At 67.1% G+C, this 44371-nt stretch carries 36 protein-coding genes and 1 pseudogene (1 of these 37 running past the window's edge); 20 read left to right on the top strand and 17 right to left on the bottom strand.

Features of this window, described 5'->3' with window-relative positions:
- Positions 1-193, top strand: a pseudogene (locus BMY06_RS33075) (ShlB/FhaC/HecB family hemolysin secretion/activation protein); the annotation flags it as partial.
- Positions 194-234: 41 nt separating this feature from the next.
- On the opposite strand, the gene acuI reads toward BMY06_RS33075, so the two are convergent.
- The 3 genes from acuI to BMY06_RS33060 form a co-directional block, all read right to left on the bottom strand.
- A complete protein-coding gene (gene acuI, locus BMY06_RS33070; protein ID WP_065062829.1) occupies positions 235-1218 on the bottom strand; it encodes an acrylyl-CoA reductase (NADPH) in 984 nt (327 codons plus the stop codon).
- 56 nt (positions 1219-1274) lie between these two features.
- Positions 1275-1913 carry an acrylate utilization transcriptional regulator AcuR gene (acuR, locus tag BMY06_RS33065; RefSeq protein ID WP_074987218.1) on the bottom strand — a complete coding sequence of 213 codons (639 nt, stop codon included), beginning with the start codon at positions 1911-1913 and terminating at the stop codon, positions 1275-1277.
- A gap of 69 nt (positions 1914-1982) precedes the next feature.
- Positions 1983-3902 carry an SMP-30/gluconolactonase/LRE family protein gene (locus BMY06_RS33060; protein ID WP_065062832.1) on the bottom strand — a complete coding sequence of 640 codons (1920 nt, stop codon included), beginning with the start codon at positions 3900-3902 and terminating at the stop codon, positions 1983-1985.
- A gap of 720 nt (positions 3903-4622) precedes the next feature.
- Between BMY06_RS33060 and BMY06_RS33055 the strand changes: the two genes are divergently transcribed.
- Positions 4623-4964 (top strand): hypothetical protein, encoded by a 342-nt coding sequence (locus BMY06_RS33055; RefSeq protein WP_065063018.1) that lies wholly within the window; start codon positions 4623-4625, stop codon positions 4962-4964.
- Positions 4965-5027: 63 nt separating this feature from the next.
- On the opposite strand, the gene BMY06_RS33050 is transcribed toward BMY06_RS33055, so the two are convergent.
- The gene (locus BMY06_RS33050) at positions 5028-5915 is read right to left on the bottom strand and encodes a LysR family transcriptional regulator (protein WP_074987217.1); all 888 of its coding nucleotides are present in this window, start codon (positions 5913-5915) and stop codon (positions 5028-5030) included.
- 168 nt (positions 5916-6083) lie between these two features.
- Between BMY06_RS33050 and BMY06_RS33045 the strand changes: the two genes are divergently transcribed.
- From BMY06_RS33045 to BMY06_RS33020, 7 genes are all read left to right on the top strand, one after another.
- Positions 6084-6743, top strand: coding sequence for an NADPH-dependent F420 reductase (locus tag BMY06_RS33045; protein ID WP_074987216.1), 660 nt, complete (start codon positions 6084-6086; stop codon positions 6741-6743).
- 138 nt (positions 6744-6881) lie between these two features.
- A complete protein-coding gene (locus tag BMY06_RS39175; RefSeq protein WP_124261899.1) occupies positions 6882-7127 on the top strand; it encodes a hypothetical protein in 246 nt (81 codons plus the stop codon).
- Positions 7124-7426, top strand: a complete 303-nt coding sequence (locus tag BMY06_RS33040; RefSeq protein ID WP_074987215.1) for a DUF3649 domain-containing protein — start codon at positions 7124-7126, stop codon at positions 7424-7426. The genes BMY06_RS39175 and BMY06_RS33040 overlap by 4 nt, the downstream gene beginning before the upstream one ends.
- Before the next feature lie 119 nt (positions 7427-7545).
- Positions 7546-9111: a PepSY-associated TM helix domain-containing protein gene (locus tag BMY06_RS33035; RefSeq protein ID WP_074987226.1), complete on the top strand. Its 1566-nt coding sequence runs from the start codon at positions 7546-7548 to the stop codon at positions 9109-9111.
- The gene (locus tag BMY06_RS33030) at positions 9111-9386 is read left to right on the top strand and encodes a DUF3325 domain-containing protein (RefSeq protein WP_065062840.1); all 276 of its coding nucleotides are present in this window, start codon (positions 9111-9113) and stop codon (positions 9384-9386) included. Before BMY06_RS33035 ends, BMY06_RS33030 begins: the two co-directional genes overlap by 1 nt.
- Positions 9387-9491: 105 nt before the next feature.
- Positions 9492-10280: a 2OG-Fe(II) oxygenase gene (locus BMY06_RS33025; RefSeq protein WP_080180089.1), complete on the top strand. Its 789-nt coding sequence runs from the start codon at positions 9492-9494 to the stop codon at positions 10278-10280.
- Positions 10281-10302: 22 nt separating this feature from the next.
- A complete protein-coding gene (locus BMY06_RS33020) occupies positions 10303-11007 on the top strand; it encodes a 2OG-Fe(II) oxygenase (protein WP_074987214.1) in 705 nt (234 codons plus the stop codon).
- A 39-nt stretch (positions 11008-11046) separates the two neighbouring features.
- Here BMY06_RS33020 and pstS read toward each other — a convergent pair whose 3' ends face one another.
- Positions 11047-12108, bottom strand: coding sequence for a phosphate ABC transporter substrate-binding protein PstS (pstS, locus tag BMY06_RS33015; RefSeq protein ID WP_375790428.1), 1062 nt, complete (start codon positions 12106-12108; stop codon positions 11047-11049).
- Positions 12109-12498: 390 nt separating this feature from the next.
- Here pstS and BMY06_RS33010 point away from each other — a divergent pair, with 390 nt between their 5' ends.
- Both BMY06_RS33010 and BMY06_RS33005 read left to right on the top strand, forming a co-directional pair.
- Positions 12499-13149 carry a response regulator transcription factor gene (locus tag BMY06_RS33010; RefSeq protein WP_065062843.1) on the top strand — a complete coding sequence of 217 codons (651 nt, stop codon included), beginning with the start codon at positions 12499-12501 and terminating at the stop codon, positions 13147-13149.
- Positions 13150-13315: 166 nt separating this feature from the next.
- The gene (locus BMY06_RS33005; RefSeq protein WP_065062845.1) at positions 13316-13567 is read left to right on the top strand and encodes a hypothetical protein; all 252 of its coding nucleotides are present in this window, start codon (positions 13316-13318) and stop codon (positions 13565-13567) included.
- 66 nt (positions 13568-13633) lie between these two features.
- Here BMY06_RS33005 and BMY06_RS33000 read toward each other — a convergent pair whose 3' ends face one another.
- The 10 genes from BMY06_RS33000 to BMY06_RS32955 form a co-directional block, all read right to left on the bottom strand.
- Complete coding sequence (locus tag BMY06_RS33000; RefSeq protein WP_074987212.1) at positions 13634-14167, bottom strand: SLOG cluster 4 domain-containing protein; 534 nt, start codon at positions 14165-14167, stop codon at positions 13634-13636.
- Between the two features lie 79 nt (positions 14168-14246).
- Positions 14247-14576: a DHCW motif cupin fold protein gene (locus BMY06_RS32995; RefSeq protein ID WP_065062849.1), complete on the bottom strand. Its 330-nt coding sequence runs from the start codon at positions 14574-14576 to the stop codon at positions 14247-14249.
- Between the two features lie 148 nt (positions 14577-14724).
- On the bottom strand, positions 14725-15726 hold the full coding sequence (locus tag BMY06_RS32990; RefSeq protein ID WP_074987211.1) for an aliphatic sulfonate ABC transporter substrate-binding protein: 1002 nt from the start codon (positions 15724-15726) through the stop codon (positions 14725-14727).
- Positions 15727-15851: 125 nt separating this feature from the next.
- Positions 15852-16700: an ABC transporter permease gene (locus BMY06_RS32985; protein ID WP_080180088.1), complete on the bottom strand. Its 849-nt coding sequence runs from the start codon at positions 16698-16700 to the stop codon at positions 15852-15854.
- Positions 16693-17883: an ABC transporter substrate-binding protein gene (locus BMY06_RS32980; protein WP_065062853.1), complete on the bottom strand. Its 1191-nt coding sequence runs from the start codon at positions 17881-17883 to the stop codon at positions 16693-16695. The genes BMY06_RS32985 and BMY06_RS32980 overlap by 8 nt, the downstream gene beginning before the upstream one ends.
- 51 nt (positions 17884-17934) lie before the next feature.
- The gene (locus BMY06_RS32975) at positions 17935-18765 is read right to left on the bottom strand and encodes an ABC transporter ATP-binding protein (RefSeq protein ID WP_074987210.1); all 831 of its coding nucleotides are present in this window, start codon (positions 18763-18765) and stop codon (positions 17935-17937) included.
- On the bottom strand, positions 18762-19877 hold the full coding sequence (locus BMY06_RS32970; protein WP_074987209.1) for an acyl-CoA dehydrogenase family protein: 1116 nt from the start codon (positions 19875-19877) through the stop codon (positions 18762-18764). Before BMY06_RS32970 ends, BMY06_RS32975 begins: the two co-directional genes overlap by 4 nt.
- Complete coding sequence (locus BMY06_RS32965) at positions 19874-20473, bottom strand: carboxymuconolactone decarboxylase family protein (RefSeq protein ID WP_074987208.1); 600 nt, start codon at positions 20471-20473, stop codon at positions 19874-19876. The genes BMY06_RS32970 and BMY06_RS32965 overlap by 4 nt, the downstream gene beginning before the upstream one ends.
- A gap of 165 nt (positions 20474-20638) precedes the next feature.
- Positions 20639-21601 (bottom strand): AraC family transcriptional regulator, encoded by a 963-nt coding sequence (locus tag BMY06_RS32960; protein WP_074987223.1) that lies wholly within the window; start codon positions 21599-21601, stop codon positions 20639-20641.
- A gap of 259 nt (positions 21602-21860) precedes the next feature.
- Entirely contained in the window at positions 21861-23099 is a 1239-nt protein-coding gene (locus tag BMY06_RS32955; RefSeq protein WP_074987207.1) for a LysR family transcriptional regulator, read from the bottom strand.
- A 143-nt stretch (positions 23100-23242) separates the two neighbouring features.
- Between BMY06_RS32955 and BMY06_RS32950 the strand changes: the two genes are divergently transcribed.
- The 4 genes from BMY06_RS32950 to BMY06_RS32935 all read left to right on the top strand — a co-directional run bounded on the left by BMY06_RS32950 (position 23243) and on the right by BMY06_RS32935 (position 27660).
- The gene (locus BMY06_RS32950) at positions 23243-24094 is read left to right on the top strand and encodes an amidohydrolase family protein (protein WP_065062862.1); all 852 of its coding nucleotides are present in this window, start codon (positions 23243-23245) and stop codon (positions 24092-24094) included.
- Positions 24095-24124: 30 nt separating this feature from the next.
- On the top strand, positions 24125-25036 hold the full coding sequence (locus BMY06_RS32945; RefSeq protein ID WP_074987206.1) for a substrate-binding domain-containing protein: 912 nt from the start codon (positions 24125-24127) through the stop codon (positions 25034-25036).
- A 68-nt stretch (positions 25037-25104) separates the two neighbouring features.
- Positions 25105-26463, top strand: a complete 1359-nt coding sequence (gene dctA / locus BMY06_RS32940) for a C4-dicarboxylate transporter DctA (protein WP_065062866.1) — start codon at positions 25105-25107, stop codon at positions 26461-26463.
- A 165-nt stretch (positions 26464-26628) separates the two neighbouring features.
- The gene (locus tag BMY06_RS32935) at positions 26629-27660 is read left to right on the top strand and encodes a porin (protein WP_065062868.1); all 1032 of its coding nucleotides are present in this window, start codon (positions 26629-26631) and stop codon (positions 27658-27660) included.
- Between the two features lie 27 nt (positions 27661-27687).
- On the opposite strand, the gene BMY06_RS32930 is transcribed toward BMY06_RS32935, so the two are convergent.
- Together BMY06_RS32930 and BMY06_RS32925 are read right to left on the bottom strand one after the other, a co-directional pair.
- Positions 27688-28422: a 4'-phosphopantetheinyl transferase family protein gene (locus tag BMY06_RS32930; RefSeq protein ID WP_074987205.1), complete on the bottom strand. Its 735-nt coding sequence runs from the start codon at positions 28420-28422 to the stop codon at positions 27688-27690.
- A 71-nt stretch (positions 28423-28493) separates the two neighbouring features.
- A complete protein-coding gene (locus tag BMY06_RS32925; protein WP_080180087.1) occupies positions 28494-29150 on the bottom strand; it encodes a nitroreductase family protein in 657 nt (218 codons plus the stop codon).
- A 725-nt stretch (positions 29151-29875) separates the two neighbouring features.
- Here BMY06_RS32925 and BMY06_RS32920 point away from each other — a divergent pair.
- The 5 genes from BMY06_RS32920 to BMY06_RS32900 form a co-directional block, all read left to right on the top strand.
- Complete coding sequence (locus BMY06_RS32920) at positions 29876-30094, top strand: MbtH family protein (protein WP_065062873.1); 219 nt, start codon at positions 29876-29878, stop codon at positions 30092-30094.
- Position 30095: 1 nt separating this feature from the next.
- Positions 30096-30884: a thioesterase II family protein gene (locus BMY06_RS32915; RefSeq protein ID WP_074987204.1), complete on the top strand. Its 789-nt coding sequence runs from the start codon at positions 30096-30098 to the stop codon at positions 30882-30884.
- A gap of 49 nt (positions 30885-30933) precedes the next feature.
- Positions 30934-32376 (top strand): cupin domain-containing protein, encoded by a 1443-nt coding sequence (locus BMY06_RS32910; RefSeq protein WP_074987203.1) that lies wholly within the window; start codon positions 30934-30936, stop codon positions 32374-32376.
- A gap of 260 nt (positions 32377-32636) precedes the next feature.
- Complete coding sequence (locus tag BMY06_RS32905) at positions 32637-44150, top strand: non-ribosomal peptide synthetase (protein ID WP_074987202.1); 11514 nt, start codon at positions 32637-32639, stop codon at positions 44148-44150.
- Positions 44147-44371: the beginning of a non-ribosomal peptide synthetase gene (locus BMY06_RS32900; protein ID WP_074987201.1), read on the top strand. Its footprint extends 6750 nt past the window's final position; the window shows 225 of its 6975 coding nt (coding positions 1-225); the start codon lies at positions 44147-44149; its stop codon lies beyond the right edge, outside the window. The genes BMY06_RS32905 and BMY06_RS32900 overlap by 4 nt, the downstream gene beginning before the upstream one ends.

Below are 44371 nucleotides of genomic sequence, written 5' to 3'. Positions count from 1 at the left end.
CGTGTTCGGGCCGAACACGGCAGCACTGGCTGGAACGCAACTGGCGGGCGCAGTGATCGGCATTCGTGGCGGCGTGCCGACGAAAGTTGTTGGCGTCTCGTACGACCTGTTTGCGGGCACGCCGATCTACAAGCCCAAAAACTTCCCGACCGCGCGATGGACGGTCGGGTTCCAGCTAACAGCAGCGTTCTAACCGCCCGCACGCGCCAACCGCACAACTACCGCCTAAAACACTCACCGATTCACATCAACCACAATCCGCCCACGCACGCGTCCCTCGAGCAAATCCGCCGCAGCAGGAATCGCCTCCGCCAGCGCGATCTCGCGCGTGATCGTGTCGAGCGTCGTCAAATCCAGCGTATGCGCGAGCGCCTGCCACGCCTCCTGACGTTCTTCGAACGGACGCGTCACGCTGTTGATCCCGAGCAGACTCACGCCGCGCAAGATGAACGGCGCGACCGTTGCAGGCAATTCCATGCCTTGCGCGAGGCCGCAGGCGGCCACCGCGCCGTTCGCGCGCAGGCTCGCGCAGACGTTCGCGAGCGTGTGGCCACCCACGGAATCGATGGCCGCGGCCCAACGTTCCTTTTGCAGCGGCTTGCCGGGTTCGGTGAACGCGGCGCGATCAATCACATCGGCGGCGCCCAGTTGCCGCAGATAATCGGCCTCCTGCACCTTGCCGGTCGAGGCGACCACGCGATAGCCGCGCTGCGCGAGCAGGGCGATGGCGAAGCTGCCCACGCCGCCGCTCGCGCCCGTCACCAGCACGTCGCCGTGGCTCGGGCCGATGCCGTGACGCTCCAGCGCGAGAATGCAGAGCATCGCCGTATAACCGGCCGTGCCGACGGCCATCGTCTGGCGCGGCGTGAGTCCGGCGGGCAGCGGAATCAGCCAGTCGGCCTTGACGCGTGCGCGCTGCGCGAGGCCGCCCCAATGCTGTTCGCCCACGCCCCAGCCATTGAGCACGACCGCATCGCCGACCGCGTAACGCGGGTCGGCGCTCTGTGCGACCGTGCCGGCGAAGTCGATGCCGGGCACCATCGGAAAGCTGCGCACGACCGGACCTTTGCCGGTGATCGCCAGGCCATCCTTGTAGTTCAGCGTGCTGTACTTGACGTCGACGAGCACATTGCCCGGCGGCAATTGCGCGTCGTCGAGTTCGGCAACACGTGCCGAGTATGTTTCGGATTCCTTTTCAATCAGGATGGCTTTGAACATGGTTCGTTTCCCGTGTGACGTGAGCGGTGCGATCGAATGAATGGATCGCCGCGGCGCTACTGCGCGCGCGGCAGCCCGGCGATAAATCCCTTGAAAAACGTATCGAGCGGCGCGTCGCTGCGCACCAGCCGCGCACGCATCACCGCGCCTTCCCAGCCGATCCAGAAGCAGGCCGCCAGCGCGTCGAGGTCGGCGTGCGGCGCGAGTTCGCCCGCTTGCTGCGCATCGTGCAAACACGCGGCGACACGCGCCTGCCAGCCCTGGAACACGCGTTCGAGCGTGCCGCGAAAATCGTCGGGCAGGATATCGACTTCGATGCCGAGATTGCCTGCGAGGCAGCCGCGCGTGTAGTCGTGACGCGCCATGCCCGCCTTGGCGTCGTCGACGAAGGCGGCGAGGCGATCGAGCGCGGGCCGCGATGTGTCGAGCAGCCAGCGGTCGAGCTTGGCGAGAAAGTAGGCGTCGTAGGCGTCGAGCAGGACGCGGCCGAACGCCTCCTTGCTCTCGAAGTAGTGATAGAACGAGCCCTTCGGAATGCCGACGCGCTTGAGCACGGCGTCGAGCCCCGTGGCGGCGAAGCTTTGCCCGGTCAGCAATTCCATGCCCGCGCGGATCAGCGCGGCGCGCGTGTCGGCGTGCGCGAGCGGGTCTTTGCGGGGGCGGCCGCGACGCGGCCGGTCAATCGAGGCGTCCATGCGGGGATATTAGACCGATCGTCTCAAAAATTCAATCCCCGGCTTGAACACGCTTGAACACGCGCGATCTCAAGGCGTCCAGCGATGCACGATGACGCTCGTGCCGTTGTAATTGTCCTTGGTGATCACGTATTGCCCCGCCGAATTCAGATACACGCGCAGGCCGTACATCGAATCGACGTCGTTGCCCACATCCACGTTGGTCGGGTTCGCATTCGTCAGCGTGGTGACGAGCTTGCCGGTGGTGAGATCGTAAATGTCGATGTTCGGCACCGTATGCACGTAGCCGACGAACAGATAATTGCCCGCGGCGGCAATCGATTTCGGATTCGCGCTGGTGAGCGTGATAACGGGGCTCGGCCGGTTGATATTGCCCGACGTCCAGCCGTGATAGACCTCGATATAGCCGTTCATCGCGGTCCAGTCCCAGTTGCCCGCGAGGCCCTGGGCGAGAATCATCGTGTCGCTTTCGGGCAGATAGAGAATGCGCGCCGTGGGCCGCACGCTTTCCGGCGTCGAGATCGTCGTGGCCGCGCCCCATTGCGGTTTGCCGGTGCTGTCGAAACCGGTCAGCGGATAGTGGTAGATGTGATTCGTGCGGTTGAGTCCGGCCCAGACGTCGCCGCGGCTGTCGAGGCAGAAGCCGCCCGTCACTTCGAGCGAGGTGTTGAACGGCGTGCCCGGAATCGAGCCGTCCGGAATCGCGATATAGCCGCTGCCCACGTTGAAGTGATAGAAGTAGAAGATGCCCGGATTTTGCCCCGACGCCACCAGAATGCGGTTGCCGTTGACCGTCACGAGCTGGCCGAAGTGTTCGTCGCGCTGCGTGTCGTTCATGTTCAGGCGCGGGTCGTTCGGGTAGGTGAACGGATCGACTGTATTGGCCACGAAGGTGCCGCCCGCGGTCCCCGTATAGATCGCGGTGCCGCTGTAGAACAGCGCGCCGTCGGTGACCGGATCGGGCGCGGCGACGCCTTCGAAATTCAGGCCCTGAAGCTTCCAGAGCAGCGTGCCCGCCGCGTTGTACGCGTGGATATCGGTGCCGCCGTTGCGGCCGAGATCCCAGCCGCCGCCCCACGGATTGTTGAGCACGTAGAGATTGCCGCTGCTGTCCTTGCCGATGCCGGTCACGCGCGTGAAGCGCTTGTCGCCCACCTGGCCCTTGATGCCGGTCGTGGTGTCGAGGTAGCCGCCTTTTACGCCGAAGGTGCCGGTTTGCGTGGGCGTGCCCGCGAGGCTGTAGAGCTTGATGTTCTGGTCGGGGCCGCTGTCGCCGATCATCAACTGGGCGGTCGTCGCATCGAAATAGAGCGCGGAGGGTTGCGAGCCCGCGGCCATCTGGATCTGCTGGAGCTGTGCGCCCGCCGGACTGAATGCGGTGACGGTGCCCGCGCTCTTTTGCGCGATCCACACGTTGCCCGCGTTGTCGAGCGCGAGCGCGCCCGGATTGGCGATCGAAATATCGCGCTGCCACGCGCCGTCGGTGGTGTAGACGCGCACGCGGTTGCCGTAAAAGTCGCTCACGTAGAGCAGCGTGCCGGCGGTGGCGAGTCCGGTGATGGCGTCGACGCGGCTCAGGGCGTTCCACACGCTCACGTTGAAAGTGAGGTCGCGCTGGCCGCTCGCGCGGTTGTAGCGGCCCACGGTGCCGCTGCCGTTCGAGGTGTTCACCGAGAGCGCGACGAAGATATCGGTGGCGTTGCCGGTGATCGCGCCGCCCTGGAATTCGTCGTGGATGCCGATCGAGCCGAGGCTCTTGTCGTTCTGATAAATGGCGACGCCGCCTTCGTTTTCGTCCCAGAACGATGACGTATAGATGACACCTTCGGGCGCGACCCACATCGAGCGCGCGCCGTTGCCCACGTGCGCCGCGAGCGTACCGTAAGTGTTGGCGAGCCAGTCGGTGGTGTACTGCTGCGCATGGGACGCAGGCGAGATCGCGGCCGTCGCGGCGCAGACGAGAGTGGCGCACATGCGCTTCGTGAACATGGATGAGGCTCCTGGTGCGGATAAACCGGTGACGCGATGACGATGAGCGCATCCGGCGGCGCTCGATGACATGGCGGAATTGGACGAAACGACGTGCGTGATCCGCGTGTCGCAACGGGCGTTTTTGCGAGCGCCTGTGCGGGTACGGTTGCGGGTTTACGCGCGCGCATCGGAGCAAGCGGCATGCCGCGCGGCGCACTTTTTTGTAGGCTATGCGCGAGGGATTGAAACGTCGTTATGCGCCAGTGGGTTGGGAGTCGTCGAAGGCGCTATGCGGATTGCAAGACATGGGTGAACGGTGTTTTGCGCTGCAAATTCGGTGGCTGACGCAGGAAGAATGTGCATGCAACGTTTCTTTTTAGCGCACGTTTTGCGGGGGCGATTGCAATGAACATGACGAAGGCGGAGCGAGCCAAAGCGGTGCAGGTTCGCGTGGAGGGATGTCGAACTCGCTGCGCGCGCGGCGATCTCATGCGGAACGCGTCGCCGTTTATGCTGGATGTCACCGGGAGCGCGTATAGTCTTTAAACCCGGACTTTAGACCCGGTCGACAAAAGCAGTCAGCGAATTCCATCGCCGAAATTTCATGCGGGCGAAATGAAAACGCGGACACATTCGGGCGCACAATGCTTGCTTTTGCCGCGCCCGCCCTTAGGTAGAGGACTTCGTTTCAGTAGCGGCGTGGCGCCTTCCACGCCGGGAAATCAGGGACAGCAAGCCGTGAAAGTCGAATTTGTCGAAGCGAGCAGTGCACGCCCCGACTTGCTCTGCTATCTGGTCGCGATTGCCGCGTCGTCGTATGCGCTCACGCAGGAGTGGCGCGTCGATCACGTCGTGCAGTGCTGCCGCGAATGGCTGGACAAGAGCGCGCTGACGATGCACTGGCTCGACCGCGTGCGCCTCGGTCAGCTCGCGCTGAAGATCGCGAGCCGCGACCTGCTGGGCGCGGGCATCGCCGTGCGTCTGTCGAGCGTCTCGGTGCTCTTTACCGCCGAGATGGAACTCAACGAAGCCTCCACGATGGTGCAGCGGATGATGTCGCTGTGCCACGAAGCGCTCTGACGCGTCACGTCGTGTTGCTCGCCGCGCGGCGCTGAAATCACGCGCCGAATCTACGCACCGAACCTACGCGCCGAAAGCCGCCACCACTTCCTCCACGAAATACCGCAGCTTGAGCGTCGTCGGGCTGCTCGCCATCACGATGTGCATGGGCCGCGCCACCGGTTCGTACTGCGTGAGCAGCGGCACCAGCGAGCCGTCGCGCAACGCGTCGCGCACGGCGGTCTCGGGCGCGAGCGCAATGCCGAGCCCGTTGACGGCCGCCGTGATCAGCGCCTTCATGTCGTTGGCGCGCAGGCGCGGCGCGATCGGCGCGGTCCACGCCTGGCCGTTCTCGATGAACCCCCAGCCGCTCGCCGGCGGCGCCGACGTATAGGCAAAGCCGAGGCACTCGTGCTCGATCAGTGCGTGCGGCGTCTCGGGCGCGCCCGCCGCCGCGAGGTAGGCGGGCGAGGCGCACACCACGAAGCGATACGGCCTGAGCGCACGCGCGACGAGCGTCGAGTCGTTGAGCGCGCCGAGCCGGATGGCGGCGTCGTAGCCTTCGTCGACGATATCAACGAAACGGTCGGTCAACGTGAGATCGATCTGCACGTCGGGATAGCGGTTTAAAAAGCGCGCGATCGCCTCGGGCAGCGCAAAGGCGCCGAAGGTCACCGGCGCGGTGATGCGCAGGCGTCCGCGCGGCGTGTCGGCCAGCGAGCGCGCCTGGGCCTCGGCGGCTTCGGCGTCGGCGAGCAGCGCGCGGCAGCGCTCGTAGAACGCCTGTCCCGCCTCCGTGAGGCTTTGCCGCCGCGTCGTGCGGTTCAAGAGGCGCGTGCCGATGCGCGTCTCCAGTTCCGCCACGTGACGCCCGGTCATCTGCGGCGTCATGCCGAGCGCCTTGCCCGCGGCGGCGAACGAACCGCATTCGACCGTCTTTACGAAGGCCGCCATGCCGGTCAATCGATCCATCCTGGCTCCCAGATTCGAAACTGTCCTTTTCGACAGCCAACCATTTTCGCCGCTTTATCGCGTCCAGTGTTCGAATCATAGTGGTATCCGGGGCGTGCGCGAAAGCGCCGCAACCAGTCAACGACCACGCATCTGGCGACGGCGCGAAGCCGTCAGGAGGACATCGGCATGAAAATCGGCATTATTGGCGCGGGCTTTATCGGACGGGCGATGGCGGAACTCGCCATGCGCCACGGCGACTCCGCGATGCTCAGCAACTCGCGCGGCCCGCAGACCTTGACGAGCACGCGCGCCGCCATCGGCTGCGAACTCGGCACGACCGGCGAGGCGGCCGCGTTCGGCGACGTCATCGTGCTCGCCGTGCCGTTCGGCAATCTCGCGCAACTGCCGCCGGGCCTGCTCGACGGGCGCATCGTCATCGACACCTGCAATTACTATCCGGACCGCGACGGCCACGTTGCCGCGCTCGACGCGCACGAGACCACCACGAGCCAGCTCGTGGCCGCCCGCTTCCCGGGCGCGCGCGTCGTGAAGGCGTTCAACGCGATCCTGGCCGCCGATATCGGCACCACGGGCGCGCCCGACGGGCAGCCGGGGCGGCGCGCTCTGCCGCTCGCGAGCGACGACGCGGCCGCGAAGGACGTCGTGAGCACCTTGCAGGACCGCTATGGCTTCGATGTCGTCGATACGGGCGGCCTCGCGCAAAGCTGGCGCTTCGAGCGCGCGAAGCCCGCGTACTGCATCCCGCTCGATCGCGCGGGCATGGAGCGCGCCATCGCGCAGGCGCAGCGCGACGTGGAACTGCCGCACGGTTCGTGGCGTAAATAGCGCTCGGGGCGGCCGGGCAGGGAAGTTGGCACCGATGCGCGCACCGAAGCGGACACGGGCGGCGGCCCGTGTCATGCGCCGTTACAGAAAGGCGGACGCGCGGCTGTCCCTTTTCGGGGCGCTCGCGTGTCATGAAAGATGAGCGCGCACGTTCGCCGGGCTGACGGATGGAACCGTCGGCACCGGCCGAACGCGGCGAAATCCGCAGCAATGCGCATTTGCTGGCGAACGCGCGCAACTTACGAGATCATTGCGGCGCTCGCCGCTTTCCGTTTTTCCGCTTTCACGATCACCGCCATGCCTGTGTTGTTTCACCTGCCGTTGTTCGAGTCGTTCGCCGATTTGCTGACTTTTGTGCCCGCCGCCGCGGCCCGTCGCCCATGAGCGCGGCGTTGGCCCAGGTGCGCCGGGTGGCGCCGCTCGTCTCGCGTATCCTCGCGGCGATTGTCGGCGGCTACGCACTGGCCGCGCTCACGAGCGTCGCGGCGCTCGCGTTGCCGATTGCCGCGCCGCAAGGCGTCATCACAGGCATGCTGGCGAGCTTCGTCGTCTACACCTGCGTTGTGATCGGCGTGTTTCTCGCGCGTAGCGCGCGGCGCGCCTGGGGCGGGCTGCTGATCGCGGCGGTGCCGCTGTTGCTGGCGTCGTGGTCCGTCTGGACGTCGGCCGGAGGCGCAAAGTGATGGCGAATCCCAACGACGCAACGCCGCAAGTGCGCGATAACGGTCGCGCCCCAAAATCGGCGAAATCGGCTAAATCGACGAAATCGACCGGAACACAGAGCAAGGGCGTGCGTCAGAGCATGTCCGATCTGCACACGTGGGCGGGGCTGCTGGTCGGCTGGCTGCTGTACGCGATGTTCCTGACCGGCACGGTCAGCTACTTCAAGGAAGAGATTTCGCAATGGATGCGCCCCGAGCTGGCGCATCAGCAACAGGTGCCCGATCCGGCCGCCGTCTCGCAGCGCGTGGCCACGACGCTCGCCACGCTCGCCGACGGCACCACGCAATGGAGCGTGCAACTGCCGACCGCGCGCAGCAATCTCGCCAGCGCGTTCTGGCGCACGCCGCCCGGCTCGGCGCAAAAGGGCATGTTCCAGGAAGGCGTGTTCGATCCGGCGACGGGCCACGCGGTCACGGCGCGCGACACGCTCGGCGGCGAGTTTTTCTATCGCTTCCACTTCCAGTTCTATTACATGCCGGTGATGTGGGGCCGCTGGCTCGCGGGCCTTTGCGCGATGTTCATGCTCGTGGCCATCGTGAGCGGCGTGATCACGCACAAGAAAATCTTCGTCGACTTTTTCACGTTCCGCTGGGGCAAGGGCCAGCGCTCGTGGCTCGACGCGCATAACGCGCTGTCGGTCTTCGGCCTGCCGTTCCATCTGATGATCACCTACACGGGCCTCGTCACGCTGATGACGATGTACATGCCGTGGGCGGGCGAGGTCGCGCTCAAGTCGGCGGCGCAGCGTCAGGAAGTCGCCGCGCAACTGAATGCGTTCATCCGCCCCGGCAAGCGGCAAGGCGTGGCCGCGCCGCTCGCGAACGTCGACCGGATGGTTCGCGAGGCGCAGGCGCGCTGGGGCGAAAACAACGTGCTGCGCGTGACGGTGACGAATCCCGGCGATGCGAGCGCACGCGTGGCGGTTTCGCGCGGCGAGGCGCTGCGCGTGTCGGTGAGTCCGCAATATCTGCTGTTCGACGGCGTGAGCGGCAAGCTGCTCGAAACGCACGACCACGTCGGCGGCGCGGCCGAAACGCGCGGCGTGCTTTACGCGCTGCACATGGGCCGCTTCGGCGATCTGCCGGCGCGCTGGCTGTATTTCATCGTCAGTCTGGCGGGCACGGCGATGGTCGGCACGGGCCTCGTCATGTGGACCGTCAAGCGCCGCCAGAAGCTGCCCGATCCGATGCGTCCGTACTTCGGTTTTCGCCTCGTCGAGCGGCTCAATATCGCCAGCATCGCGGGTCTGTCGATCGCCATGACGGGGTATCTGTGGAGCAACCGGCTGCTGCCGGTGGCGCTGCCGCATCGCGCCGATACCGAAATCAACGCCTTCTTCGCGATCTGGGCCGCGACGCTGCTCTACGCGCTCGTGCGCCCCGCGAAGCGTGCGTGGATCGAATTGCTCTGGCTGGCGGCCGCGCTGCTCGCGCTCCTGCCGGTGCTCAACGCGCTCACGACGCAGCGTCCGTTCTGGCGCAGCGTCGCGCAAGGCGACTTCGTGTTCGCCGGTTTCGATCTGATGATGTGGGCGCTGGCGGCGCTGCATGCCGCGCTCGCGTGGCGCACGGCGACGCATCGTCCGCGTGAGAAAGCGGCGGGCAAGCGCGCGACGGCGACGCTGCCGCAAGAGGAGGAAGCGTGATGGTCGGGCTGACGTTGGGGCTGTGCGTGATGGCGTTCGCGTTTCTCGCGCTGGGCATGGAGCGGCATCAGCAAGCCGTGCTCGGACGCGCGCTCGACGCCGGGCGCACGCGCGGCTTCAGGATCGCGGGATGGTGCGCGCTCGTCATCACGCTGCGCATGATCGTGGGCGAGGCGGGCTGGGCGATGGGGCTCGTCTATTACGCGGGCTGCACGAGTCTCGCGGCGGGCATCGTGTATGGCGCGATCCTGTGGCGTCAGCGCGCGCGGGCTTGAAGCGGAGATTCTGGGCGAGGAAGAACGCAAGAAGCGGAGTTCGATCCGCGAGCATTGCGCGTAGACTTTCGCTGAAACGGCTTGGGGCTTTTTCAGGGACGCGCCATGAATTATGCAGTGCAGGATGGCTTCGATTTCACGCCGCACGAATCGGATGAAGCGGACGAAGCGGATGAATCAGGCGAGGCGGACGAGCGCGCCATCGCCTGGCAAGCGGCCGCCACATCGCTCGACCGATACGGCAACGCGATCCTGCCTGCGTTGCTCACGCCCGCGCAGTGCGAAGCGCTGATCGCGCTCTACGCGGACGAACAGCGTTTTCGCTCGACCATCGTGATGGCGCGCCACAATTTCGGGCGCGGCGAGTATCGCTATTTCGCGTATCCGTTGCCGCCTTTGCTCGACGAGTTGCGTCACGCGCTCTATGCGCGGCTCGCGCCCATCGCGAATCGATGGAATGCGCAACCTGGTATCGACCCAAATACCAATGAAGCGTATCCCCGCGATCTCGACACCTTTCTCGCGCGCTGCCATCGCGCCGGACAAACGCGTCCGACGCCGCTGATCCTGCGTTACGGCAGCGGCGATTACAACTGCCTGCATCAGGACCTGTACGGCGATCAGGTGTTCCCGTTGCAGGTCGCCATTTTGCTTTCCGAGCCGGGCCGCGATTTCACGGGCGGCGAGTTCGTGATGACGGAATCCGCGTCGAACGGACAGCGCGCCGAAGTCGTGCCGCTCGCGCAAGGCGACGCCGTGGTGTTCGCCGTGCATCATCGCGCGGCGGCGGGAAAGCGAGGTGGCATCCGCAAGGTGGCGATGCGGCATGGCGTGAGCGTCGTGCGTAGCGGACATCGCTACACGGTCGGTTTGATCTTTCACGACGCGCGCTGAATCGAACGGATGCCGGATCAACATGAATATCGATAATCGGAATTGGCACGCCGTCGAAGCGCAATTGAACGACGAAGGCTATGCCGTGCTGGCGGACGGGTTCGACGCGACGCAAGCGCTCGCGCTCGGGCGCGAACTCATGCAGGCCGATGCGCGGTGCTATCGCAGCCGCGTCGCGCTCGACACACTGGATCTCGGGCGCGGCGAACTCCGCTATTTCGCCGACGATTTACCCGCGCCGCTCGACGCCTGGCGCGACGCGCTGTACCGGCATCTCGCGCCCATCGCGAATCGCTGGAGCGCGAAGCTCGGCGCGCCGCATGCGTTCGCGCCTGACTTTCACGGCTTTCTCGACGCCAATCTCGCGGCGGGGCAAACGCAGCCGCAATCGAGCGTCTCGCGTTTGCGCAGCGAGGACTGGCAGGCGCTGCATCAGCGCGACGCGGGCCGCGAGGTGTTTCCGTTTCAGGTCGTTGCCGTGCTCTCGGAACCGCAACGCGACTTCACAGGCGGCGAATTCGTGATGACGGAGCGACGCCCGCGCATGCAGTCGCGTCCGATCGTGGTGCCGCTGCGGCCCGGCGATCTCGCGGTGGTGGCGACCTCGCTGCGTCCGTGCGAAGGCGCGCAGGGCGTGTATCGCGTGTCGCTCAAGCACGCCATCAGCCGCGTGCGTGGCGGCGAGCGCATCGGTCTCGAACTGGCGTTTCATCACGAGGCGGACTAAGGCGCGCGCTAAAGCGCCGACACGTCACCTCGCTGTGCCTCACTGTCCTGCGATCGACTTGCGTGCGCTGTTGTCGTCGGCGTTGCGGGTCTCGCCGTCGTGCCATTGCGCACGGATCTTCGCCACGACCGCGCCCGGCAAGGGCACGTAATCGAGCGCCTGAATCGTGGTCTCGCCATGCGTGAGCGCCCAGTCGAAGAACTTGAGCGTTTCCTTGTCGCGGCCAGGTTTCGCGGGCGTCGTGCCCAGCAGCACGTAAGTCGCGCCCATCACCGGCCACGCCTCCTTGCCGGGCTGATTCGTGAGCACCTGATCGAGCGAGCCCGACCAGTCGGCGTTGGCCGCCGCCGCATTGAACGACGCCGCGCCCGGTTCGACGACCGCGCCCGCCGCATTGGTCATCGCCGTATAGGTGAGGCGATTGTGCTTCGTGAAGTCCCAGGCGATATAGCCGATCGCGCCGGGCAGATATCCGACGAACGTCGCCACGCCCTCGTTGCCCTTGCCGCCGATGCCGAGCGGCCAGTGCACGCTCGTGCCTTCGCCCACGCGCCGCTTCCATTCGGGGTTGACCTGCGCCAGGTAGTGCGTCCAGATCAGCGTCGTGCCCGAGCCGTCCAGGCGCCGCACCACGGCGATCGGCGTGTCGGGCATCTTGAGCTTCGGGTTCAGGCGCGCGATGGCGGGATCGTCCCAATACTGGATCTTGCCGAGGAAGATGTCGGCGAGCACGTCGCCCGTCAGCATCAACTCGCCCGCCTTGAGGCCCGGCAGATTCACGACCGGCACCACGCCGCCGATGGCGGTCGGGAATTGCCGCAAGCCCGCCTTGCGTAGCTGATCGTCGGTGAGCGGGGCGTCGGAGCCCGCGAAATCGACAGCGCGCGCGAGCACCTGCTTGATGCCGTCGGTCGAGCCGGTCGGCAGATAGCTGACCTTGCCGCCGCCCGACTTCAGATAATCGGCGGCCCAGCGCGCGTAGAGCGGCGCGGCGAAGGTGCTGCCGGCGCCGGTCACGCCGTCGGCATGCGCGACGCCAAAAGGCAGGCCGCTCATCGACGCGCCCAGCAGCGCGGCGATCAGGATTCGCGTTGTTTTCACGAGCGTCTCCATGCGAATGGCGCTGCGCGGCGCGCCTCGATGTGCTTCGCCAAAACGCGCAATACAGCCTGCATTAGAAGCCCGTGACCGGCGGGATTCAAATTGAATCGCGCTATCGTGCGAACGCTGGGTGCGCTGGCGCACAGAGCGGCGGCGAGGATAGCTAACGAACTCGCGGCAATGCGGCAATACGGCGCGCGCCGCGATCGAAGCTTGCTGTGAAAGGCGCTGTGAAAGCCGCTTTGTAAATGCGCTTGAAAAGCCGTTTGAATAAACCGGTTAATTCCCGCGCCGGTTGATTCGGGATTATTCGTATCGCGGCGAAAGCGCGCATTAAGGTTCCCCTAAGCCACGAGCGGAGAAAATCGCACTCGATGATGGGAGGCGCTTGTGCGATTGCTTTTACTTGAAGATGACGAAACGGTCGCTGGCCCGATTTATGAATTGATGTGCAGTGCAGGTCATGAAACGGACTGGGCGAGCAACGACTACGAAGCCGAATTGTCGCTGCAAAACGGCAGCTACGATCTGGTGCTGATCGCGCTCGGCTTCGCGCGTCTCGACGCGCTCGACATGCTGCGGCGTTACCGGCATCGCGGCGGCAGCGCGCCGGTCATCGCCATGATCGGCCGCAATACGCAAGAAAGCCCGATGGCCGCGCTCGACGCGGGCGCCGACGACTACCTGATCAAGCCGTTCGATCCCGCCGATTTCAGCGCGCGTATCCGCGTGCTGCTGCGGCGGCCGCAGCAAAACGCCGATCCCCGCCCGGACGGCGACCTGAAACTCGATCACACCCGTTGTTCGGTGCAGGTCAAGACCGAATCTGTCGCGCTCAAGCCCAGCGAATTCCGTCTGCTGTTTGCGCTCGTCAACGAGCCGCTGCGAATCTTCACGCGCGCCGAACTGGCCATGCGCATCTATGGACGCCGCAAGAGTGTCGTCAATAATGCGGTCGACGTCCACGTGCATGCGCTGCGGCGCAAGCTCGGCGCGGAGCAGATCGTGACGGTGCGCGGCGTGGGGTATCGGCTGCGCTAGGCCGGGCGGCGAAAGCGGGGGGGGATCAGGCGCAAGTCGAGTATCAGTCGGGCGCAAACTGCGCTGCTGGTTTACCATGCCAGCACGACGCCGCCGCACCAGGGGCGCGCCTCTAAATTCGAGGCGGACGTCTAAAGTTCGTGGGCCGGATGCCGAAAATCCGGGCATGACGCACGAACCTTCCCAACTTCCCGAGGACGATCCTATCTGGGCCGAAGCACGGGCACTCGAGGCCAGCATCCGCGCGATCCGGCGGGCTCAGGGCAAGAAGAATCCTGAGGATTTCCCGGCGGGCAGCGAGGAATGTCTCAACGCGATGGAAGCGTTCGTCCGCGACGTCCAGCGCGTTCTGGTTCTCTACGCCGAAGACCCCGATCAGGACGACGACGATCTGTTCGGCGCGGGCGCGTCCGGCTGATCGCGGCGTACGCCGCTCAGTCGCGGAGCGGCGTGGCTGCGGCCGTGCCTGCGCTCGTGGCCGCGATCAGCCGGCGCCGGTGCTCGTATGGGCCAGCACGAACGCGAAAACGTTTTCGAGCTCGCCGACGATCCGCGTGCCGGGCGGCACGCCCTCGAAAGCCGGTTCGGGGCCGACGCAGATCAGCGGCTTGCCAAAACGCGTCGCGAGGCGGATTTCGTCGAGCGTGCCCGGACCGCCCGGGAGCGCCACCACGACGTCGCTCGTCAGCACGTTCACGTAATTGCGGTTCAGCGCGTCGGCGGGCGCGTCGGGCTGCTTGCGCGGCAGCGGCGTGAGCACCGGCAGGTCGATATACGGATTCGGATAGCCCGCGAGCGGCACGAAACCGTGCTCCGGATGCGCTTCGCCCGGCATGATGCCGATCGAGCGTCCCTTGCGTCCGGGCGTGGTCGCGAACGCGCGCGCCGTCGACAGCATCACGCCCAGCCCCGCGCCGGTCAGCAGATCGAATCCCTGCCCGGCGATCCAGTGTCCCAGCGGGACCGACAGTTCCAGCCATTCGGTCTTGCCGGATCCCATAACGCCAACGATTGCCACCGCGCGCTCCTTGTATCCATGACGGTTTGGTGGACGGGATTTTACGTCGGCGCGCCGCTTATCGACCACCAGGCAGCGTTCAATCGACCACGAAAAGCGTCGCGCCCTTCGGCGACGACGAGCGGTGCGGCTCGGCGTGATCGGCGACCTGATAGCTCATGCCCGGCGTCAGCACGAAGCGGCGTCCGTCCGCGAGTTCCGTCTCCAGTTCCCCTGAAACGCACAGCAGCACGTGGCCCTTGGTGCACCAGTGATCGGCGACATAGCCGGGGCTGTATTCGACGAAACGCACGCGGATCGTGTCGAAATGGCGCGTGCGCCACGACGCGCTGCCGCGCTCGCCCGCGTGGATCGTGGGCGCCACGGTATCCCAGTTCGTGATGCCAAAAGGTACGGCGTCGATGCGCATGCGGGCTCCGCTGAGGTCGGTAGGGGTCGATTGAGTCGACAGGACGAATCGAACCTTACCGAAGCACCGCCGCGAGCGTCAGAGGCAGACTAAGCCGATTTGAACCGATACAGGCGCATCGACGCCCGCGCAAACCTCACATCAATCATCAAGCGCCGATCGCCACCGCGCGCTTGCCGCTGAAATCCCAGCGTTGCGCGTGCGCCGTGTCCACGGCGGCGGGCAGCAGACGGGCGGCGAGGAAGGTATCGGCGATCTTCTGCTGCTCGCCGAAATGGGCGGCTTCGACCGGGCGCACGAGGTAGCTGCGGCGCGCGTTGGCGCGCTCGATGGTGGCGGCGTCGAGTCCCCAGACCGGCGCGAGCAGACGCGCCGCGTCCTGCGGCGACTTGCGCACCCAGTCGCCCGCCTGGCGTAACTGCGCGAACACGGCGGCGAGCACGTCGGGGCGCGCTTCGGCGTAGCGCGTCGAGGCGAGATAGTAGCGCTGGTACGAGGCGAGTCCGTTGCCGTCAGCGAGAATCCGCACGTCGGCGTCCTGATCGACGGACGCCACATACGGGTCCCACGTCACCCACGCATCGACGCTGCCGCGCTCGAAGGCGGCGCGCCCGTCGGCGGGCGTCAGGTAGTGGATGCGCGCGGCGTCGGGCGGCACGCCCGCTTTCGCGAGCGCCGCGAGCAGCAGGTAATGGCTGCCCGCCGCCTTCGTCACGGCGATGTCCTTGCCGCGCAGATCGGCGGCCGTGTGCAGCGCGCCCGCGCGTTTGACGATGATCGCCTGCGCGCCCGGCGAAGGCGCTTCCTGGGCGAGATAGACGAAACGCGCGTGCGCGGCCTGGGCGAAGATCGGCACGGTGTCGGCGACGTCGGCGCTGAGGTCGATCGCTTCGGCGTTGAGCGCTTCGGTCAGCGGCAGGCCGCTCGCAAACTCGCTCCAGCTCACGGTCACGCCGAGCGGCGCGAGCGCCGCGTCGAGCGTGCCTTGCGTCTTGAGCACCGTAATCAGCGTCGACGACTTCTGATAGCCGATGCGCACGGTCGACGCCGACGTCGTTGCTGTCGCTGCGAAACCGGACCGCGCGAGCAGCGCGCCTGCGCCGAGCAACGAAGTCTGGGAGAGAAAACGACGGCGGGTACGCGAGAACATGGCAGGTCCGTGGCAGTGAGCGGCGTTGAGCAAAACGAGCACTCTAAAACCGGCACCGCCGCGCACCAACCAAGCAATGCTGATAAGCATCGAAGCGCGTACACGGCGCGCTCAAATGCAAAAGTTCAAACGCGCTCGCGCACCGCGCCGAAGCGTTGATACACCGCACGCGCCGCCGTATCGAGCGCAAAGCCCAGCGCGCCGATCACGAGCACGACCGCCATCAGTTCCGAATACGCGAGCCGGTCGCGGCAATCGAGAATCAGAAACCCGAGCCCGGAATTCACGCCGAGCATTTCCGCGGGCACCAGCACGATCCACAGAATGCCGATGGCGAGCCGCACGCCGGTCAGCACGTGCGCCGCGATGCCGGGCACGTAGATGTGCCAGAGCATTTCGGCGCGCGTCGCGGCGAGGCTTTCGCCGAGCTGGACCCAGCGCGCGTCGATCTGCTGCACGCCCGCCGCCGTGCTGATGACGATGGGCCAGACGGCCGCGAACGTCAGCAGGAAATAGACCGGCGGATCGCCGACGCCGAGCGACATCACCGCAATCGGCATCCACGCGAGCGGCGAGATCATGCGCAGAAATTGCAGCGCCGGCGACAGCGCGGTTTCGAGCGCCTTGAAGCGGCCGATCAGAAAGCCGAGCGGCACGCCGAACAGCATCGCCCACGCGAGCCCCACGCCGATCCGCCGCAGACTCGCGACGATATGCGTGAGCAACTGGTCTTCGCCGATCAGCGCGGGAAACGTGCGCCACGCCGCGAGCGGCCCGAACTGCGCGGCCAGCGCGCTGTGACGCGACACCAGCGCCACGCCGATCCACCAGGCGAGCACGATCGCCGCGAGCCCGGTCACGCCGAGCAGCACGCGCGCGGCGCGACGGTGCAGATTGCCGGCGTTCGCGCGAGGCGCGACGTCGCGCGCGCCCGGTGTGCCCGTCGCGCCGGATTCTTCGCTGAGGCTAGACAACGATGGTCTCCGTGCGCGCGTAAGTGTCCGGCAGACCGAAGGTTTTCATGCCGCCGACCGCCTCGATGCTCTTCTTCACGAAGCGGTCGTCCACGAGATCGCGTGCGACGAAAGCCGGATCGAGCGCGGCGAGGAATTGCCCGTTGCCTTGCAGTTGCGTCGTCTTGAGCCGCCGCACGAGTTCCTCGGTATAGGCCGGATACGGATAGGGCTGAAAGTCGATGCGCTTCTCGTGCCAGTCGGCGTGCACGATGGCGCGGTCGGCGAGATAGCGGCCTTCGTCGGCGGCCGTGGGCGCGAGCACGGTCTGCAGAATGCCCGCCGCGTGCGGCGTGTAGCGGTTCGGCCCGGTTTTCGACAACAGCTGCGCCGCTTCCTGCGGATGCGCGCGCGTCCAGGCCTGCGCCTTGACGATGCCGTCGACCACTTTCTGCGACCACGCGGGCCGTCCGCTCAGATCGCGCTCGTGCATGAACACGACGCAGCAGGCGTGATCGCGCCAGACGTCGCCGGTAAAACGCAGCACCTTGCCGACCTTGAGCGCTTCGGCGGCCGCATTGAACGGCTCCGCGACGATGAAGCCCGCGATCTGCTTCGCGGCGAGCGCGGGCGGCATGTCCGACGGCGCCATCACGACGAGGCGCACCTCGTTCGGCTTGAGCGCGCCGTCCTGCGTCAGCACCGGCGTGAGGCCCTGCGCGCGCAGCATGTCCTGCACCACGACGTTGTGAATCGAATACCAGAACGGCACGGCCACGGTCTTGCCGCCGAGATCCTTGAGCTGTCCGATCTCGGGCGCGACCGTGAGCGCCGAACCGTTGACGTGATTCCACGCGACCACTTTCGCGCTCGCCTGGCTGCCGTAGCGCGCCCAGATCGTCATCGGCGCGAGCAGGTGGACGACGTTGACCTGGCCGGACAGGAACGCCTCGACGAGTTGCGCCCAGCTACGCAGCAGCGTCGGTTTTTCGACTTTCAGGCCCGCCTGCTCGAAGTAGCCGTTGTTGTGCGCGACGAGCAGCGGCGCGGCATCGGTGATCGGCAGATAGCCGATGCGCAGCGGCGCGTCGGCGTCGGCGGCCGCGCGCGCGTTGGCGGCGCCCAAAAGCGGCGCCGCGCCCGCGACGGTGAACATCGAGGCGAGCTTGAGCCACTCGCGGCGGGTCATGGGGAGCTGGCACATGCGGTGGTCTTCCTCTTTGGGTATTTCGGAGCGGTGGGGTGTGGCGGCGGTTCAGGCGGACAGCGGCGCGTGGGTCGAGGCGTGCATCGACGCATGCATGCTCGCGTGCAAAGCGCCGACGAGCCGCACGCGCAACGCGCCGAGCGCTTCGACCTGATCCGCGCGCGGCTCGGGCAAGGCGATGGCGAGATCGAGCGCGATGCCGTCCGGGCCGAGCACGGCGACGCGGTCGGAAACCAGCAGCGCTTCGTCGATGTCGTGGGTGACGAGCAGCGTCGCCGCGCCGCTTTCGCGCACCACGCGCACGAGCAGGCGCTGCATGTCGGCGCGCGTGACTTCGTCGAGCGCGCCGAACGGCTCGTCGAGCAGCAGCGTGCGCGGCGCACGCGCGAGCGATCGTGCCAGCGCGACGCGTTGCGCCATGCCGCCCGACAACTGGCGCGGCGAGAAATGCGCGGCGTGCGCGAGCCCGACCGCCTGGAGCGCGGCGCGCACGCGCGCATCGCGTTCGCGGCGCGCGAGCTTCGGCTGCTTGCGAAAGCCGAGGCCGAACGCGACGTTGCGCTCGACCGACAGCCACGGCAGCAGACACGCGTCCTGAAACGCGAGCGCCACGTCGGGGCGCGGACCGTCGAGCGGCGCGCCATCGACCTGAACGCTGCCCGCGTGCGGCGCAATCAAGCCCGCCACGACGCGCAGCAGCGTGGATTTGCCCGCGCCGCTCGCGCCGATGATCGAGACCAGTTCGCCGGGCGCGACGTCGAGATCGACATTCGCGAGCACGCTGCGTTGCTGGCGGCGCAGCCCGACGCCGCGCAGCCGCAGACGCGGCGTCTCAGGCGACGAACCGGCGATGCCGCTCGTGCCGCTCGTGCCGTTCATGCGGCCTCGCTGCGCCGCTGCTGCGCGAGTTGCGATTTCAGTTGCACGAGGCTCGGCGTGACGATCGGCACGAAGGCGGCTTCGCGGCTGCGGCGCGCGGTGTCGTTGGGCGTGGCGCGCGACGCGTGCGAGCGCAGATAGCCGCGTCCGCCCGCCGCCTGTACGTCGAGATGCGCGGCGGCGTCCACCACGGCGGCCAGGCCGATGCGCAATTCAAATTGCGCGGCGGGCGCGGCGACGAACGCGCCGCTCGTCACCCCGGCGTAGAGGCGCGCGGTGAGGGCGTCGAGTTCGTGGCGCAGCGCTGCTGCATCGTCGGCGAGTGCGGCGCGCACGGCGGGGCTGCTCTCCTCGACGGCTTCGAGCGCGCGGCGCGCGAGGCCGATCGACATGCCGCATTGCAGGCCGAGGAAAGCCGGGCGCGCGCGGACGAGAAAGGCGCGCGCATCGGCGTCGATCAGCCAGCCTGCGTCGAGTTCGGCGCCGTCGAGCGTGAGCGCCGCCGTGTTGCTGCCGCGCAGCGCGATCAGGTCGAGGTCGTCGCTGCGCGCGACGCCGGGCGCATCGTGCGGCAGCGCGAAGATCGCGGGCGGTGCGCCGTCGTGACGATCGAACGCCGCCGCGACCACGAAGCCCTCGCGACGCAGATTGGTGATCCACGGCAGCGCGCCGTCGAGCGCGAAGCGCGTCTGCGCGGCGTCGAGCGGCGCGGCGCGCATCTGCAACGGCTCGATCGCGCTCAGAAACTTCATCGCGTTCGAAAGGCCGGTCGCGCCCGCGTGCTCGCCTGCCAGCAGCGCGGGCAGCCAGCGCGCGCGCAAGCCGGCGTTCGTGCTTTGCAGCAGATATTCGATGAACGTGCGCTGCCCCCAGAACACGAAGGCGCTCGCGAGCGAGTGGCGCGCGACGGCGGCGATCGCCTCGATGGCGTCGACGGTCGTGCCGCCCGCGCCGCCCAGTTCCGGCGCGACGCCCACGCGAAACAGCCCGGCGCGGCCCAGACGCGGCACGACGTCGGCGGCGTGCGCGGCGTCCGTATCGAGCGATTCGGCGTGCGCGTCGAGCCAGGCGGCGAGATCGGCGGGCAGCGCGGGCGCGGCGGGGCGTGTCATGCGGAGTGCTCCGTGGCGGGCTGTGTCGCGCGATGCAGATAATCGTCCGCGTTCCAGCGATAGCCCGCAAGTTGGGGGTTCAGTTCGTTCTGCGCGAAGTTGTTGGCGAAGTTGCACAGCGTGGCGAGACTCACGCCGAGGATCACTTCGAGCGCGTTCGCGTCGCTGAAGCCGGCGGCGGCGAAGGCCGCGCGCGCGGCGTCCTGCACCGCGCCGCGTGTGGCGATCACGTCGCGCGTGAAGACGGCCACGGCGTCGAGGCGCGCGTCGCCGCTTGGGCTACCGATGCGCAGCGCGTCGACCACGGGCGCGGCCAGTTGCGCCTTTTTCAGCGCGACGGCCGTGTGGCCCGCGACGCAGAAGCCGCAGCCGTGGATCGCGGCGGCGGTGATCTGCACGGCTTCGCGTTCGGCGAGCGTCAGGCCGCTGCGGCCATTGATTTCGCCGACGGTCAGATACGTTTCGAGCGCGACGGGCGCGTTCGCGAGCGAGGCGACGAGGTTCGGCAGGAAGCCGTTCGCGGCGAGCGAGCGCTCCAGGAAAGGACGGCTCGCCTCGGGGGCGCTTTCGACGGTGTGCAGCGGCAGACGGCTCATGGGATTCCTTACGGATAGAAGCGGATCGATGTGCCGATTCTGGGCGCGGCGCGAAGCGCGGGCAATGCGCCGCTGTCCGCGATTCATGCGGGATTGTCTTGCGCGGTGCGGACGGGTTCGCGATCGGGCCGCGTTGAAGCGGCGCGCGGCTCGGATCAGCGCAACTTAGTGCAGCGCGGCGAGCGCCGCGTCGCCCGAGGCTGCGCGCCGCCATGCGCCGGGCTGGACGCCGGTCACGCGCTTGAACGCCTGGGCAAACGCCGATTCGGACTGATAGCCCACCTGCTCGGCGGCGTCCGGCATGCTTGTGCCGGTGCTCAGCATCGACGCCGCGAGCTTCATGCGCACGAGCGTCAGGAACTGCGCGGGCGGCTGGCCGCAGAGTTCGGCGAACAACTTGCAGAAACGCGCGCGCGACATGTGCGCGAAATCGGCCATGCTCGCCGTGGTCCAGCGCCGCCCCGGCTCGGCGACGATGGCCGCGACCAGCGGCGCGAACGCCGGACGGCGCAGCAGCGCCCAGAAGCAGGGCGTCAGTTCGTCGTTCGAATCGAGCGCGCGCAGCGTGTAGAGAAACAGCAGGCTCGTGAGCCGCGCGATCAGGGGCGAGGGCGTGTGCGGATCGAGGTGCGCCTCGGCGCGGATCAACTCGAAGATCTGGCGCGCGCCGTGCAGCGCGGGCTGATCGTGCCGCGCGATCACGTGATCGGGCAGCAGGTCGAGCATCAGGCCGTCGAGGCCGGACTTGAACTCGAAGAAGCCGCACGCGAGACCGAGACTGTCGGGCGCGGTCAGGCTGGCCGCGTCGAGCGGCGTCATCGCGCCGTGACGGGCGTGTTCCGCGCCCGCTGCGGGCGGCAGCGCGTGCGGCGACAGGCAGTGCGCGACGTCGTCGAGCAGGAACACGGCGTCGCCGGCGGCGAGCGCCACGCTGCGCGCCGGACGGCCGGCCCGCTCAGGAAGATGCAGCCAGCAGCGGCCATGCAGGACGAGGTGGAAACTGGCGCGGCGATGACCGCTCGTCGAGGCCTGCCAGGCGCCGCAATACTGGCCGACGTGAAACAGCGTGCTGGTGACTTCGAGCCCTTCGATCAGCCAGGCGGAAAACGCATCGACTTGGGACGGCATGGAATCGGAACGGAGAAAACGCGCGCGGACGTCGCGCACGGTCTCTCACCATAATGCGTTTTGCCGCCGCGCTTACGAAGTTATTGTTCGATGCTTATGGGGGATGGCGGATTGGTGCGGTGCCTGGCAGCGCGATGCGGATAGCGATGCCTCGTTGATGCGTCCCGCCATGTCGGCGACGATCCGGCAAAACTCATCAGGGTCTTCGAGCATCATGCTCGCCCACAGATCGCGCCGCATTGGCTTTCTCACCTCCGCGTCACGTCCCGTTCTGGGACTCCATCGCACTCTCCTCACACAGCAGTTCGAGAAAAGTCTGCTGGAACGCGGTGCCGAGCCAGTCGGTCCGCACCGTGTATCCAACCGCGCGGCTCGCACCGGGCAATTCCAGATTCAGGGCGACGAGTTCGCGCCCCGGATACGCATCGCGAATCTGCGCGCGCGACAGCAGGGTCAGGCAATCGCTTTCCATGAGCATCGCCAGCATCATCGCGAGCGAACTGGTTTCCACGACCAACGGCGGCTTGACCGGCAAGCGCGCGAATATCGAATCGATCACCGCGCGGCGCGGCACGTTGTGTTGCGGCATGACCCAGTCATGGTCCGCCAGATCCGCGAGGACCACGGATTTACGCTTTGCCAGCGCGTGCCCTTTGCGCACGGCCACGACGTAAGGATCGGCAAACAATTCCGTTTCGTGGACCAGGCCGGTGAGACGCGGCTCGCGCAGTCCGCCAACGAGGAAATCGATCCCGCCGCTGCGCAACTCGCGGAGCAGATGCGCATGAGACCCCTCCTCGACGGTGACGCGCGACGCGGGATAGCGTTGGCGCAGCCGTTGAATGGCGCGCGCGACGAGGCGCGGCGGCAGCAAGGGCAGCACGCCGATCGACACCTTGCCGGTGAGTTGCCCGCGCGCGTAGGCGAGTTCATCGACCGCCTGGGTGATTTCATAGAGCGCGAGGCTCAAACAGCGCGCGAACTCGGTGCCGGCGGGGTTCGCCGACACGTTATGAACGCGGCGGCGATAAAGCGACACTCCGACGTTCTGCTCAAGCTGCCGCGCCGCCCGATGCACCGCGGGCTGGGAGATGCCCAGCGACAACGCGGCCTCGGCGGCGGACCCGCCCTCGGCAATCGCCATGTGGCAGCGCACCTGCGCATCGGTCAGGCGCCGGCAAATCTTGGCCGCATTCGCCGCCGACTGACCGGTGAGCACGACCACCGCGCGCTCCATCTGATCGAGCATGCGCCGCACGCGCCGCTGCACGATGATCCCGTCGCCCGTCAATTCACTGCCGCCGAATCCCCGCTCGAACAACTGGCAATCAAAACTCGCTTCGAGTTTGTTGATCGCCATGCTCACGGCCGGCTGCGTGCGGCCGGCGTGAATGGCGGCCTGCCCGATTCCGCCCGCTTCGCACACCGCGTCGAAGAGAAAGAGACGCCTTAATCGCGCCAGATCATCGTCTGGCGATGTGTGTCCATCGACCTGCATCGAGCCTCCAGCATGACCAGGAGAAAACCCTGAGCTTAACGTAAATTGATGGCCTGCGGCTCACTTCGTATTGAGTCCTGGCGCGGCATCTCACTTACAGTAACGTTCAATTCAGCAGGACATTTTCAGCCAGGAGCACCTTCATGTCCGTCGTGATCGACACGCATACACACGCAATTTCGCCTGATACGCAACGTTATCCGCTCGCGCCGGTGGGTGGCCATCAATCGGAGTGGTCCGCCAAACGACCGGTCGATTACGAAGGTCTGCTCGCATCGATGGATGAGGCGGGGATCGACCGCGCCGTGGTCGTGCAGGCGTCGACCGTCTACGGAAACGACAATAGTTATGTCGTGGATGCGGTGCGCGCGCACCCGGATCGTTTTGCCGGCGTGTTCTCGATCGATGTGCTGGCAAGCGATGCTGTCACGCAAATGCAGCGCTGGCTCGACGCCGGTCTCTCGGGTCTGCGCCTGTTCACGACCGGCAGCACGATGCCGGGGCAAGCGGGCTGGCTCGATGACGAACGTTCGTATCCGGTGTGGGACTATGCGCAGCGCCATGGCGTGTCGATCTGCCTGCAGATGACGGCGCAGGGTATTCCCGCGCTGCTGAACATGCTCGCGCGCTTTCCGGATATCCGCGTGCTGCTCGACCATCTGGCGCGTCCGGAACTCGCCGGCGGGCCGCCTTATGAAGCGGCGGCGCCGCTGTTCAGCCTCGCGTCGCATCAGGGCGTGTATCTGAAGCTGACCAATCGCACGATCGCCGCCGCCGCGCAAGGCGCCTCGACGCCGGCGCAGTTTTTCCCGCGCGTGCTCGATGCGTTCGGCGCAAAGCGTATTGCGTGGGGATCGAATTTCCCCGCGGCCGAAGGCGCACTGTCGCAATTGCTGACGGAAGCGCGCGAGAGCCTGTCGATGTTGCCGACCGAAGCGCAACAGGCGATTTTCAGCGGAACGGCGCGTGCGGTGTATCCGTCGCTCGCCGCGTGAACCTGCACCCTGCAAAGTGAAATCCTGAACGTGAACCGCCCAACCCAACCTTTGCGATTGAAGGTCGCGCTGAAGTCCTATGCGCACACGCGCGCGCTCAAAGCCGGCGATCTGACTGACCCGTCTGTCGAACTCGTATTCGACGAAATCGAGCCCATTCACAACGCGTTCGCGCCGATGGCGCGTCGTCAGGCATTCGACGTCAGCGAACTGGCCATCGTCACATATCTGCAGGCGAAGGCCTATGGCAAGCCGCTGATCCTGTTGCCTGCCGTGGTGGCTGCGCGTTTCCAGCAAGGCTGCATCATCTGCAGCACCGCGCGTCCCAAGCCCACGCTCGACGCATTGGCGGGCAAGCGCATTGGCGTGCGTGCGTACTCGCAAACCACCGGCATGTGGGTGCGGGCGATCCTCGGCGAAACCTATGGCGTGCCGCTCGAACAGATCGATTGGGTGACGCTCGATCGGGGCCATCTGGAGGAATACGCCGAGCCGCCTTTCGTCAGCCATGCCGAGCCGGGCAAACAGCTTTTATCGATGTTGCGTTCGGGAGAAATCGACGCCGCCATTCTCGGTAATGATCTGCCCGACGATCCGGACTTCACGCCGCTGATCGACAACGCCGCCGCAGCCGACCGCGAATGGTATGCACGGCACGGCTATGTGCCGATCAATCACGTGGTCGTCGTGACGGAAGATCTCGCCAGGACGCATCCGCTGGCGGTGCGTGCCGTGTACGATTTGCTCAAACGCGGCAAGGACTCGGTCGCCGCGCAGAACGCCGGCGCGCCCGACAAACTGCTGTTCGGTTATGACGCGCTGCGCGGGCCGCTCGAAGAGACGATCCAGTATTGCGAGCAGCAGAAGTTATTACCGCGCAAGCTGAGCGTCGATGAAATCTTCGCGGATAGTTTGCGCATCCTGGGCGAATCCGGAAGCTGAAGGATTGGCTTTCGCGTGACCCGCGTTCGAGCGAATCTGAATTCGCCGCTGTTTTTCAAGGAGATATCATGGCTCTGCCAGGCAAAGGCACCGCTTCGCCACCGAGAGGTCGCCGTCCGTTCTATCGCGACTTGTCGCTCCAGGTGCTGGCCGGCATGGCGTTGGGTACCGCCACGGGCTATTTCTTCCCGAAGTTCGGCATCAATCTGCAACCGCTCGGCGATGCGTTCATTCGCATTATCCAGATGCTGATCGGTCCCATCATCTTTTGCACTGTCTGCAGCGGAATTGCGGGCGTCAACGACTTCAAGAAAGTGGGGCGGGTCGCCATCAAGGCGCTCGTTTATTTTGAAGTCGTGACGTCGCTCGCGCTCGTGCTGGGGCTTGTCGTCGTCAATGTGCTCAAACCGGGTGTCGGCATGAATGTCGATCTTCATGGCATGCATTCGGCTGCGGTCGATAGCTATGTCGCGAAGGCGCATCATGTCGTGACGACGAGCGAGTTCCTGCTCAACGTGATTCCGCACACGGCGATTAGCGCCTTCGCGGGCGGCGATGTGTTGCAGGTGCTGTTCTTTTCGGTGCTGTTCGCGTTCGGTCTTGCAGCAATCGGCGAGCGTGCGCAACCGGCGTTGAATCTGATCGAGTCCGTGTCCGGCGCGCTGTTCTGGATCATCGGCCTGACGATGAAGATCGCGCCGCTTGCCGCGTTCGGCGCGATTGCCTTTACGGTCAGCAAATTCGGCTTCGGTACGCTCATGTCGCTCGGCAAACTGCTGCTGGAGTTTTATCTGACCTGTGCGCTGTTCATTCTGCTGATTCTCTGGCCGATCGCGAAGGTCAATGGTTTCAGTCTGCTGCGTCTGATGCGCTACATCGGCGCGGAGTTGTTGCTCGTGATCGGCACCAGTTCGTCGGAGACGGTGTTTCCGCAATTGATCGACAAACTCGAACGACTGGGTTGCGAGAAGTCGGTGGTCGGTCTCGTGTTGCCGACGGCCTACACATTCAATCACGACGGCACCTGCCTTTATTTCGCCGCAGCGGCGGTATTTCTCGCGCAGGCCACCAACACGCCGATGAGCTGGCACGATCAACTGGTGCTGCTTGCCGTTCTGCTGCTGACGTCGAAGGGTGCGGCGGGCGTTTCCGGCGCGGCGATCGCCGTGCTGGCCGCCACGCTGGCCGCATCGAACACCATTCCGGTCGAATCGATCGCGTTGATACTCGGCATTCACAAGGCGTTGTCGAGCGGCTTCGTGTTCACCAACATCGTCGGCAATACCGTGGCGACCATCGTGGTGGCGAACTGGGAAAAGGCGCTGGACCGCGTGGCGCTGCGCCGCGAGTTGAAGTCGGGATTCAAACCCGCGCCGGTTGCGTCGGCGCGTCTCAATCAGACTCATAGCGGCCACGCCGGCAACTAGCCGCACGGCGTCGCGGCACTGGCGGAACCGATGGAGCGGTTCCGCCAGTGCAAGGAAGCAAGCGCATATCAAGGAGTTTCATTCAACTAGTTAGGCATGCATATCGTCTGGAGGTTGTCGTTTCCTCCGCACGATAAAAATAAAATACATAGACGGAGACATGGCATGAAAGCACTCGCGTGGAGAAGCATTGGCGTTGGACTGTCACTCGCAGCCGGCGCGTCGCCGGCCTGGTCGCAAAGCAGCGTTCAGATCTACGGCACGGCAGACGGCGGCGTTCGTTACCAGACCAACGCGGTCAAAGGAGGAGGCACTGTGGTGACCATGAATTCGAATGGTTACTACAGTTCCAACAAACTGGGCTTTCTTGGAAAGGAAGACCTGGGCGACGGATGGAATGCGCACTTCCGTCTGGAAAGCGGCTTCAATCTCGGCAACGGGCAACTGGACAACACCACCAATACCTTGTTCAACCGCCAGTCGTTTGTCGGCATCGGCAATCGCAAATACGGCTCGCTCGATTTCGGGCGGCAATACACGATCGCGCACGACATCATCAGCATTTACGATCCATTTGGTTTTCACTACACGCCGATTCTGCCGCTCACCCAGGCATCGGACGGCACGCGCAACAACAACTCCGTCAAGTACAAGAACGACTTCGGGCCTTTGTTGTTCGAGGTGGACAATTCGTTTGGCGGCGTGGCGGGCAATTTCAGCAGCGGCGCGACGCGCTCGGTCGGCGTGAGCTACAGCATGGGACCGGCGAGCATAGGCGGCGTGTACGGGCATCGCAACATTCTCACCGGCACGACCTATATCGGTGACAGCTATTACATGGCGGGCGCGGCTTATAGCATCGGTCCGGTCAGGCTCTCGGGCGGCTTCATGTCGGAGGATCTCCAGAATCCGGCCGCGCCGCACCAGGTGACGAATAACGCGTTCGGCGGGTTTTCGTGGAATATCCAACCCTATCTGATTCTCGGCGGCGGCTATTACCAGACCACCGTATCGACCGACAAGGCCGGCCGCCGGGGGCTCGCGATCATGTCGCTCGCGTATCTGCTTTCCAAGCGCACGACGCTCTATACCGAAGTCGACTACACGTCTTACCGGCACGCGGTTGTCAGCACGCTCAACCCCGCCGGTGCGTCGAGCCAGACGGCCGTGACCGTGGGTCTCGACGTGCTGTTCTAGCCGCACCGATTGCGCGGATACGCGCGCTCAAAAGCTCCGGCTCAACCAGCCAAACGCATGTAGCGTCGAGGTCGAAATCGGCGTGGCGATGGCGGCGCTGATATTGCCGGGCATCGGCAGATCGATCACGCGGATGGCGTTCGCGTCGTCGTGCATCAGCGACATCGCGCCGACGCGATGCGCGCACAACGCTTCGACATAATCGACAGGCTGTGCCAGCAATTGCGATGCACAGGCGGCGCGCGCGCTCGCGAGGCTCATATCGGTGTCCGGGCGCGCGGTATCCGGCAGCAGGGTTTCCAGGCCGAATGCGTCGGCGCTCATCGCGAGCGTGATCCAGATGCCCGCGAAGGCGATGCGCAGCGAAAGCGGCGAGGGGCAGCCCGATTCGTCGAGGACCGGCTGGCCGTGCGCATCGTCGGAAAGGGCGACGGATTCGGGCGACTTGTCGAGCGCATCGCCGAGAATGCGGCGCAACGAGACGCGCGCGATGGCGTAGCGCCGCGCAAAGGCGGGATTGCGATGATGGCGCAGCCGTGCCGTTTCCTCGCGCGACAACCACAGCGCCGCTTCTTCGCGATTCAGATAATCCCAGCTTGCAGCGAGTCGCCAGATCATCAGTTCGCCGCTACGCGGCAGTGCGTGTTCCTTGCGTGTGTGCAGGCCCGAACGGTGCGGAATGAACTCGATGCCGGGTGTTGCATAGATAGGGTGTGACGAGTGGAAACCGCGCGCGGCTCCCGCATGCGTCGTGTCTTGCACGCTGCCTCCTTGTCGTTGAAATCGCGGCGCTTGCTGGCGCGCCGGCTTGGGTGACTGGCGCGGCGCAACGCCTATTGCGAGGTGCCGAACCACTCGCGCACATAGTCGGCGCCTGGCGGGCGCGGTTTGTCGGCGGATGAGGCGGGCGGCGTGCCGACGAACAGGAATCCGAGCACCTGCTCGTTTTCCGCGAAGCCGAGCGCGTCGTGCATGCGTGTGTCGTAGCTGTCCGCGCCGGTCGCCCAGAATCCGCCGTAACCCAATGCGTGAATCGCGTTGAGCATGTTCATTGTCGCGGCGCCGAGCGCGAGCACCTGTTCCACTTCGGGAATGCCGGTGTCGTGCGAGATCGCGGCCGCGAGCGCAATCACGAGCGGCGCGGCAAATGCCCTTTGCCGACGATGCGCGTGCGCTTCGCGCGGCGACTCAGGCGTGCGCGAGGCCGCGATATCGACAAGCAAGTCGCCCAGTGCGCCACGGGCTTCGCCGCGCACGACGACGAAGCGCCACGGGCGCAACTTGCCGTGATCGGGTGCGCGCATGGCGGCCTCGAAGATCAGATCCAGCTCGGCGTCGCGCGGAGCGGGTTCGGCGAGCGGCCAGTGCGAGCGGCGCGAGAGCAGCACGTCGAGTGCAGCATTGGCGCGGACGTCGTGCGACGCGTCGTGCGCCGGTTCGTGTGCAGCGTCGGCAGCGGGGCGCGAAGGCGCGAGCGTGGAGGTTGTCATGAATATGAAAGGTTGACTGGGGAATCAGGACGCCGTCTATGATGCGTAATTTTCGGCGCAATTACAAATGATTCGCATTCAGATTTTTAAAGAAAGGCCCGAAGCGGACATGCGAGCGCGGCGTGAAACCGCGTATCGGCGGGCTTTTCAGCGAATTGGGAAAGGAGGGCGCGCGCATTCGAGAGCGCGCTTGCAGACGACGGAGAGTCGACGCATCTTATGCGCAACGAATCGCGCACACGACAATCCGGCAATTAATTCGGATTACAAAGTGAAGTGGCGGTAAGTCTTGCCCGAGATCGGCTCGCCACGGGTTTGAAGCGTTCTGCACATTGCCGCCGCGGTTTGGGCGTCGTGCGCGCGAAGGGTAGCGCCTGAGCATGACACTTTCCATAAAGCCCCTTCAGCCATCAGTTTTAAATTGGCTTTCATACATTCAATTACAAATTCGCTTGCGCACCTTAAGGCCTTTGACGGAAAGGAAAAATGTGCGCGCGCCTGCGCCGCCGGGCGGATACCTCCCTCCCAGTCAGGTTGACACACCGAACCTCGGGATCTACTGTTTGCGGTATGAATAGGAATGATTAGCGTTTACGTTTGCATTTGTTAATGAATGCGAGCGCAACGATGCGTCTTGCATCGATTTCAAGAACGACATCGATAAGCGCTTCGACATTCACACCGAGATCTATCCGAACCATCGCTTCGAACCAAGGAGGGCTGCAATGAGCTGGGGCGACGAGAACACCGTTTTCCATGTCGTGCTGAATCACGAAGAGCAATATTCGATCTGGCCGGCATACAAGCCCGTGCCCGAGGGCTGGCGCGCGGAGGGCAAGACCGGTACGCGCGACGAGTGCCTCGCGCACATCGAGACCGTGTGGACCGACATGCGTCCGCTGAGCTTGCGCGAGGCGATGGCCGCGCAAGGCGCGCAAGCCTGATATGCCGGCGCGGCACGCCGACGCGGCGCTCACGCTGTACTGCCTGCCCTATGCGGGCGGCAATGCCGCGACGTATCGCGGCTGGGGCGCGTTGCTCAGGCCGCGCATCGAGTGCGTGGCGCTCGATCTGCCGGGCCACGGCCGCCTGCGCGCGACACCGGCGCTCGCCGACTGGCCCGCGCTCATCGACGCGCTGCTCGCGAACCTCGATCCCTTGCCGACACGTCCGTTCGCATTCTTCGGTCACAGCATGGGCGCGCTCGTCGCGCTGGAACTGGCCCATGCGATCCGCGAACGTCACGGGCGCGAGCCGCTGTGGCTCGGCGCATCCGCCTGCGTGGCGCCGCGCGAGCGCGAACTCGACGACGAACACCCGTCGCACTGGCTCGCCTGCAGCACGGCGGAGATGGTGGCGGAGTTGCGGCGTCTGGGCGGTACGCCCGACGAACTGCTCGCCGACGCGGAGTTTCTCGATCTCGCCTTGCCCGCCTTGCGCGCCGATTTCCATCTGTGCGCGAACCAGACGCGGCGCGCGCGCGAGCGTTCGATACGACTGGGCTGCCCGATCTGGAGTTTTGGCGGAACCGATGATTCGGTATCCGAACGAAATGAAAACCTGTCAGCGTGGCGTCACGAAACCACGGGAGGATTTCATCAGCGCATGTTGGAGGGTGGGCACTTTTTTGTCGAGACGGCGCGCGAGCAGGTGATCCGCGACATTGCGGCGGCGCTGCACGCGCTGGCGTTCGCTACGGCCACGCACGCGGACGAGCCGGCTTATCCCTATTGATTTGATTCGATCCGATTTCGCCGCCATGCCGGCACAAGGAGCTTTCTTCATGACGCAGCGTTATCCCGCTCTATTCGATTTCGGCGACTTCGCCGGGCAAAGCGAAGCCTATGTCGCGCTGGTCAAGCAATTCGCGGCCGCGCAGGCGTTTCGCAGCGCCACCGTCGATGAACTCGTGCTCGACGACGATTTCCATCGCCGCCCGTTGCGCCCCGAGGATTTCGAATTCCTCAAGTTCATGAAGCCCGTGCGCAGCGACAACGTGAGCCGCCTGCCGTCGCTGGCCTCGAATCGCACGCTGCTGTCGATCTACGAGCTCGACGTCACGCGCGCGCCGCGCAGTGCGGACGCCGCCGACTGGGCGCGTTTCACCGACTTCTATCGCGACGACGTGCGCACGCTCGGCGCGCAACTCACGCCGTTCCTCGAAGCCTATGCGTTCTCGTATCTCGGCGATCAGGCGGCGGGCGACGAGCGCGACGACTTCGTGACGCAAGGCCTTGCGCAACTCTTCGACAGCGAAACGCGCTTCTGGGGTGAAACGTTTGCGCGCCTTATGCGCAACGACTATCTGGAAGAAGGGCTGCGCTTTATCGCGATCCAGCGCTGGGCGCTCGCGCCGTCGCGCCGCCATGCGCTCGGCCGCGCGGCGGCGGGCGGACGCTTCGACGGCCTGCCCGACGACGCGCGTCCGTCCGTGGACGTGATCGATCAGGATCGCGAACTGATCGAAAAAGTCGCGCAGCATGTGGGCGTGACGCGTCAGCAGCATGCGTACTGGCAGTTCTATCTGCCGACCAGCATGGCCAAAACCAATCTGCTGCTTGCGCTGGCGCGCCGTCCGGACCGCGCCTTCGCGCTCGCGGGCGCGGCCTTCGCCGCCGAAGCCGAATGGCTCGCGTTCATGGGCGCGCTCGAACGCGCGTGTGCGCATCTGCGTGGACCGCAGCGCGCGGGCAGCGAGATCGCGGCGCGTCGCGCGGAACTCGAAGCACGCGCGAGCCGCGCCGTGCGGGCGATCGGCGAGCGCTTCGGCGCGGCGGCGCGTGCGCAGTTCATCAAGGGTTTCGCGGCCGGCGATCATCTCGCGGAACGCGCGCGGTGGGATCTGGGCGAGCAGCTCAAATGGCTGTCGGCGATTCCGCGCTTCTGCGATTTCGCGCGCCGCATCAGCGCGCGTATCGACGTGGAATGCCCGGACATCGACCGCGAAACGTTTATCGAGCCGCATGAAATGTGCTCGACCACGCACGTGCACAACGACCATCGGCTCGTGACGATCCAGGAAGGCGAGATGCTGTTCTGGGGCAATCTCGGCATGCAGTTGCAGATGTTCGAAGGCGACATGGTGCTGATTCCCGATGGCCGTCTGCATGGTTCGACGGTCACGTCGAGCGAATGCACGTATCACCAGCCGATCATTCCCGACGACTGGGTCCAGGCGCTCATGCTCGAACTTGAAGCGCCCGACGCCGCGCGCGCCGCGGCCTGACGCACGGGCCACGCGCCTGATCGTCAGCGCGGCTTCAAGCGTAGATCCAGACGCACCAGCAAGCACAGCTTGACCGCAGCACGACGCGCCGCCGCCCGGCGCGCGTCATCCGTTCTCCAGCCACCTCGCCAGAAGGTGCGGACGCTCCCCACATAAAAATCATGACCCGATTGTCGCGGGGCCACGCGGCGCGCCGCCGCTGCCGCCGTGCGCGGCCCGAGCCTCGCGACAGACCCGTGCGGAACCCAAGGAACGAGACGATGCAACCCAACGACGAACTGATGCAGCAAGAGACGCCGAACGCAGCGCTGAACGAAGCGCCGGTTTTCACGGCGCAGGACTGGAAAAGCCGCATCATCAAGGGCCGCGCGTGCGGCGCCGACGTGCAGCCGCCCGCCTGGCTCGACGCCTCGTACGCGACGCTGCGCGAGCAGGTGATGCATCCGGCGTATCCGTGCTTCTTCGGCACGCAGGCCGAGCGGCGCGGCGAAATGTTCTATTCGTTCGTGCACGGCAAGGACATCGCCGATCTGCCGGCCACGATGCAAACCTTCGCGGAACTGGCTTCGCTGCCGCAATACCGCAAGAACAACATCGCCGTGTTTTTCGAGCCCGATGCCGAGCCGCTCTCGCACGACGCGTATCACGAACTCTTCTGGCACGCGCTGCAGCAACTGCACAACGTCGATCCCGATCCGCAGGCCGATCAGCAGCCCGAGCCGTCCGACGAATCGTGGGAGTTCTCGTTCGCGGGCGTGCAGATGTTCGTGGTGTGCGCGTGCCCGTCGTTTTCGCTGCGTCACAGCCGCAATCTCGGGCCGGGCATGGTGCTGCTGTTCCAGCCGCGCAGCGTGTTCGTAGACACCATCACCAACAAGGTGATCGGCCGCGAGGCGCGCAACCAGGTGCGCAAGCGCCTCGAAACGTGGGACGACACGCCCGCGCATCCGGACCTTGGTTTTTACGGCGATCCAGGCAATCTCGAATGGAAGCAGTATTTCCTCGACGACCACAACGTGCGCGCCGCCGATGTCTGCCCGTTCCTCAAGCGCAAGGCGCGCGAGGCGGGCGTGCAGCCGCTCGCGGCGCGGCGCGAGCGCGAGCTTGAATCCGCCACCGAACCTGGGCCTGCCGCCATGACGCCTTCATCGCCTGCATCGCCCGCGCCCGCATCGACGGCGGATTTCGCGGCCATCGCGCGCAACTACGCGAGCCTGCCCGCCGACCGGCGCGCGACGTTCCGCGCGCGTCTGCGCGAGCGCGGGCTGAGCGGCAAGGCGCTGCCGATCGTGCCGCTCGCGGACCGCACGCAGCGCTTCGCGCTGTCGCCCGCGCAGGCGCGCCTCTGGTTCCTCTGGCAACTGAATCCCGACGACGCCGGCTACAACATCGCGGGCGCGCTGCGTCTCGAAGGCGCGCTCGACGTCGACCGATTGCGCGCGGCGCTCGATCACGTGGTCGCGCGGCACGAGGCGCTGCGCACGCATTTCGAGGAACGCGACGGGCAGGTCGAGCAGATTGTCGGCGGCGTGAATTACGCGTGGTCCGAAGTCGATCTGCGCGACGCGTCGACTTCCGATGCGCTCGACCAGCGGCTTCAGTCGCTCTCGCTCGCGCCGTTCGATCTCACGCGCGGCCCGCTGCTGCGCATCGCCTTGCTGCGCGAAGCGGCAACGATCGACGATAGCAACGAAAGCGCGCAGCGCCACGTGCTGCACGTCGCGCTGCATCACATCGTAGCCGATCACGCGTCGGTCAAACTGCTGCTCGACGAATTCGTCGCGGCCTATGGCGAACTGATGGCCGGGCGCACGCCCGCCGCCTCGCCGCTGGCCGTGCAGTACGGCGACTTCGCGGCGTGGCAGCAGGAATGGGCCGACGACGGCGAGCGCGACGCCGCCTTGCACTACTGGACCACGCAACTCGGCGACACGCCTGCCACGCTCGATCTGCCGGTGACGAAGCCGCGCGGCGGCATTCGCAACGTGCCGGGCGCGCGCGCGAGCGTCGATCTCGACGCGGCCACCGCGCGCGCGCTCAAGTCGCTCGCCGCCGCGCGCCGCACGACCTTGCCGACGCTGCTGCTCGCCGCATACGCGGTGCTGCTCGCGCGCTACACGGGTCAGCAGGATCTGCGCATCGGCATGCCGGTGTCGGGCCGCAATCGCCTGGAAACCGAGCCGCTGATCGGCTTCTTCGTCAACACGCTGGTGATTCGCGCCGATCTGCGCGGCGCGGCGAGCTTCGGCGCGCTGCTCGATCGTCTGCATCAGACCGTGCTCGATGCGCATCGTCACGACAGCCTGCCGTTCGCGCAACTGGTCGAAGTGCTGCAACCCGAGCGCAACGCGGGCCAGACGCCGCTGTTCCAGGTGATGTTCAACCACACGCGCGCGCAGCGCGTGGCATTCGAGGTCGCGGGCCTGCAGGTGAGCGAATTGAGCGCCGATCTGCCGACCGCGCGCTTCGACCTCGTGCTCAACGCAATCGAGCGCGACGACGGCGTGCGCCTCGCGTTCAACTACGCCGCCGATCTGTTCGAGCCGGCCATCGTCGAGCAGATGCTGAATCATCTTGCGCGTCTGCTCGCGCAGGTTGCCAGCGTGATCGAGCAGCCGCTCGCAAGTTTCGCGCTCGTGGACGAACGCGTGCGCGAACGCACGCAACCGGACGCCGCCGCGAACGCCGCCGCATTCGAAGCCGTCGGCGCGCGATTCAGCCGCCGCGCCGCCGCGCAGCCGCACGCGCAGGCCGTGCATTGCGAAGGTGAGACGCAGCGTTACGGCGAACTGGAACGCTGGAGCACGCGGATCGCGACGCGTCTGCGCACGCTCGGCGCGCGGGCCGATCAGCGCATCGGCCTGTGCGTGGAGCGCTCGGCCGCGCTGGTCGCGGGCGTGCTCGGCGTGCTGAAGTCGGGCGCTGCCTTCGTGCCGCTCGACCCCGCGTATCCGCTCGAACGCCTCGCCGCGATGCTCGACGACGCCGGAATCGACTGCGTGCTGGCCGATGCGGCGGGCGCGGCGCGTCTGGGCGCGCTGCTGAACGGGCGCGAAACCGTCGACATCGCCTCGCTCGCGAGCGAAGCAAATGATGCAAATGATGCAGACGAAAGCGCCCGCGCCACGTCCGCCGCGCCGATCCACCCCGACCAGCTCGCCTACGTGATCTACACCTCGGGCTCGACCGGACGCCCGAAAGGCGTGGCGATCACGCACGGCACGCTCGCGCGTCACCTCGACGATTTCATCGGCACCTACGCGATCGGCGCGCACGACAAGCAACTGCAATCGTCGACGATCAACTTCGACGTCGCGCTGCACGAAATGCTGCCCGCGCTGCTGATGGGCGGCCAGATCGAAATGCGCGGCCCGCAGCTCTGGGACCCGGAAACCACGAGCCATCATCTGATCGAGCAGAAGGTCACGTTCGCGCGCATTCCCACCGCTTACTGGCAGCAATGGCTGCGCGAGCCGCCGCCCGCCGACGCGCTCGCAGCGCTGCGCCAGATCACCGTGGGCGGCGAGGGCCTGCCTGGCGACGCGCTGCGTCAGTGGCGCAGCGGCCCGCTCGGCCATATCCGCCTCGACAACCTTTACGGGCCGACCGAAACCACCATCGCCTGCCTGTATCGCGAGACGCGCGCGCAGGACGAGGCGCAGGCGATCGTGTCGATCGGCGGCCCGTATCCGTCGCGCACCGCGCGCGTGTGCGACGCCGACGGCAACGAAGCGCCGGTCGGCGCGCTCGGCGAACTGTGCGTCGGCGGCGACACGCTCGCGCGTGGCTATCTGGGCCGCGCCGCGCTCACGGCCGAACGCTTCGTGCCCGATCCGCAGGGCGCGCCCGGCAGCCGTCTCTATCGCACCGGCGATCTGTGCCGCCGGCGCCTGGACGGCAGCATCGACTTTCTCGGCCGCCTCGATCAGCAGGTGAAGCTGCGCGGGCATCGCATCGAACTCGGCGAAATCGAAGCCGTGCTGCGCGAGGCGCCGGGCGTCGAAGCGGCCGCCGCCGCATTGCGCGGCGAGGGCGACGCGAAGCGCCTCGTCGGCTACGTGGTGGGCGAGGCCGACGACACGGCCGTGCGCCGTCTGCTGCAAAGCCGTTTGCCGGGCTACATGGTGCCGTCCGCGCTGGTCTGGCTCGACCGCCTGCCGACGATGCAAAACGGCAAGCTCGACCGCGCCGCGCTGCCCGAGCCGGGGCAGGACGCTGCGCGCCGCCGCACCGCGCCGCGCAGCGAGACCGAACGCACGCTGCTGGCGATCTGGCAGACCGTGCTCGGCCGCGACGATCTGGGCGTGACCGACAACTTTTTCGAAATCGGCGGCCATTCGCTGCTGATGATGCAGGTCGCCGCGCGCGTGCGCGAGGCGCTCGCTCGCGCGGTCTCGCTGCGCACGCTGTTTCTGAACCCCGTGCTTGCCGATCTCGCCGCGGAACTCGCCGCGGAAAGCGACACGCCGGCGAACGTCGACACGATCGTGCCGCGCGCGCCCGGCACGCCGATCCCGCTGACCGACGGCCAGCAGCGTCTCTGGTTCCTCTGGAAGCTCGATCCGGCGAGCGCCGCCTACACGATCTCGGGCGCGGTGGCGCTGACGGGCGTGCTCGACCGCGCGGCCGTGCGCCGCTCGCTCGATGCGCTGGTCGCGCGTCACGAGACGCTGCGCACGCGCTTCGTGGAGCATGCGGGCGAGGCGTGGCAACACGTCGATGCGGCGGGCAGTTACGACTGGCGCGAAGAACAGCTTGCTCGCGCCGACGAACTCGACGCGCGTCTGAAAGCGCTCACGCGGCTGCCGTTCGATCTCGAACGCGGCCCGATGCTGCGCGTGACGCTGCTGACGTATCCGCACGCAGAGACGCAACTCGCCGACGAAACCGTGTTGCATTTCGCGATGCCGCACATCGTCTCCGATGCGTGGTCGCAAGCCACGTTGCTGCGCGAATTCGCGCAAGGCTATGCGGCGGCGTTGCGCGGCGCGTCGCCCGCGTTCGCGCCGCTGCCGGTGCAATTCGGCGACTACGCGATCTGGCAGCGCGCGCGTCTCGCCGCACAGGACACGGCGCAGATCGACTACTGGATGCGCGAACTGGGCGGTGAAAGTGGTACGAATGACGCGATCGACACGCAGCCGCTGCTCGCGCTGCCCGTCGATCGCGTGCGCACCGGCCCGCGCGGCACGGCGGGCGCCACGCTGCGCCGCACGCTCGATCCCGCGCTGGCGCAGGCGCTCGACGCCGGCGCGCGCGAGCAGGGCGCGACGCGCTTCATGATGTTGCTGGCCGCGTTCGGCTCGCTGCTGCAAGGCTATGGCGGTCAGCAGGACGTGCGCGTCGGCGTGCCCGTCGCGGGCCGCGACCGCCTCGAAACCGAGCCGCTGATCGGCTTCTTCGTCAACACGCTCGTGATCCGCATGACCACGCCGCGCCACGCGCCGTTCAGCGCGCTGCTCGACGAAGTGCGCACGCGCATGGCGGGCGCGCACGCTCACGCCGACGTGCCGTTCGCGACGCTCGTCGAGCGTCTGCAACCGCAGCGCAGCGTCGCGCATACGCCGCTGTTCCAGGCGATGTTCAACTACGTCGAGGAAAACGACGCCGCGCACGGCGCGCCGTTCGCGCTGCCGGGCCTCACGGTGCGCACGCTCGCGGGCACGGCGGCGTCGGCGCAGGTCGATCTTGCGCTCGATGTCGCGACGCAGGGCGGCCACATCCAGCTCGCGCTCACCTATGCGAGCGACGTGTTCGATGCGGCCACCGTCGAGCGCCTGTTCGACAGTTATCTCGGCGTGCTGCAACAGATCGCGAGCGAACGCGAGACGCGTCATCCGGCGCTGCTCGACGACGCCGAACGCGCGCGTCTGCTCGCGCTCGGACGCAACGCGCGGCGTTTCGCGCAGGCCGCGTGCGCGCATCGGCTGATCGAGCGCCAGGCGGCCACGACGCCGCACGCCGTCGCGCTCCAGTGCGGCGGCGTCACGCTCAGCTACGCCGAACTCGACGCGCGTGCCAACCGGCTCGCGCATCGGCTGCTGACGCTCGGCGTCGCGCCGGAAACGCGCGTCGGCGTGTGCGTCGAGCGCTCGGCCGACATGGTCGCGGCGCTGCTCGCGGTCCACAAGGCGGGCGGCGCGTATGTGCCGCTCGATCCGGCGCTGCCGGTGGCGCGGCGCGCGTTCATGCTCGCCGATAGCGGCGCGCGCGTGCTGATCGCCGATAGCGCACACGCCGACGCCTGCGATCCGCAAACGCGTCTTGCGCGCCTCGAACTCGACCGCGCCGATCTCGGCGACGAACCCGCGCATCGTCCGAATGTGGAGGTGACGGGCGCGCAACTCGCGTATGTGATCTACACCTCGGGCTCGACGGGCACGCCCAAGGGCGTGATGGTCACGCATGGCGCGCTGGGGCACTTCCTGCTCTCGATGCGCGAGGCGCCGGGCCTCGCCGCCGACGACGTGCTCGTGGCCGTCACGTCGCTCTCATTCGACATCGCCGCGCTCGAACTCTTCTTGCCGCTCACGGTGGGCGCGCGCGTGGTGATCGCGCCGCGCGAGACGGTGCGCGACGGTGCGGCGCTCGCGCGTCTGATCGACACGTCGGGCGCGACGGCGCTGCAATCGACGCCGGCGGGTTGGCGGCTCTTGCGCGCGGGCGGCTGGCCTTCGGCCGCGTGGCGGCAAACATCGACGCAAGCGCAAAACACAGCACCGCGCCGTTTCAAGGCGCTGTGCGGCGGCGAAGCCTTGCAGGCCGATCTCGCGCGCGATCTGCTCGCGCTCGGCGAAGGCATCGAGCTATGGAATCTCTACGGTCCGACCGAAACGACCATCTGGTCGGCGGCGGGCCGCGTGACGGACGCCGCGCCTGTGATCGGCGCGCCCATCGCCGCGACGCAGCTTTACGTGCTCGACGCGAATCTCGATCTCGCGCCTGCGAACGTGGCGGGCGACCTCTATATCGGTGGCGTGGGGCTCGCGCGCGGCTATCAGGGCCGCGCGGGCTTGAGCGCGGCGAGCTTCGTGCCGAATCCGTTCGACACGCCGGGCGCGCGTCTCTATCGCACCGGCGATCTGGCGAAATGGCGCGGCGACGGCAGGCTCGACTATCTGGGCCGCGCCGATCATCAGATGAAGATTCGCGGCTTTCGGATCGAGCCGGGCGAAATCGAGGCGCAATTGCTCGCGCAGGAGGCGGTGCGCGAAGCGATCGTCGTGGCGCAGCAGGCGTCGGCGACTGACGAGCGCGATGTGCGTGATGTCCGCCTCGTTGCTTATGTCGCGCCGCACGCACCTGGTGCCGCAGCCGACGATGCCGCCATCGGCGCTGCACTGCGCGAACGGCTCTCGCGTGCGCTGCCCGATTACATGGTGCCGGCCGCCGTCGTCGTGCTCGAACGGCTGCCGCTGAACAGCAACGGCAAGATCGACCGTCACGCGCTGCCCGCGCCCACGCTCGAAGCGGACGCCGACACCTTCGAGCCGCCGCAAGGCGACATCGAAACGCAACTCGCCGACGTGTGGCAATCGCTGCTCGGCGTCGCGCGTGTGGGCCGCCGCGATCACTTCTTCGCGCTCGGCGGCCAGTCGCTGCTCGCGCTGCGGATGACGGCGGCGCTGCGCGAGGCGTGGCGTATCGACGTGCCCGTGCGCCTGGTGTTCGCCGCGCCCGTGCTCGCCGATCTCGCGCGCGAACTGAGCGCGTTGCGTGGCGGTGCGAGCGCCGATGCCACGAACACGAACGCAAACACGGAAACGCACACGCTGCCCGCACGTCCGGCCGACATGGACGCCGCGCCGCTTTCGCCCGCGCAGGCGCGTCTGTGGTTCTTCGCGCGTCTCGATCCGCGCAGCGCGGCCTACAACCTGCCGGGCGCGGTGCGTCTCGAAGGCACGCTCGACCGCGCGGCGGTGCAGGGCGCGCTCGCGGCGCTGGTCGCGCGTCACGAAAGCCTGCGCACGCGTTTCGTGGAAACCGACGGCGAGGCGCTGCAACGCTTCGATGCGCCCGCGCCCGTGCTGTCGGTGCTCGATCTCGCTGATGTGCCGTGCGCGCAGCAGGCCCAGCGTCTCGCCGACACGCTCCAGTCGATCTCGCGCACGCCGTTCGATCTGGACGCGGGGCCGCTGCTGCGCGTGACCTTGATCCGCCTCGGCGAGCGCGATCACGTGTTGCATGTCCTCACGCATCATCTGATCTCCGACGCCTGGTCGAATCAGCTCCTGCTCGACGAGTTCTCACGCGCCTACGCGGCGCACATTCACGGCTTGTTGCGCGAATCCGCGCCGCTGCCGCGCCAGTACGCCGATTACGCGCTGTGGCAGCGCGACGCGGCGCAAAGCGCGCGCGCCGAAGCCGATCTCGACTTCTGGCGCGTGCGGCTCGCGGGCGAGCATGCCGCGCTCGAACTGCCGTTCGACCGGCGGCCGGGCGCGCGGCGCAGCCAGGCGGGCGGACGCGTCGGCGTCGCGCTTCCGGAGGCGACCGCCGCGGCGGTGCGCACGCTCGCGCGCCGTCACGACACGACCAGCGCGGCCGTGCTGCTGGCGGCGTTCGACCTGCTGCTCGCGCGCTACAGCGGCCAGTACGACATCCGCGTGGGCGTGCCCGCGACGGGACGCGACCGGCTCGACACGCAGCGCATGGTCGGCTTCTTCGTCAACACGCTGGTGGTGCGTAGCGAACTCGACGGCCTCGGCGACGTGAGCGCGCTGGTGCGCCACGTGAGCGAGCGGCTCGTCGAGGCGCAGGCGCATCAGCAGGTGCCGTTCGCGCGCGTGGTCGAGGCGCTGAGCCCCGAGCGCAGCCTTTCGCACACGCCGCTTTTCAGCGTGATGTTCAACTACGACGGCGGCGCGCCGGGCGACGGTTTGCATCTGCCCGGACTGCGCGCGTCGCCGATTGAAACGTCGACGGGCACCGCGCGCTTCGACCTCGTGCTGACCGCGCGCGAAGTGAAGCACACGGCGACGAACACGACGAACGCATCGAAGAACGCATCGAAGAACAGCACGCTGCTGTCCTTCACCTACGCGCGCGACGTGTTCGACGCGGCGACCGTCGATCGTCTGCTCGCCGATTACGTGACGATGCTCGGCCAGATCGTCGCCGATGCGAACACGCCGCTGGCCGCGCTGCAACTCGCGCCCGCGCGGCCGCAAAGCGCAGAACCGTTGCACGCACATCCTTTCTCGCCGGTGGGCGCGCGCATCGCCGAACGGGCGCGCATGCAGCCGCACGCACACGCGCTGCACTGCGAGGGCGAGCACCTGAATTACGGCGAACTCGACGCCTGGTCGGCCCGCATCGCGCGCACCTTGCAGACGCGCGGCGCGGTCGCGGAGCAGCGCGTCGGTCTGTGCCTCACGCGCTCGGTCGGGCTGGTGGCGGCGCTCGTCGGCGTCCTGCGTTCGGGCGCGGCCTTCGTGCCGCTCGATCCGGCTTATCCGCCCGAGCGTCTGCGCACGATGATCGACGAAGCGCAGCTTGCCTGCGTGCTCGCCGACGCCGCGACGCTCGACGCCTGCGGCGCGCTGTTCGCGGGCCGCGACGCGCTCGACATCGCCGCGCTGCGTGACGGCGCGCGCGACGTCATCGCGCCCGAGGCGCACGCCGCGATCCACCCGGATCAGCTTGCCTACGTGATCTACACCTCGGGATCGGCGGGGCGGCCCAAGGGCGTGGCGGTGAGCCACGACGCGCTGAGCCGCCATCTCGACGACTTCATCGCCACGTATGGCATCGACGCGCGCGACACGCAGCTGCAATCGTCGACGATCAATTTCGACGTCGCGCTGCACGAGATGCTGCCCGCGCTGATGCAAGGCGGCCAGGTCGAAATGCGCGGCCCGCAGTTGTGGGACGCGCCCGCGACGAGCCGCCATCTGAAAGAGGGCCGCGTGAGCTTCGCGCGCATTCCGACGGCCTACTGGCAGCAATGGCTGCGCACGCCGCCGCCGCGCGAGGATCTGGCCGCGCTGCGCCAGATCACCGTGGGCGGCGAGGGCTTGCCCGGCGACGCGCTCGCGCAATGGCAGGCGGGTCCGCTCGCGCACATCCGTCTCGACAACCTCTACGGTCCGACCGAAACCACGGTCGCGTGCATGTATCGCGAAACGCGCGCGGAGGACAGCGCGCAGACCATCGTGTCGATCGGCGAGCCGTATGCGTCGCGCTGCGTCTACGTGATGGACCGCGACGGCAACGAGCTGCCGCCGGGCGCGCTGGGCGAGCTGTGTATCGGCGGGCTCACGCTCGCGCGCGGCTATCTCGGGCGGCCCGGTCTCACGGCGGCGAGCTTCGTGCCCGATCCGCAGCGGCCCGGCGCGCGACTGTATCGCAGCGGCGATCTGTGCCGACGCCGCGCGGACGGCAGCATCGACTTCCTCGGCCGTCTCGATCAGCAGGTGAAGCTGCGCGGTTTCCGCATCGAGCCGGGCGAGATCGAGGCGGTGCTGCGCGAGGCGCCGGGCGTCACGGCGAGCGCCGTGGCGCTGCACGGCGAGGGCGACGCGAAGCGGCTGGTCGGTTATGTCGTCGGCGATGCTGACGAAGCCGACGACGGCGCGCTGCGCCGCGTGCTCGAAAGCCGGCTGCCCGCGTACATGGTGCCGTCGGCGCTGGTGCGGCTCGAACGCCTGCCGCTGATGCAGAACGGCAAGCTCGACCGTGCGGCGCTGCCCGCGCCGCAGGCGGGCGCATCGGCGGCGCGCGTGGCGCCGCGCACGCCGCTCGAAGCGCGTCTGCTCGCGCTGTGGCAGGAGGTGCTGCCGCAAGCCGAATTTGGCGTCACCGACGACTTCTTCGCGGCGGGCGGTCATTCGCTGCTCGCGCTCAAACTGCTGGCGCGCGCACGCGATCTGGATTTGCCGGGCCTCACGCTCGAAGCGCTGTTCCAGCACGCGACGGTGCGCGCGCTGGCCGCGCATATCGAATCGGCGACGACCCAGGCGCACGGTGCGCCGCGTGCGTCGAATATCGTCGCGCTGTCGCCGTGCAGCGACCTGCCGCGCGTGTTCGCGCTGCATGCCGCGTCGGGTCTCGTCGCCGACTACCGGCCGCTCGCCGAAGCGCTCGACGGCGTGGCCAGCGTGCATGGCGTGCAGGCGCCGTTCCACACCGAAAGCTGGTGGCCCGGCGATCTCGCGCAACTGGCCGCCGATTACGCGGCGCGCATCCGCAGCGTGCAGCCGCACGGGCCGTATCGGCTGATCGGCTGGTCGGTCGGCGGGCTGCTCGCCGCCGAGGTGGCGCGCGCGCTCGTCGCGGACGGCGCGCAGGTGGCCTTCGTCGGCCTGATCGACGCCTACGTGCCGCACGCCGACGACGCCGCGCCCGACGACGCCTTTATCAGCGCCGACACCGCGCAGAACTGGCACGCGAGCGACGCCGAACTGCGCACGCTGCTCGACGGCGCACGCCGCCGCTGGCCGCTGCCGGACACACTCGACGACGATCCGCAGACGCGCGCGCTGCTCGGCAAGGTGCTGCTGTTCCAGCGCCATCTGGGCCATATCGCGCGCGTGCAGCCCGCGTCCCGCGCGCCGGTCGATCTGACGCTCTGGTGGTCCGGGCGCGCGCCGCATCGTTCGGTGGCCGAGTCCGCCGCGATGTGGCAGGCGCGCGTGGCGGGCCGCGTCACGCAGGCCGGTTCGATCGACGCGGATCACCAGGGCATCGTGCGGCACCGCGACCTGTTCGAGGCGCTCGCGCGCGAACTGCGCGCGAGCCTCGCGCAAGCCGCCTGGCTGGAGGCAACGCGATGAACGCCGCGCAACACATTGTGTTTCCCCACGGCATCGACACCGACGCCGTGCCCGCGCACGGACTCGCGGCGCGCCTGCGCGCGCTCGCGCACCAGCGGCCCGAGGCCACGGCGCTGATCGTCGTCGACGCCGACGGCGACACGCGCTACGACTACGCGCAACTCGACCGCCGCGCGCGGGCACTGGCGGCGCGTTTCGCGCGCGACGGCGCGGCGGCCGAG

The organism is Paraburkholderia tropica (assembly GCF_900109265.1).
GTDB lineage: Bacteria > Pseudomonadota > Gammaproteobacteria > Burkholderiales > Burkholderiaceae > Paraburkholderia > Paraburkholderia tropica.
The sequence above is the reverse complement of the archived record's forward strand: the minus strand, read 5'-3'. Positions and strand labels throughout refer to the sequence as shown.

Bases quoted from the DNA above. Each gene is read 5' to 3' on its own strand.
- acuI (WP_065062829.1), bottom strand. From the start codon at position 1,218: ATGTTCAAAGCCATCCTGATTGAAAAGGAATCCGAAACATACTCGGCA.
- acuR (WP_074987218.1), bottom strand. From the start codon at position 1,913: ATGGACGCCTCGATTGACCGGCCGCGTCGCGGCCGCCCCCGCAAAGAC.
- BMY06_RS33060 (WP_065062832.1), bottom strand. From the start codon at position 3,902: ATGTTCACGAAGCGCATGTGCGCCACTCTCGTCTGCGCCGCGACGGCC.
- BMY06_RS33050 (WP_074987217.1), bottom strand. From the start codon at position 5,915: ATGGATCGATTGACCGGCATGGCGGCCTTCGTAAAGACGGTCGAATGC.
- BMY06_RS33045 (WP_074987216.1), top strand. From the start codon at position 6,084: ATGAAAATCGGCATTATTGGCGCGGGCTTTATCGGACGGGCGATGGCG.
- BMY06_RS39175 (WP_124261899.1), top strand. From the start codon at position 6,882: ATGAGCGCGCACGTTCGCCGGGCTGACGGATGGAACCGTCGGCACCGG.
- BMY06_RS33040 (WP_074987215.1), top strand. From the start codon at position 7,124: ATGAGCGCGGCGTTGGCCCAGGTGCGCCGGGTGGCGCCGCTCGTCTCG.
- BMY06_RS33035 (WP_074987226.1), top strand. From the start codon at position 7,546: ATGTCCGATCTGCACACGTGGGCGGGGCTGCTGGTCGGCTGGCTGCTG.
- BMY06_RS33030 (WP_065062840.1), top strand. From the start codon at position 9,111: ATGGTCGGGCTGACGTTGGGGCTGTGCGTGATGGCGTTCGCGTTTCTC.
- BMY06_RS33025 (WP_080180089.1), top strand. From the start codon at position 9,492: ATGAATTATGCAGTGCAGGATGGCTTCGATTTCACGCCGCACGAATCG.
- BMY06_RS33020 (WP_074987214.1), top strand. From the start codon at position 10,303: ATGAATATCGATAATCGGAATTGGCACGCCGTCGAAGCGCAATTGAAC.
- BMY06_RS33005 (WP_065062845.1), top strand. From the start codon at position 13,316: ATGACGCACGAACCTTCCCAACTTCCCGAGGACGATCCTATCTGGGCC.
- BMY06_RS32995 (WP_065062849.1), bottom strand. From the start codon at position 14,576: ATGCGCATCGACGCCGTACCTTTTGGCATCACGAACTGGGATACCGTG.
- BMY06_RS32990 (WP_074987211.1), bottom strand. From the start codon at position 15,726: ATGTTCTCGCGTACCCGCCGTCGTTTTCTCTCCCAGACTTCGTTGCTC.
- BMY06_RS32980 (WP_065062853.1), bottom strand. From the start codon at position 17,883: ATGTGCCAGCTCCCCATGACCCGCCGCGAGTGGCTCAAGCTCGCCTCG.
- BMY06_RS32975 (WP_074987210.1), bottom strand. From the start codon at position 18,765: ATGAACGGCACGAGCGGCACGAGCGGCATCGCCGGTTCGTCGCCTGAG.
- BMY06_RS32970 (WP_074987209.1), bottom strand. From the start codon at position 19,877: ATGACACGCCCCGCCGCGCCCGCGCTGCCCGCCGATCTCGCCGCCTGG.
- BMY06_RS32965 (WP_074987208.1), bottom strand. From the start codon at position 20,473: ATGAGCCGTCTGCCGCTGCACACCGTCGAAAGCGCCCCCGAGGCGAGC.
- BMY06_RS32960 (WP_074987223.1), bottom strand. From the start codon at position 21,601: ATGCCGTCCCAAGTCGATGCGTTTTCCGCCTGGCTGATCGAAGGGCTC.
- BMY06_RS32955 (WP_074987207.1), bottom strand. From the start codon at position 23,099: ATGCAGGTCGATGGACACACATCGCCAGACGATGATCTGGCGCGATTA.
- BMY06_RS32950 (WP_065062862.1), top strand. From the start codon at position 23,243: ATGTCCGTCGTGATCGACACGCATACACACGCAATTTCGCCTGATACG.
- dctA (WP_065062866.1), top strand. From the start codon at position 25,105: ATGGCTCTGCCAGGCAAAGGCACCGCTTCGCCACCGAGAGGTCGCCGT.
- BMY06_RS32935 (WP_065062868.1), top strand. From the start codon at position 26,629: ATGAAAGCACTCGCGTGGAGAAGCATTGGCGTTGGACTGTCACTCGCA.
- BMY06_RS32925 (WP_080180087.1), bottom strand. From the start codon at position 29,150: ATGACAACCTCCACGCTCGCGCCTTCGCGCCCCGCTGCCGACGCTGCA.
- BMY06_RS32920 (WP_065062873.1), top strand. From the start codon at position 29,876: ATGAGCTGGGGCGACGAGAACACCGTTTTCCATGTCGTGCTGAATCAC.
- BMY06_RS32915 (WP_074987204.1), top strand. From the start codon at position 30,096: ATGCCGGCGCGGCACGCCGACGCGGCGCTCACGCTGTACTGCCTGCCC.
- BMY06_RS32910 (WP_074987203.1), top strand. From the start codon at position 30,934: ATGACGCAGCGTTATCCCGCTCTATTCGATTTCGGCGACTTCGCCGGG.
- BMY06_RS32905 (WP_074987202.1), top strand. From the start codon at position 32,637: ATGCAACCCAACGACGAACTGATGCAGCAAGAGACGCCGAACGCAGCG.